The 57,671-nt window shown below is 59.2% G+C and carries 48 protein-coding genes, 3 tRNA genes and 1 pseudogene (2 of these 52 only partly in view); 17 read left to right on the forward strand and 35 right to left on the reverse strand.

The window, feature by feature from the left end; translation table 11 throughout:
• The first annotated feature begins 1,096 nt into the window (after positions 1 to 1,096).
• The 4 genes from KF841_12055 (at position 1,097) to KF841_12070 (ending at position 6,552) form a co-directional block, all read left to right on the forward strand.
• Positions 1,097 to 1,870, forward strand: coding sequence for an enoyl-CoA hydratase/isomerase family protein (locus KF841_12055; GenBank protein ID MBX3396090.1), 774 nt, complete (start codon positions 1,097 to 1,099; stop codon positions 1,868 to 1,870).
• An 87-nt stretch (positions 1,871 to 1,957) separates the two neighbouring features.
• On the forward strand, positions 1,958 to 2,743 hold the full coding sequence (locus KF841_12060; GenBank protein ID MBX3396091.1) for an enoyl-CoA hydratase/isomerase family protein: 786 nt from the start codon (positions 1,958 to 1,960) through the stop codon (positions 2,741 to 2,743).
• Positions 2,736 to 4,004, forward strand: a complete 1,269-nt coding sequence (locus tag KF841_12065; GenBank protein MBX3396092.1) for a 3-hydroxybutyryl-CoA dehydrogenase — start codon at positions 2,736 to 2,738, stop codon at positions 4,002 to 4,004. Before KF841_12060 ends, KF841_12065 begins: the two co-directional genes overlap by 8 nt.
• 352 nt (positions 4,005 to 4,356) lie before the next feature.
• Entirely contained in the window at positions 4,357 to 6,552 is a 2,196-nt protein-coding gene (locus KF841_12070) for a hypothetical protein (GenBank protein ID MBX3396093.1), read from the forward strand.
• A 100-nt stretch (positions 6,553 to 6,652) separates the two neighbouring features.
• On the opposite strand, the gene frr is transcribed toward KF841_12070, so the two are convergent.
• Entirely contained in the window at positions 6,653 to 7,222 is a 570-nt protein-coding gene (gene frr, locus KF841_12075; protein MBX3396094.1) for a ribosome recycling factor, read from the reverse strand.
• 201 nt (positions 7,223 to 7,423) lie between these two features.
• Here frr and KF841_12080 point away from each other — a divergent pair, with 201 nt between their 5' ends.
• The 4 genes from KF841_12080 (at position 7,424) to KF841_12095 (ending at position 10,716) form a co-directional block, all read left to right on the forward strand.
• Complete coding sequence (locus KF841_12080; protein ID MBX3396095.1) at positions 7,424 to 8,596, forward strand: hypothetical protein; 1,173 nt, start codon at positions 7,424 to 7,426, stop codon at positions 8,594 to 8,596.
• Between the two features lie 155 nt (positions 8,597 to 8,751).
• Complete coding sequence (locus KF841_12085) at positions 8,752 to 10,095, forward strand: hypothetical protein (protein ID MBX3396096.1); 1,344 nt, start codon at positions 8,752 to 8,754, stop codon at positions 10,093 to 10,095.
• A gap of 184 nt (positions 10,096 to 10,279) precedes the next feature.
• The gene (locus KF841_12090) at positions 10,280 to 10,522 is read left to right on the forward strand and encodes a hypothetical protein (GenBank protein MBX3396097.1); all 243 of its coding nucleotides are present in this window, start codon (positions 10,280 to 10,282) and stop codon (positions 10,520 to 10,522) included.
• A 110-nt stretch (positions 10,523 to 10,632) separates the two neighbouring features.
• Positions 10,633 to 10,716, forward strand: a tRNA-Leu gene (locus KF841_12095).
• Between the two features lie 227 nt (positions 10,717 to 10,943).
• On the opposite strand, the gene KF841_12100 is transcribed toward KF841_12095, so the two are convergent.
• The 5 genes from KF841_12100 to KF841_12120 form a co-directional block, all read right to left on the reverse strand.
• Complete coding sequence (locus KF841_12100) at positions 10,944 to 16,886, reverse strand: hypothetical protein (protein MBX3396098.1); 5,943 nt, start codon at positions 16,884 to 16,886, stop codon at positions 10,944 to 10,946.
• A 469-nt stretch (positions 16,887 to 17,355) separates the two neighbouring features.
• Complete coding sequence (locus tag KF841_12105; GenBank protein ID MBX3396099.1) at positions 17,356 to 18,270, reverse strand: hypothetical protein; 915 nt, start codon at positions 18,268 to 18,270, stop codon at positions 17,356 to 17,358.
• A 124-nt stretch (positions 18,271 to 18,394) separates the two neighbouring features.
• Positions 18,395 to 18,934, reverse strand: coding sequence for a hypothetical protein (locus tag KF841_12110; protein ID MBX3396100.1), 540 nt, complete (start codon positions 18,932 to 18,934; stop codon positions 18,395 to 18,397).
• Between the two features lie 80 nt (positions 18,935 to 19,014).
• Positions 19,015 to 19,803, reverse strand: a complete 789-nt coding sequence (locus KF841_12115) for a CPBP family intramembrane metalloprotease (GenBank protein ID MBX3396101.1) — start codon at positions 19,801 to 19,803, stop codon at positions 19,015 to 19,017.
• Positions 19,800 to 20,843, reverse strand: a complete 1,044-nt coding sequence (locus KF841_12120; protein MBX3396102.1) for a hypothetical protein — start codon at positions 20,841 to 20,843, stop codon at positions 19,800 to 19,802. Before KF841_12120 ends, KF841_12115 begins: the two co-directional genes overlap by 4 nt.
• Positions 20,844 to 21,093: 250 nt before the next feature.
• On the opposite strand from KF841_12120, the gene KF841_12125 reads away from it, so the two are divergent.
• Positions 21,094 to 23,160, forward strand: a complete 2,067-nt coding sequence (locus KF841_12125) for a S9 family peptidase (GenBank protein ID MBX3396103.1) — start codon at positions 21,094 to 21,096, stop codon at positions 23,158 to 23,160.
• A gap of 24 nt (positions 23,161 to 23,184) precedes the next feature.
• Here the strand turns inward: KF841_12125 and KF841_12130 are convergent, their stop codons facing one another.
• On the reverse strand, positions 23,185 to 24,852 hold the full coding sequence (locus KF841_12130; protein ID MBX3396104.1) for a M48 family metalloprotease: 1,668 nt from the start codon (positions 24,850 to 24,852) through the stop codon (positions 23,185 to 23,187).
• 215 nt (positions 24,853 to 25,067) lie between these two features.
• On the opposite strand from KF841_12130, the gene KF841_12135 reads away from it, so the two are divergent.
• Positions 25,068 to 26,030, forward strand: a complete 963-nt coding sequence (locus KF841_12135) for a hypothetical protein (GenBank protein ID MBX3396105.1) — start codon at positions 25,068 to 25,070, stop codon at positions 26,028 to 26,030.
• Between the two features lie 294 nt (positions 26,031 to 26,324).
• Here the strand turns inward: KF841_12135 and KF841_12140 are convergent, their stop codons facing one another.
• Positions 26,325 to 26,834, reverse strand: coding sequence for a hypothetical protein (locus tag KF841_12140; GenBank protein ID MBX3396106.1), 510 nt, complete (start codon positions 26,832 to 26,834; stop codon positions 26,325 to 26,327).
• Positions 26,835 to 26,872: 38 nt separating this feature from the next.
• On the reverse strand, positions 26,873 to 27,157 hold the full coding sequence (locus KF841_12145; GenBank protein MBX3396107.1) for an antibiotic biosynthesis monooxygenase: 285 nt from the start codon (positions 27,155 to 27,157) through the stop codon (positions 26,873 to 26,875).
• 177 nt (positions 27,158 to 27,334) lie between these two features.
• On the opposite strand from KF841_12145, the gene KF841_12150 reads away from it, so the two are divergent.
• Positions 27,335 to 27,421 (forward strand) — tRNA-Ser (locus tag KF841_12150).
• Positions 27,422 to 27,599: 178 nt separating this feature from the next.
• Here KF841_12150 and KF841_12155 read toward each other — a convergent pair.
• Positions 27,600 to 28,103: pseudogene (locus tag KF841_12155) on the reverse strand (site-specific integrase).
• A gap of 74 nt (positions 28,104 to 28,177) precedes the next feature.
• On the opposite strand from KF841_12155, the gene KF841_12160 reads away from it, so the two are divergent.
• Positions 28,178 to 28,318, forward strand: coding sequence for an IS3 family transposase (locus KF841_12160; GenBank protein ID MBX3396108.1), 141 nt, complete (start codon positions 28,178 to 28,180; stop codon positions 28,316 to 28,318).
• Between the two features lie 72 nt (positions 28,319 to 28,390).
• Here KF841_12160 and KF841_12165 read toward each other — a convergent pair whose 3' ends face one another.
• From KF841_12165 to KF841_12175, 3 genes are all read right to left on the reverse strand, one after another.
• Positions 28,391 to 29,314: a hypothetical protein gene (locus tag KF841_12165; protein MBX3396109.1), complete on the reverse strand. Its 924-nt coding sequence runs from the start codon at positions 29,312 to 29,314 to the stop codon at positions 28,391 to 28,393.
• A 402-nt stretch (positions 29,315 to 29,716) separates the two neighbouring features.
• On the reverse strand, positions 29,717 to 30,394 hold the full coding sequence (locus KF841_12170; protein ID MBX3396110.1) for an HAD family hydrolase: 678 nt from the start codon (positions 30,392 to 30,394) through the stop codon (positions 29,717 to 29,719).
• A gap of 628 nt (positions 30,395 to 31,022) precedes the next feature.
• Positions 31,023 to 31,094, reverse strand: a tRNA-Gly gene (locus KF841_12175).
• Positions 31,095 to 31,385: 291 nt separating this feature from the next.
• On the opposite strand from KF841_12175, the gene purD reads away from it, so the two are divergent.
• Entirely contained in the window at positions 31,386 to 32,732 is a 1,347-nt protein-coding gene (gene purD / locus KF841_12180; GenBank protein MBX3396111.1) for a phosphoribosylamine--glycine ligase, read from the forward strand.
• Positions 32,733 to 32,791: 59 nt separating this feature from the next.
• Here the strand turns inward: purD and KF841_12185 are convergent, their stop codons facing one another.
• The 8 genes from KF841_12185 to KF841_12220 form a co-directional block, all read right to left on the reverse strand.
• A complete protein-coding gene (locus KF841_12185) occupies positions 32,792 to 33,130 on the reverse strand; it encodes an STAS domain-containing protein (protein MBX3396112.1) in 339 nt (112 codons plus the stop codon).
• Between the two features lie 247 nt (positions 33,131 to 33,377).
• On the reverse strand, positions 33,378 to 33,830 hold the full coding sequence (locus KF841_12190) for a helix-hairpin-helix domain-containing protein (GenBank protein ID MBX3396113.1): 453 nt from the start codon (positions 33,828 to 33,830) through the stop codon (positions 33,378 to 33,380).
• A 27-nt stretch (positions 33,831 to 33,857) separates the two neighbouring features.
• Positions 33,858 to 35,597, reverse strand: a complete 1,740-nt coding sequence (locus KF841_12195) for a hypothetical protein (protein MBX3396114.1) — start codon at positions 35,595 to 35,597, stop codon at positions 33,858 to 33,860.
• Positions 35,597 to 37,189, reverse strand: a complete 1,593-nt coding sequence (locus tag KF841_12200) for a hypothetical protein (protein ID MBX3396115.1) — start codon at positions 37,187 to 37,189, stop codon at positions 35,597 to 35,599. Before KF841_12200 ends, KF841_12195 begins: the two co-directional genes overlap by 1 nt.
• Positions 37,190 to 37,706: 517 nt before the next feature.
• Entirely contained in the window at positions 37,707 to 38,783 is a 1,077-nt protein-coding gene (gene rfbB, locus KF841_12205) for a dTDP-glucose 4,6-dehydratase (protein MBX3396116.1), read from the reverse strand.
• Entirely contained in the window at positions 38,780 to 39,499 is a 720-nt protein-coding gene (locus KF841_12210; GenBank protein MBX3396117.1) for an NTP transferase domain-containing protein, read from the reverse strand. The genes rfbB and KF841_12210 overlap by 4 nt, the downstream gene beginning before the upstream one ends.
• A 180-nt stretch (positions 39,500 to 39,679) precedes the next feature.
• Positions 39,680 to 40,588 (reverse strand): alpha/beta hydrolase, encoded by a 909-nt coding sequence (locus KF841_12215; protein MBX3396118.1) that lies wholly within the window; start codon positions 40,586 to 40,588, stop codon positions 39,680 to 39,682.
• Positions 40,589 to 40,675: 87 nt separating this feature from the next.
• A complete protein-coding gene (locus KF841_12220; GenBank protein MBX3396119.1) occupies positions 40,676 to 41,557 on the reverse strand; it encodes a helix-turn-helix domain-containing protein in 882 nt (293 codons plus the stop codon).
• Positions 41,558 to 41,869: 312 nt separating this feature from the next.
• On the opposite strand from KF841_12220, the gene KF841_12225 reads away from it, so the two are divergent.
• The gene (locus KF841_12225) at positions 41,870 to 42,607 is read left to right on the forward strand and encodes an arginyltransferase (protein ID MBX3396120.1); all 738 of its coding nucleotides are present in this window, start codon (positions 41,870 to 41,872) and stop codon (positions 42,605 to 42,607) included.
• A 427-nt stretch (positions 42,608 to 43,034) separates the two neighbouring features.
• Positions 43,035 to 43,976, forward strand: coding sequence for an HDOD domain-containing protein (locus KF841_12230; protein MBX3396121.1), 942 nt, complete (start codon positions 43,035 to 43,037; stop codon positions 43,974 to 43,976).
• Positions 43,977 to 44,020: 44 nt separating this feature from the next.
• On the opposite strand, the gene KF841_12235 is transcribed toward KF841_12230, so the two are convergent.
• Positions 44,021 to 44,827, reverse strand: a complete 807-nt coding sequence (locus KF841_12235; GenBank protein MBX3396122.1) for a glycosyltransferase — start codon at positions 44,825 to 44,827, stop codon at positions 44,021 to 44,023.
• 5 nt (positions 44,828 to 44,832) lie between these two features.
• Complete coding sequence (locus KF841_12240) at positions 44,833 to 45,840, reverse strand: glycosyltransferase family 2 protein (protein MBX3396123.1); 1,008 nt, start codon at positions 45,838 to 45,840, stop codon at positions 44,833 to 44,835.
• Between the two features lie 146 nt (positions 45,841 to 45,986).
• Between KF841_12240 and KF841_12245 the strand changes: the two genes are divergently transcribed.
• Together KF841_12245 and KF841_12250 are read left to right on the forward strand one after the other, a co-directional pair.
• The gene (locus KF841_12245) at positions 45,987 to 46,964 is read left to right on the forward strand and encodes a cation transporter (GenBank protein MBX3396124.1); all 978 of its coding nucleotides are present in this window, start codon (positions 45,987 to 45,989) and stop codon (positions 46,962 to 46,964) included.
• Positions 46,965 to 47,399: 435 nt separating this feature from the next.
• Positions 47,400 to 48,920, forward strand: coding sequence for a hypothetical protein (locus KF841_12250; GenBank protein MBX3396125.1), 1,521 nt, complete (start codon positions 47,400 to 47,402; stop codon positions 48,918 to 48,920).
• A gap of 31 nt (positions 48,921 to 48,951) precedes the next feature.
• Here KF841_12250 and hypB read toward each other — a convergent pair whose 3' ends face one another.
• Positions 48,952 to 49,680 (reverse strand): hydrogenase nickel incorporation protein HypB, encoded by a 729-nt coding sequence (hypB, locus tag KF841_12255; protein MBX3396126.1) that lies wholly within the window; start codon positions 49,678 to 49,680, stop codon positions 48,952 to 48,954.
• Positions 49,649 to 50,026, reverse strand: coding sequence for a hydrogenase maturation nickel metallochaperone HypA (locus KF841_12260; GenBank protein MBX3396127.1), 378 nt, complete (start codon positions 50,024 to 50,026; stop codon positions 49,649 to 49,651). The genes hypB and KF841_12260 overlap by 32 nt, the downstream gene beginning before the upstream one ends.
• A gap of 3 nt (positions 50,027 to 50,029) precedes the next feature.
• Positions 50,030 to 50,548: a hydrogenase maturation protease gene (locus KF841_12265; protein MBX3396128.1), complete on the reverse strand. Its 519-nt coding sequence runs from the start codon at positions 50,546 to 50,548 to the stop codon at positions 50,030 to 50,032.
• Positions 50,533 to 51,843: a Ni/Fe hydrogenase subunit alpha gene (locus KF841_12270; protein ID MBX3396129.1), complete on the reverse strand. Its 1,311-nt coding sequence runs from the start codon at positions 51,841 to 51,843 to the stop codon at positions 50,533 to 50,535. Before KF841_12270 ends, KF841_12265 begins: the two co-directional genes overlap by 16 nt.
• Positions 51,840 to 52,583, reverse strand: a complete 744-nt coding sequence (locus KF841_12275; GenBank protein MBX3396130.1) for an NADH:ubiquinone oxidoreductase — start codon at positions 52,581 to 52,583, stop codon at positions 51,840 to 51,842. The genes KF841_12270 and KF841_12275 overlap by 4 nt, the downstream gene beginning before the upstream one ends.
• 66 nt (positions 52,584 to 52,649) lie before the next feature.
• Positions 52,650 to 53,507, reverse strand: a complete 858-nt coding sequence (locus tag KF841_12280; GenBank protein ID MBX3396131.1) for an FAD/NAD(P)-binding protein — start codon at positions 53,505 to 53,507, stop codon at positions 52,650 to 52,652.
• Position 53,508: 1 nt separating this feature from the next.
• A complete protein-coding gene (locus tag KF841_12285) occupies positions 53,509 to 54,561 on the reverse strand; it encodes a 4Fe-4S dicluster domain-containing protein (protein MBX3396132.1) in 1,053 nt (350 codons plus the stop codon).
• Between the two features lie 219 nt (positions 54,562 to 54,780).
• A complete protein-coding gene (locus KF841_12290) occupies positions 54,781 to 55,209 on the reverse strand; it encodes a response regulator (protein ID MBX3396133.1) in 429 nt (142 codons plus the stop codon).
• A 51-nt stretch (positions 55,210 to 55,260) separates the two neighbouring features.
• Complete coding sequence (hypE, locus tag KF841_12295) at positions 55,261 to 56,268, reverse strand: hydrogenase expression/formation protein HypE (GenBank protein MBX3396134.1); 1,008 nt, start codon at positions 56,266 to 56,268, stop codon at positions 55,261 to 55,263.
• Positions 56,269 to 56,294: 26 nt separating this feature from the next.
• Positions 56,295 to 57,413 carry a hydrogenase formation protein HypD gene (gene hypD, locus KF841_12300; GenBank protein MBX3396135.1) on the reverse strand — a complete coding sequence of 373 codons (1,119 nt, stop codon included), beginning with the start codon at positions 57,411 to 57,413 and terminating at the stop codon, positions 56,295 to 56,297.
• A protein-coding gene (locus KF841_12305) for a HypC/HybG/HupF family hydrogenase formation chaperone (protein ID MBX3396136.1) crosses the window boundary here: on the reverse strand, positions 57,403 to 57,671 show its 3' portion. It continues 7 nt past the right edge of the window; only the last 269 of its 276 coding nucleotides appear in the window; the start codon falls outside the window, past its right edge; the stop codon is at positions 57,403 to 57,405. The genes hypD and KF841_12305 overlap by 11 nt, the downstream gene beginning before the upstream one ends.
• On the reverse strand, positions 57,669 to 57,671 hold the final stretch of the coding sequence (locus KF841_12310) for a carbamoyltransferase HypF (protein MBX3396137.1). Its footprint extends 1,116 nt past the window's final position; 3 of the gene's 1,119 nt are visible here — the last part of the coding sequence; the start codon falls outside the window, past its right edge — the gene reads right to left on this strand; it ends in the stop codon at positions 57,669 to 57,671. Before KF841_12310 ends, KF841_12305 begins: the two co-directional genes overlap by 10 nt.

Here is a 57,671-nt window from a genome sequence, read left to right on the forward strand (position 1 = left end):
ATTGGTGCTCGCGGTGGGAATGGGGGGATGCATGCGGCCGAGGGAGGTTGCGGCGGTGACGTAGTCATACGCGGCTTTCTCGTGGGCTCTGGCGTTCGAGGCGGCAGCGGAGGAAGCGGGGGACCCGGCGTTGATCGAGTTTCATGCCCAGGTGGTGAGGGTGGCACAGGTGGCCGGGGAGGGAACGGCATGGTTCTTTCCTACACGATTGAGTCACCGAACATAGATGCTGGTGCGGCCCCGCGCGATCCAGGAACTCCAGGACAGGATGGAACTCCTGGTAATAACGCAACCGGAAATGCCGGGGGTGCCGGATCAAACGGGTCGCCATGTTCGTCAGGTGGAAAGGGTGGCAATGGCACGCCGGGCACGGGCGGCAAAGGTGGTGACGGCGGACCAGGCGGTTCCGGCGCGCCAGGTGGCATTGGTGGAAAAGGTGGTGCAGGGGGATCAGGAACCGGCGGTGTTGGAGGCAATGGTGGCATAGGAGGATCCTGCTGTCCGCCGCATGACGGTAACGGTGGCGCCGGCGGCAACGGCGGAGATGGTGGCGCCGGCGTGCCAGGCGCCGGCGGTAAAGGTGGCGCCGGCGGAATAGGAATTGGCGGATTTGGAGGTAACGGTGGAAACGGCGGAAGTGGTGGCACGGGTATCGGCGGCAGCGGCGGAATAGGCGGTTCGGGAGGTAATTCACTTACTTCAGTTGGCGCGGGAGGAAATGGCGGGACCGGCGGCGCAGGCGCAGCCGGCGCAGGCGGCGCCGGAGGCACCGCAGGAGCAGGAAGTGCTGGCGACGGGTCCCCCGGGGCCGCTGGCGGAACCGGCGGTCAAGCCAACGGTGCGGATGGTACAAATGGCTCGTCGGGAACGGGCTGCCCTGCCTAACGACAAAGTGCATTCGTCAGTTTTGTATTTGCAGATTCAACGCGCGTCGAGTAATCATATCAGATTTGAATCCATGCGTGCTGGTTAAATGACCAGCACGTTTTTTTCTACCTATCTTGAAGACCCATTTTCACCGAGACTTATAGGACGGTGCGACGAGTTTTCTTGATTGGCTGCAAACGTTCGCGTTTTTTTCGGAGATTCCGGAACCATGTCCACTGATCTCATCCTTAGGCAAGTCGAAGGGTCCGTGGCGGTTTTGCGCCTCAATCGGCCCGACGTCCTCAATGCCCTCAACATTCCGTTGATGGACCAGTTGATCAGCATCCTCGAATCGATCGACGCCGATCCGGCCATCCGCTGTATCGTCCTCACTGGAAACGAACGCGCCTTCGCCGCAGGAGCCGACATCAAGGAAATGGCCGACGCGAGCGTGGTGGACATGTATGAGCGCAACAACCTCGCTCGCTGGGAGCGTATCAAGAAAGTCCGCAAGCCCATCATTGCGGCGGTGAACGGCTTCTGCCTCGGCGGTGGCTGCGAACTGGCGATGCACTGTGACATGATCATCGCTGGCGAAAACGCTCAGTTCGGGCAGCCGGAAATCAATATCGGTGTGATTCCCGGCGCGGGAGGCACCCAGCGCCTGACGCGCGAGGCGGGGAAGTTCCGGGCGATGGAACTGATCCTCACTGGCCGCTTCTTCGGGGCAAAAGAAGCCGCGAGCATCGGCCTGGCCACGCGCGTGGTGGCGGACGCCCTCGTCGTCGAAGAGTCGATGAAGCTGGCGCGCGAGATCGCCGCCAAATCTCCCATGGCGGTGCGCTTCGCAAAGGAAGCTGTCCTGAAGGCATTCGAAGGCACTCTGTCTGATGGTCTGGACTACGAGCGGAAGATGTTCTATATGCTGTTCGGCACCGAAGACCAGAAAGAAGGCATGAAGGCATTCATGGAAAAGCGCAAGCCAAACTACACGGGCAAATAAGGTCGCCATCGTGACCGCGACGCGCCTTTGCAGTGTCCGAGAAGAGCTTTGATACTTCTTGCGAGACGGTCCCATGAGGAAGATGATATGAGCTACGAAACTCTTCAGATCAGCGATGCCAACGGCGTCCGTACGATCACACTCAATCGTCCGGACGACATGAACGCCGCAAACGACCGCATGACGGCTGAGTTGACGAAGGAAATCCGTGGCGTCACCCGTGACAAGTCGATTCGCTGCGTGGTGCTGACCGGCGCCGGGCGCGCATTCTGCGTGGGGCAGGATCTGAAGGAAGCAACCTCGCGAGAAGGTCCTTACGACTTCGGGACGCGCCTTCGCAACGGCTACGGTCCACTCGTGACCGCCCTCTTCAAGTTGCCCATCCCCACCATCGCGAGTATTAACGGAGCCGCCGCGGGCGCAGGCTGGAGCCTGGCCTTGGCGTGCGACTTGCGAATCGCGGCGAAGAACGCGAAGTTTGTTTCGGCCTTCAGCAATATCGGACTTGTGCCCGATTGCGGGATGACCTGGCTTCTGCCGCGAATTGTCGGGTACGCCCGAGCGATCGAACTGGCGTGGCTTAGCGATCCCCTTTCGGCCGAATCCGCATTACAATTGGGCCTTGTCCATCGGGTGGCGGAGCCGGATGCCCTCGCGTCGACGACTCGGCAGTTGGCCGAGCAGATCGCAAAGCGCCCGACGCGTGGTCTGGCGCTGACAAAACAGGCAATGCTCGCGGGCTACGGGAACGATCTCGAAGCCCAACTGGAATATGAGGCCCAGCTTCAGAGCATAGCCGGCCGCACCAAGGATTACAGCGAAGGCGTTCGGGCCTTCATTGAGAAGCGAACTCCGGAGTTTTCAGGTGACTAGCGAGCGACTGTTTGGCGTAATTGGATCGGGCACGATGGGCGGCGGCATCGCACAGGCTGCCGCTGCGGCAGGCTTCATTGTTCACACTCTGGACACCAACCCGGACCTTGTGAAGTCCGCATATTCAAAAATCGCCGAGCGTCTCGACACCCGCGTCGCCAAAGGCAGCCTGCCGCGCCACGAACGCGACAACATCATGTCGCGTCTCCACGTCGCCCGGGACTATGACGCGTTCAAGGAATGCGAAGTCGTAATTGAAGCGGTATCCGAGGATCTGGCGCTGAAGCGTAAGATCATCGGTCAGCTCGATTCGGTCGCCTCACCGCGGACGCTGCTGGGCACCAATACCTCCAGCCTGCCGATCTCGAAACTCAGCGAGGGCCTGAAGCACTCCGATCGCTTTCTCGGCATGCACTTCTTCAACCCCGCGCCGGTCATGAAATTGATTGAACTGGTTCGCGGCGAAAAAACCTCCGAACAGGCGATGGTTGATGCCCGCGCAATTTCCACGGCACTCGACAAAACCGCCGTGAAGGTAAAGGACTCGCCCGGTTTCATCGGCAACCGCGTCAATCGGCCATTTTACCTCGAAGCCCTCCGATTGCTTGAGACGGGTGAGGCGAACATTCGCAGCATCGACACAGCGATGAAGACGGTTGGCGGCTTCCGCATGGGGCCTTTCGAGTTGCTCGATCTGATCGGCCTCGACATCAATTTTCGGGTGACGGAAACCGTATACGAAGGCTTCGGAAAGCCGTCGCGGTTCGCGCCGAGCGCGATCCAGCAGAAGCTGGTCGCCGAAGGTCGTCTGGGACGAAAGAGCGGTTGCGGCTTCTACGACTATTCCAACGGCGAACCCACGGTTGCCTACGAAACGAAGCCGAAGGATTGCACTTCCTGGAAGGCGAGCGAATCGCTGAAGCAATTTGCGGAGATGCTTGAGAAGCCCGCCGATCGAAATATGTGGATCTACAGCCGCATCTTCATGGCCGTCATGAATGAAGCCGCGATGACGGCCGACAGCGTCGCGCTGGCACGGGATGTGAACCTGACGATGGAGCTGGGCTTCAATTACCCCGAAGGACCTCTCGCGACGGCTGATTATGTCGGACTCGACATCTGCCAGCGTCTGCTGGCGGACTACCACCGCGACACAAACGGCGATGAGCGATACGCACCCAATCCGCTGATGGACCGCCATGTCGCAAAAGGTGAACTCGGTGAGAAAACCGCCCACGGATTTCTCTATCACGCTCTGTAGCCGCATATTTTCCGGGCTGGAGCGGCCCAATTCATTCCGACGGTCCAATCTGCCGCCGCCGGGGGAGCGATTTCGTGCGAATGCGTCGCACTATCCGGCATTGTCGGCTTCTTGCTTCCGGACCGTTCAAATCAACGCGTCCGATACCGCGGCGCGCTGACCCCGCTCTTCACTGTTCCGCCTGAAACTGGAGTTGAATCGACCGCCGATCCACGGGTAGGATTAAGGTTGGATAGCGGGTTGGAACTGCACCTCATCGGTCGACAAATAATGCAATCCAACTCGCTTTGCACTTCAATGTGATCGCGCGGACTACCGGGCTAAGGCTCCTTGGACCGAATCGGAGAATCCCATGCGGATCGTTCTATTTCTGCGAGTACTCCCACTCATAATCCTTCTCGCTCGCGCCAGTATTGCGGATAATGCGCTCGCCGACGACCTGGTATTTACTGCGAATTGCAGCAACGTTTGGCAGGATTGCTGCGTGTGCGGTCCAAATCTTCAAATCAACTGGAATCGTCCTTGTACGGCAGGTGTCTGCCCCGCCGCGCCGAGCAAGCTCGATCAGGTCAGTGTCATGCAGGACTGCATTGTCGGTGCCAGCCCGTTCTCCGACGCCAACGCGAATATGCTGAGTCAGTCCAATGGAACGCTCACCCTTCTCGGAATTCTAAATGTGAAAACCGGCGCGACGTTCGACGGCTCGGTTGTCTGGCAGAGCGGAACTCTCGCACGCGCGGACTCCGATATACCTGTTTTGACGGTGAACAATGAGATGACATTGAGCGGTGCGGAAGACAAGTTGCTCGGCGCTAATGTTGGTCGCCCCATGGGACACATCACGCTATCGAACGCCGCAACCATCACTTGGCAGGACTCGGGAAATCTTGTCGTCGGCGTTGGGCCGGGCGGACTGCCCTCGGTGTTACGAATCGAAGCTGGTTCGCTGCTCGATCAGCAGACGGATGCGTCCCTGCTGACCACTCAGCAGTTCGGATTCGGCAAAGTGACCAATCTCGGAACGATTCAAAAATCCGCCGGGGCAGGCACAAGCATCTGGAATATTAATCTGGAAAACAATGGACTCTTCGATATTAAATCCGGAAATGTCACGCTAACAGGCCAAGGAGCCTCGAACGGCGAATTTCGGGTCAGCACCGGTTCGACACTGACTTTTGCGACGTCCTTCGGCTTCGAGTTTCGGCAGGGAATTCAATTTATCGGAGATGGTGAAGTCGTTCTTGTCGACACTGGATCGAGTGCTGGAGTGATTGTCAACGAGGCCGTGGAACTGAACCGATTAAAGGTCGCCGACTCGGGTGAAATTCGTTCAACCAATAACATGGGGAGCCTTCAGGTCACAGGAAGACTCGAAGTCGACGGTGCCCGAATCACACCCCCTGTGACGGTGAAGCCCGGTGCCCGCATTGAGCAAAGCGGACCGCACGAAAGCTCTTTCGGCGACTTATTCATTGAGGGCACGGCAGAAATTCAGCAGGGAGTTCTTGCGACGGTGGATCGGACCCTCACGATTCAACCGGGCGGCGTCGTCGAAATCCATGACGGCGCGGCATTGCGTACCGCCGGCCTGGTCAATCTTCCAATTCAAAATAATGGAACGATTCAGAAGACAATGGGAAGTGGCACGGCCGCAGTGAAAGCCGACTTCTTTGAGCTGTTCTTCAACAACGCCGGCGGACTGATCCATGTCGCGTCCGGCACACTCGATTTCGAGGACTCGAACATTCGAAACGAGGGTGGTGAGTGGCAAATCGATTCGGGTACAACGGTCAAAGCGCCAGGTTCGTTCGGGGGCATGTTCGAACTGAACGCCGGCGCCGTCCGTGGCAGCGGGAGTTTGTTGGTTCGGCGATTGAATAACAACGGCGGCGTGGTGGCACCGGGAAACTCGGCCGGAATTCTCAAGATAATCGGCGATGGTCCCACCGGCCGTCCGGGCGACTATCTTCAGGACGCAAACGGCACGCTCGAAATTGAGATCGGCGGGCTGACGCCCGAAACTGCTCACGACCAGTTGCAAATTGCCGGCAATGCCACGCTGGGCGGCACATTGAAGCTCAGTCTCCTCAACGGTTTCATTCCTGCGACAGACGATGAAGTAACGATCCTCACCGCGCTCACTCGTTCGGGGACATTTGCAACCGTCGATACCAGCGGACTCCCCGCCGGGCTTGACGTGGAGATGGAGTATTCCGCGACGTCGGTCCTCGTGCGGTTCAACAACAACATCCCCGTGAACAACAACAACAACAACAATAACTCGAATTCAAACGGGAACGAGAACTCCAACTCCAACGCAAACAGTAATAGCAACGACAATACCAATTCGAACGACAATACAAACACGAACGGAAACGCGAATAACAACAACAATGATAATTCAGGCGACCCTGCACCGAATCCCACGCCCAATTGCGGCGAAGGCGCCTGCGGGGCAGGCGGTGCAGGCATGATGCCGCTGTTGATTGCCGGACTGGTTTCGAGCCTGCGAAGACGCGGAGAGAGACGTCGTTCGCGCGTCAAATAGAGCCGTACCGCGGCACCTGGACGCGCGCCGAATCGTCAGCGATTACGTTTGTGCGAACGAGGGCCGGATCCGGCGTTTGATCGACGCACCGCCAACGAGATCAGACCTCGGTGACTTCCTTCGTCTTTGCGGCCGCCAGCTCTTCGAGCATGCCTTCGAATTTCTTGGTGAGCTTGTCGATGTTTTCCGTTCCACGCTTGGCATCGTCTTCAGGAAGATCGCCGGCTTTCTTCTCCGCTTCGATCTTCTGAATCGCATCGCGGCGGGCATTCCGAATGACCACTTTCTGGGATTCGGCCAGCTTCTTGACCTGCGTCGCGATTTGCTGTCGCCGTTCGCCGGAGAGCGGCGGAATCGGCAGTCGAAGCACCTTTCCATCGCTCTGCGGGTTGATTCCCAGCGACGCCTCCTGCAGTGATCGTTCGATGTCCTTCAGCGTGGTCGGATCGAAGGGTTTGACGATGAGCATTCCGGCATCCGGCGCACTGATCGTCGCCAAAGCCTTTAATTCCATGGGCGCGCCGCCATATGCCGCCACTTTCACCTTAACCTGGTCAACCAATCCCGGCGAGGCTCGGCCCGTCCGCACGCCGCGGTACTCCGATTTCAGATAGGTGACCGATTTCTCCATGGCCTCTTCGGCCTCGAATTCGATTTCATCGAGCGGCATACGCCAATCTCCTGCTGCGTGATATTTACAGGGATCCGATTGTAAAGGCGATCCGGAGTTCAAACAATTCGCACGCCCTCCCCCTTTTCATTCCCAGCTTGATTTATCGATCCAACTTAACGACAATCCGTCGATTGTGTCAGGGTCAACTAAAGACAGAAATTGCACCGCGGGGAACCTATTTTTTGGGAGTGATGGATAATGCGCAGGCACAGATTCATACGGTTGACGTGGACGATGGCGGCCGCTGTCGGCATGGTTTCGTTCGGCGCGACCCGCGCGCCGGCCGACGACGTCGTGGTGGTCAAGGTCGAAGGCCAGGGGCTGGACAAAGACGGCGCGATCAAGGACGCCCTTCGCAAGGCGATCGAGCGCGGCGGGCAGAACGAAATCGCCAGCCGGTCGCAGACGAAGGACTTCGCGCTCGAATACGACGTGGTCCTGGCGCGGGCCTCGGGCCTCGTAAAGGACTACAAGGTGCTGCGGGAATCAAGCGGATCCGGCATCTTCACGGCTGAGATCGAGGCGAAAGTGAGCAAGAGCCTCCTGGACGCCACCTGGGCGGACGTAGCGATCGAGTTGAAGAAGCTTGGGCGGCCGAAGATCATGGTACTCTTTCGAGAGGCCATTCACGACATGGAACGCCCTGAGGGCAGCCGCGAAGTCGTCCAGAACAGCAGCCAGACCGGCGTGTACATCGAGCGAAAGCTGATGAAGCTGGGCTTCAAGGTCGTCAATCCCGGCGCGCTGAAGGAGATTGAACGCAAGAAGGCTGAAGTCGCCGCCGCCGAGAACGACACCGAAACGCTGAAAGCGCTGGCAACCAGCTATGGCGCAGCCATTGTTCTCAAGGGTGACTCGCGGGCCAGCGGGCCGCAGAAGACAAACACGCCTGCGGGCACGCTGAATATGTGGGAATCGGATGTGACCATCCAGGGTTTCTGGACCGAAACCGGCGATGGCATCTTTTCCAATGCCGTCACCTCGATTCGAGGTGGCTCCCGCGTTGCGGGACCCGCCGGAGCGACACAGACGCTCAACAAGACCGGTGAAAAGCTCGCCGATCAGAGCATTTACGATCTGCTCGAAGCCTGGACTCGCGGAACGGCTGGCGGAGTCGGCGACATCATCGTTGAAGTCCGAAACGTCGGAAGCATCAAACAGGGCCTGGCGATCAAGAAGGCCCTGGCCGAAGTCAAGGGCGTCGAAGAAGTCACGAAGGAAGGCGCCAAAGGCACTGTGAAGTTCACGGTCGTGACCGCGATGAGCGCCGAAGAGTTCGTGGAACATGTCGTCGAAATGGCATTCGACGATTTCGAATGGGAAGTCGAGGATCAGAAGACCAAGACGATCATCTGCGTGGTTAAAGGCTGACGCATCGGTACATGAGTCTGCGCGGATGGGCGCTGTCGCTTCCATTCGCAGCAAGCCACCCCAAAATTCATGATCGTCCGGAAGCCGGCGGATTTGGACTCCCGCCGGCTTCTTCATTTCGGGAACACTTGACAATCCACCTGTATAATCGCCGCATGATTCCTCCGGAACGCGCCATCCAACAAAACGATCCCCCTTCCGATCCGCTCGCGGTTGAACCGCGATGGAAGATGTGGGGGTGCCTCGCCCTGCTGATGGTTGCGCTTCTGATTGTCGTCGCACCGCGAATCAGCCTCTCCCGGTGGGAAGTCATCCGACACATGAACGCGGCCTTCGACGAAGCCATGCAATGGCGCGATGGCAAGCTGTATCTCTCGGATGCCGCACCCATCTGGGAAGCGCCGGCCGTCGATGGCCGCAAGTACAACGTCGTGGGGCACGTCTTCGTGCTGCTTTCACTCGTCGGCGTGTGGCTTTCGGAATTGACCGGTGCGCCGCCGGGGCAGTTTTACCCGCCCTATTACATTCTCATGCTCGCAGCGCCCGTGCCGTTGGTGGCCTTCGGTGTGTTCAGACTCCAGACCCGGTCCGCAGCATGGGGCGCGGTCCTCGCCGGATATTTCATCGCCGGCACCTGCATGCGTCCGGTCCTCTGGCACTGCCGGGGGAGCAGCATCTACTACATTAACCATGTCATCGCCGCGACCGGACTGCTGATTTTCGCCGCGGACATGCTTGGCCGACGTCGAGTCTGGCCGGCAGCGATCGGACTCATTCTGGCCGCCTGGTCGAGGCAGATGACTTGCCTGTATGCGCTGCCATTTCTCTGGCTGACGTGGACGGCCTGCCGATCGCCCCGCGGCAATCCTCCTTCGGCGATCGGGATTGAATCAGCGTTCCGCGAGATAACTCCAGCCGGTCGCAGCGTGAGAACAAGTTACGTCAAGTTCTTCGCCGCCCTCGGCGTGGTCGCTGTGATCGGGCTATACCCGATGGCGATGAGCTACGCAAAACTCGGTAACCCGCTCGACTCAGGCTATCCCGGCATGTATGTCGGACGAACGGACAAGATCGCTCTCGACGCGCAATCCTGCTTCTGGGGCACGCGATGGTTTCCGCGCCACTTCAAATCCATGAACCTCACGCTGCCGACTCCCGACATTCGAGAGAACACCATCTACTTCGATAACACCGACCGGGACGGAGGCAGCATCTGGTTCACAACCCCGCTTCTGCTGGCGGTCTTTGCCACCGCACGCCGATGGTGGCGCGATCCGGCCCGCCGGGCACTCATGCTCTCCTCCCTGCTGGTGATTTTCGGATTGTGGGGCTACCACACCACCGGCTCCCACGAGTGCGGCTATTATCGTTACGCACTGGATTTCATCCCGATCTGGTTCGCCGTGATTGCCCCCTACGTCACGACGCCGCGTGCCGCGCCATGGACACTCGCCTGTCTGGCATGGAGCACCTTCTACTTCTTCATGCTTCTTCCCTGACCCATCGGCGCCACCGGATTTCGACGGTCCGGATGCAGTCTCATCCCGATAATCCGATGCGCCACAACGCCATCGAGCGATTTGATTCGTCACCGGTGGATTGAGTTCCGGCGGCGCGAATATACTTGATAAGGAGCGACTGCGGCCGCGCCAATTCGATGCGCGGGCGTGACGTCGATCACCCATGACAAGCGACGAATTTCAACTGCAAATTGCGCGACTGCAATCAAAGATTGAAGCGTTGCCGCTCGCCGATCACGAGGCGATCGAGAAACTTCTGCGCGAAACCCTGGCCCGACACGCTGAGATTCAGGCCGCGCGGGCCGCCGCGCTCGACGCGCTGGATGACTGGCGTTTGACGATCAAATACGCCGTTTACGATGCCGAATGCGCACGACGCGAGCGGGACCCTTCCAGCGAGTCTTGAAACCCCGGGATTCAAACCATCCACACACTCGCGCCCAACCGATCCGCCGCCCCGTCCCGGTTGTCGATTCCCAAGGCCTTGTTAGAATACAATCCATGACGTGAACTTCGGCCGAAGTGGCGGAATCGGCAGACGCGCCGGATTCAAAATCCGGTTCCCGCAAGGGAGTGAGGGTTCAAGTCCCTCCTTCGGCAGTCCCCTCCAATTGACTCCTTCATTCAAAAGTAAACACACGATAGAACTTCACAGGCGACGGCCTGCCTGGCGATCGTGCCGCGCGCCGGTTGTCCTTCGCAACTCATAAAAAGCAAACGGCCCCGCCGGATTGTCTCCGACGGGGCCGCTGTGTTTTCAGACTCCGAACGCCGAACTCATGCCCGTTGGCAGGAAGCTCGGACGTTCCGACTCATCGGATCACCGATCAGGGACTGGTGATCACGAGGTCGTAGCTTCCGGGAACGGAACCCGTCCAGCCGCCAGTGCAGGCGAACTTGACGTAGTACACATTGCCCGGAGTCAGACCGGTCACTGACGCCGTCGAATAGTACGGCGCGGCGCCCGTGCATCCGTCATCATCGCATGCCAAGACAGGTCCTGCACAGCTTTCCAGCACGGCGATGATGCCGTCAACAAGCGTGCCGGCCGAGGCACAGTTCTGGACCGTCACCGAGCCATTGGCCGGCGCCGTGAACTTGTACCAGACGGTGTTGGTGCCCTGGGCAGCCGCACCGGTCCAGTGGCAAGCCGCCGGATAGAGCGGATCGGCTCCATTGGCCGTAGCCGTGGTGTTGTTGCCGCTGACGGCCGCGCCATTGATGTTCGCGGTGATGTCAATGGCATCGACACACTCGTCGTTGGTGATCGGGATGTAGTCGTTGCAATCCACGCCGATGCAATCCGACGCGAGCCCCAGATAGGTGCCGCCACCGTTCAAGCAATCTGCCTGGGTCACGAACTCGGTGCAGACCTCACCGGTGCAGCAAGCGCCTTCGTCACCGATCGGCGTGCATGCCAGGGTGGCCGTGTAATTCCACGGGCCGCCAGCACACGGATAGCCTTCGAACACGCTCGGCAGGACGAGCACCCAGTAGGTGCCCGGGCCCACGTTCACGTTGACCGACGTCAACTGGCATGTCGTCGAAGCGGCAGAAGCGAGAATGTTCAGATTCGCGCAGCCACTCGATGCATCCACGATGGCAATGAGGAAGTCGAAGTCCGCCGTGGCCGACCAGTTCAGGTTCGACGCCGTCGCAACGTTGACTTCATACCAGTCGGTGTCACGCGTTCCGCCATCGGCCCATGCAGTGCCGCAGACAGAATCGTTGCACGCGATCGGCGAGAAGATCACCGGAACGGAGTTGCATCCGCCGTTGAAGTTGTCCACGCCGCCACAGTTGCCCTCGAGCTCATTGTCCGTGCAGTTCACGCAGGAGACGCAGACGATATCCTCGCATGCGAAATCCGGCTCGAACTGATAACCATTCGGGCACAGCAGGCCGGACGGAACGACAGTGCAGACGCCGTTCGGCGCACAGCACGCGCCGCCACCGCTGTTGTCACATTCAATGACCAGATCAAAGGTCCCGCCCGTACCACTGAAGGCATCAACGATGATGTAGTAGGTGATGCCCGTCGTGGCCGCGAAGGTCACCTGCTCGACCAGGGCCGGGAAGTTATCCGAGCCTGCCACGCAGGTGCCGAGGATGTCGAAGCAGTCGGTGACGACATACATCGAACCATCGAAGCTCACGGCCGTCGGCGTCATCGTGACGGTCATCACGGTGTCCGCTGTCGGCGTGAATGAGTAGACCACGTCCGGACCGGTTGCCGCATAGCCCGTGCAACCAGCGGCGGTCGGGTCGTAGTTGTTGCCTGCACCGATGTTCGAACCCGAAAGGAAGAACGTGTCGCAATCGATTGCGATCGCGGTCTCACAGGTCGGGTTCGGCTGCGGGCAGACAGTGGTTGCACAAGTGGTCAGAGCACCCTGGAAGACGCCACCAACGGCATCGCAGGCCGCAAGATTCGGCTGGTCGGTGCAGGTGCCGTTGTCCGGATCGCAGCAGGCGCCGCCATCACCCGAGACACAGCTTACCGACAGGTTGAACGTGCCGTTCGCCGTGCCGAAACCGTCGCAGATGATGTAGTAGGTCGTGCCGGTGGAAGCCACGAACGAGAGCGACTCATCACCCGGGGCGACGACATTGTCATCCGCACCGGCGACGCATGAGCCGAGAACATCCGCACAGTTCGTCACCACGTACAGCGAGGCATCGAACTCAGGGCTCGTGTCCATCAGGACCGAAACCAGAGCATCCGAGGCCGCCGTGAACGAGTAGACCACGTCCGGACCGGTGGCTGCAAAACCAGTGCAACCGGCTGCGGTCGGGTTGTAATCGTTCGATGCACCAACGGTGGAACCGGCCACGAACGCGCCGCACACAATCGGCGTAGCCGTCGCACAGGTGTCATTGCCGGTGCAAGGATTGGCACCGCAGTTCAATGCACCATTCCACGAGCCGCTCAGCGCATTGCACGCTGCCTGCGTGATGTCGCTGCACTGAACGCCTCCATCCTGATAGCAGCAGCGGCCGATCGGCGGAGTGCAGCTCGGTGGATTGGCACAGGGAACTCCGTCGTCACTGACGTCAAGCTGATAGATTCCGAACGTCGCTGAGAAACCGCTGACGCGGATGTAGTACACCGTGTTCAGGGCTGAGCACCAGGTGAACGTCGACTTGCGGTTGAGGCCGCCGAGTGCACAATCCGGCGGAGAGCCAACCGTGTCGTCGTTGCCGCCGACGCAGATCAGGCTGCCGCATTCGCCGCAGAAGACTTCGAGCATCGTGTCGAAATTCGTCGTGATGTTGCAGGTGGAGACCCGAATGGTGTTGCCCGTGCCGGTGACCTTGTACCAGACGCCCTGATTCGGCGTGGAAACACCGCAGGCTGCCGGGGCCGCATCATCCGTCGCGAGCGTGTTGTCGCCGACCGTCGATGACGGGACGCCAACCGCAATCGCCTGAGTACAATCGTCCGGAATCACAGGACACGGATTGGCGGTGCAGTTCAGACCGGCCGCGAAGTTTCCGCCCAGAACGGCGCACTCCTCAGCCGTCACGCCATCCACGCAACTCGCACCGCTGTTGATGCAGCATCGGCCTTCGCCGTCGCCGCAGAACTTGTCGGTGAGACTGACGAGGATGTTCGCGAAAGCGGTCACGTCGGCGAGATCGACCAGGCCGCTCTCATCCGCATCCGCGCAGCCACAGCCGGCCGGCGGGATGCCGTTGAGGCTGTTGACCACACAGTCGGTGAAGAGCTGCACGTCGCGTCCGTCCAGACGGCCGTTGCCGTCCAGATCGGCCGGGCAGGTGCCGCACGGCTCGATCGGGCAAATGATCGAGAGCGTGAAGGGACCGCCGGCCGAAGCGCCGAACTTGTCGCAGATGATGTAGTAGGTGACGTTGGCGGCTGCCGCGAACGTCAAGGTTTCGTCACCCGGGGTGGTGACATTGCTGTCCGCACCGGCCACGCAGGTGGTCATGTCGTTGCAGTTCGTAACGACATACAGTGCCGCGTCAAACTCAGGACTCGGGTCCATCAGAATCGTGATGTTCCGAGCGAAAGGCGACGTGATCTTGTAGACCACATCCGCGCCGACTGCAGCGAATCCGGTGCAGCTCGGTCCCGGAATGGCGGGGTTGTAGTTATTGTTCGCACCGACCAGTGTGCCCTGGACGACGTCGCCGCAGTTAACCGCGATGGCATCTTCGCAGGTGTCGGGGAACAAGCAGGCATCCGGAGTGCATGGAGCACCCTGCGTCCAGGTACCGCCGAGGTCGTTGCAGGCGTCCTGATTCACGACTTCGCAGAAATCAGTGCCTTCGATGTCGTAGCAGCACCGGCCCGTGGGGCAAGGATCGCTGCCGCAGTTCAGGTTGGCTGTCCAGATACCGGCGTACTGTCCGCCGAGATCCTCGCAGGCCAACTGATTTGTGTTTTCGCAGAGGCTCATGCCGATTGCATAGTAGCAGCATCGGCCGGAGCAGGTGATGGAGGCGCAGCTGCCGCCGCCGGAGAACGTGTCATACAGGCCATCGCACTCGGACTCGAGAGCGCCGTCGGTGCAGGTGCCGTCACCGTGACAGCAGGCCCCGGTGGCGCAGTTGGAGGTGGAGCACTCTGTGTCGGCGCCAAGGTAGGTGCCGCTCAGGGCTGCACACGCGGCTGCATCAGCCACGTCGCTGCAGCCGCCGCCAGGCAGACAGCAGGCGCCCGGAGCCGCGCACGTCACGTTCAGGAAGAACGCCGGATTCGTCGGCGCGCTCGTGAACGCATCCGCGATGATGTAATAGGTTCCCGGAGGAGCGAACCACGTGATGGTCTCTGTCACGCCGCTGCAGCAAAGGTCACTGCCGGCGAGGCAGGTGCCGTTGATGTCGCTGCAATTGGTGACAACGTAGAGCGATGCATCGAACGTGGTGCCGCCAGCGCCGGTCTGAACCATGGACACCGTGACCGTTCGAGCCGATGTTAGCGTCAGGCTGTACACAAGATCCGGACCATTGGCCGTGAATCCGGTGCAGGGAATCGAGACCGCGCCGTAGTCGTTACCAGCGCCCAGCAGGTTGGCCAGGATGCTGTCGCCGCAGTTGATCGGCGTGGCAGTCGCGCACGTGTCGTTCGTCGGGCAGGCCGTCGAGCAGGTCAGCGTGGAAGCCCATGTGCCACCCAGTGCGGTGCACTCGAGTTGCTGGACGACGGCGCAGTCATTGCCGCCGTTGTAGCAGCAGCGACCGGTCGGGCAGGCCGTCGCGCAGGTCGAGCCGGAGGTCCACGTTCCGCCGAGGAACGTGCACTCAGCCTGCTGAACGACCGCGCAGGCGCCGACGCCGTTGTCGAGGTAGCAGCAGCGGCCGGTCGGGCAGGCCGTCGCGCAGGTCGAGCCGGAGGTCCAGGTGCCGTTGAGCGTAAGCAGGCACTCACCCTGAATGACAGGCGACGCGCAGGCGCCGACACCGTTATTGAGATAGCAGCAGCGGCCGGTGGTGCAGGCCGTCGCACAAGTCGAACCGGACGTAAACAATCCGCCGTAGACAACTTCGCAATAGACTTCGGTGACGTTGTCAACGCAGGCGCTGGCGCCGTTGTTCAAATAGCAGCAGCGGCCGGTCGGGCAGGCCGTCGCGCAGGTCGAACCGGAGGTCCAGTAGCCATTCAGCGCGGTGCACTCAATTTCCGAATTTGCAATGCAAGAGGTGGACCCGCCATTGACGTAGCAGCAGCGGCCTTGCGGACAGCCCGTCGCGCAGGTTGAACCGGAGACCCAGAGGCCGCCAAGCGACCAGCACTCAGCATTTGTGTTTACCGCGCAGAGGCCCGAACCGCCGGAGATATAGCAGCAGCGGCCGGTTGTCGTCGGGCAGGCGGTCGCGCAAGTCGAACCCGAAGTGCCCCAGACGCCGTTCACCGCAACGCATGCGCCGTACGAAAGGTCGGCACAAACCTGGCTGCCGCTGTCCCAATAGCAGCAGCGGCGAAGAACCGGCGTGCAGGAAGCAGCGGGCGTGCAGCTCTGGCCATTGCTCGTGACGGTCAACTCAATCGGACCGCCCTGGGGCGACGAGGTCGAGGTGAACGCGCCAACGTGGATCAGATAGGTCTGTCCGACGGCGGTGCACCAGGAAAGGCGGGACTTCCGATTGACACCAGATGAAGTCAGAAAACAGTCGTTCGCCGTGAAGTCATCATTGGAGTTGACACACGTGAAGTCAGAACAGCTATTGCCGCAGAACACCTGAACGACCGTATCCAGAAACGTTCCGGGATTGCAGGTGCTGACGGTGTAAGTCGTGCCGTCGCCCACCACGGAATACCAGACGCCCTTTCGCGGGGCGGTGGTGCTGGCGGCGCACGATGAAGAATTCAGCGTATCAGTCGTGGCGAGAGTCGTGTCGACCGTGACGCTCGCGGGAACCGCGAGAGCCTCGGCATTGGCGCACGCATCGTTCGCCGGGGCGCCGCCGCGGGGGGCGCCGACTTCGGCACCGATGCCGTCAGCGGCCATGCCAACTTCTTCGAAAAGAAAGACGGGATCGTCTGTGCCGAACTTCTGAATGAGTTCGTCCATCCCATCACTGCCGAACCGCTCCAGCATGAATTGATACATTAATCCCGGATCGCCCGAATTATGGACGTCCTCGCGATTCAGCGACATTTCCGAGCGGTCGACGGCCGGAATGACCGCCCTGCCCATCTTTTCGCTACTTTCATCACCCACCGCCCGCTGCGAAGTCCATGACATCGTCATGGCACAACACAGCAAACCGGTACACAGACACCAGAACTTCTTCCCTAACATGTGCTTGCCTCCCTGTTCGAGTTCATCGAACAACTAAAAGAAGTGGAAAAATACAGTAGGGTCGGTCCGGTCCCACAACCGGAGCCGATGAATTCGCGCAAAATTGAGTTTTGTCGCCGAACCTGCAAGAAACCTTCCCCTCATTGGACGCCGCTGCGCAGGTGCATGCACGCGCTGCTCGCATCCATTTATTGCCCGCCTGCCGAATGACACGCGAAGCAGTGAGCACCAGGCAGACCCGGTCAATCCCACCCGTTGGATTCACCAACCGGCAGAATTTGCCCCGCGCTCCGAAATCGAGAGTAACGAAGTCGTAACGCCAAATCAAGACTTTCCCCGATTCAGGATCATTTATCTCAAACAAGCGCTCGTGGAATCACTGCGTATTTTTTCGGACTGGCCGCCAGACTGTGCCTTAACACACGCTCATTCCAACCAACATCGCAGCCTTGAAAAGCCCTCGCGCCCGCTACCGCGACGGCCGGCGGGGAATACTCAAATTCAAATCGACATCGATGTTTACGACATAAAGCGGCTGAAATACGGCGACCCGCATCAGCTCGCCAAGCAGGATGAAAGGCGTAAACATCGCGATCACCACCGCTTGCGTGATGGAAGACACAACAGCGACCGTCAGTTCAAAGAGAATCGGTACGACCGCCGCCAGAATTTCCACCAAAATGAAGCCCAAAGCGGCAAAGGCCGCGGCATGAAACTGCACAAAAAACAGTATGAGCTGCTCCCTCGCAAATTCCTTCCCGGACCCGCCCGGGCCCCCCACGAGCTCCGACGAGGCGCTCCCCCGCTGGGCATCCAGCTGTCTCGATTTGGCGAGCGGATTGTCGGGCGGCTCGGCATTAATGATGTCGATGCCAAAAAGTTCTCGGACCTTGGCGGCGAGATCCCGGGCATTCTGTTCCAGATCTATATCAAAAGGAATTGATTGCTGACGGTCGGACTCGGGGACGGCGGCGAAATTCAAATCCGCCCGCCCCTTGACCCGGCGCGTCGAGATCTCGTCATAATTCATCGACAGGGTGGAGCCGTCGAAGGCCTCCGCCGATTTGATGAACCCGTTGTCGAAAACGGCAAATGCCTCGTCCCCGTTTTCATCAACGAGCACCGCGCCATCGATTTCGCGAATCAACCCGCTTTCGAAGACGCTTCCGAAAAGAAACGCGGACCGACCATTGGGCAAGCGAATCGTACCCAGCAGCCCGCCGGTTCCGGCACGGTTCACGAAAAGACCGACGGGACTTGCTGGATTGAAGTCGACCGGGTTGAAGGCAGTCGAACAACCGACAATTCCGATCATCTGAATCGCGGTGAGAAGACCCGTGACGGCAGATCCGAGCACGGTCTGCGGAAGGCGCGCGGCATTCATGGGAGCGGCTCCGAGTCAGGCGAGGAGTCAGAGATTATCAACGAGCGTCGGCGGCGATTCAAGCAAAAGTACGCCGCGAGCAAACCTACAGTTCTTTCGAAATCGTCCGGGTTTGAAATTGTGCCTACACCGGCTTGACCGTTAACAAAACGGCGAGTGCCGCGATTGCGATGACGCTCAGGATGGTCGCGACGATGACCTGTCGGCGGCGGCGCGCGACCGACCATCGCTCGAAGCATTCGGCTACTTCGATCAGTTCGACCCGGCTGACTTCGCGCGGAGCGGCCGACGTGAGCGATTCCGCACTCGAACGGCCCGAACGGCAAACGCCGATCTTCACGCCCCGCTTGCACCAGTCGCCGATATCGCCGTGCCCGTTCCAGATCATGGCTAGCAGGTCCTGCTGCGATTCGAAAACGACGTGGTCGAACCCCCCTTTTTTTAGCTCGTCGTTCAACTCGGCCTGATCCTTCGGATGGAAGACGCGGGCCTGCATCGAAAATAGACGTGCGACATGATCTTGGAACGCCTCGCGCGCTGAACTGTCAGAGGGGAGCAAAACCGCTACGCGCGTCACGCCCTGCGCTCCGGGTGACGGATCGGCGGCGGCGTTCTCATGAGACTGCTCGGCGTCTTTTGAATGCTCCCGTTGCATGAGACCCATTGTGCTGGCATTTCACGGGACGGCAAGGCATAAGCTGATTGATCGCTCCCGGCTGAACGCAATGCGGCAGCGGGAACCGCCTATTGGCGACGCGCGATCAGCACCGTGAGAATGGTCAGGCCAACGGCGCCGACGACGCCAGCGTACGGATAGATACTTGCTCCGGTTAACCAGGACGGTCCCCGCGTCTTCAGGACCGGCCGCGCTCCCATGATCATCAGGATTCCACCGGCATGCAGGCCGATCGCCAGCCAGAGATTTCCCGTCACGGCAAACGCGATCGACAAGAAGCATCCGAGGACGAGATGTCCGGCGACCGTCCAGTAGCGCTTTGGACTGCGAACATAATGCGCCGCTGCAAAAACAATCGCGGAGATTGCGACCACGGCCGGCATACCGAACAGACCTGACCGCTGCAGATCAGCCATGACCACACCTCGAAACACCATTTCCTCGACAGTTGCACCGAATGCAGCGGAGAGCGGCACGAGTGCGATTCGCCGCGCGGTACGCCGTACGTCAAGCGCATCCGGCACGCGGAGTCGGTCGTTCAACAACCATGCGAGGTAGAGCAGGCAAAGAAAGAGTGTCGTGGCGGCACAGCCGCGGACCGCATCGCGCAGAGCAGCATCGAAGGGCAGCAGCTCCGCGTAGTACGCGATCGGTGATCGTCCGATGCAATATGGATAGACAATCGCCAGGGATGCCAGGGAAATCTGCGTCACGATCCGGCCGGCGCTCCGAACGATTGGCGGTGAATCTCCGGCGTCGATTCTGAAGCGAACGTGCAGGCCGTGCTTAATAAGGAGGCCGGTCTGCACGAGCCACATGATCACAGGGACAGCAAGCAGTAGCGGAATCGCGATCATGCGGGTGCTTTCCGGGACTCTGGAACGGAGTTCAACGACGATCGATCGTTGAACTCGACCGCCGGTTTGGCGGCAGCCGCAGGCGCGGCGTATTCGGGGTCATTGGAGAAGAACCGGGTCCATCGATTGTCGGCCCAGAGGAACCAGAGATGCGGCGAATTCTGAACATAGCGGACGAAACCGTCCGCCCACGCCTGCATTGCCCGACGGACGCCCTCATGTCTTCCACCCTCCGAACGAGGTGGAAGCGGGACGGTGATCGGCTGTCCCGCATAAATAAGCTGCTGATCCTCGCAAGGCTTTGTGAAGATGGGGATGAGCGGCGCCTCGCAGAGCATCGCCAGCGACGCCGGCCCGGTCGGAAGCCAGCCAATCCGGTCGAACATTCGTACAGGCGTGCCGTTATTCGCTTCCTGCACGAGGTCCGGTGTGATCGCAAGGACCTTGCCGGCACGAATGGCGTCGGCGCAGATCATCGCGCTGCCGACGGGGTTCGCCGCATCGCGCGGCTCGATGATGACGTCGAGTCCCGCCGCTTCGCACCACTTCCGCTTCAGCTCGACCTTTCGCTGGTCCTTTGACCATCGAAGGTAAATTGACAGCGGCAGCACTTCGCGCAGCCGAACGAGTGAAATCAGGTAATTTGAACAATGAGCGGGGGCCAGAATTCCGCCGCGTCCTGACGCGAGTACATTGCACGCATCGTGAACTGACTCATCCAGTTGGGTCTCGCGTCGTGCGATTTCCCTGATCCGCTCCGGGCACCGGCGATAATGGAAGATGCGGACGCCGTTAAAGAGATGGAGCGCGGCCTGCTTGAAATAATCACGCACGGCCTTGGGACGTGTGATTCCCGCGCTTCGCATGTTTCGGCGAACGAGCGATGCGAGCGGCGGCACGAGCGGTCCCGCCCCGGCAATCGCATCCTGTGCGAACCGAATCAATGGCTCCGGAACGAAGGGCGCGGCATCGCATGCCGTCTGAATCACGGTGGCCGTGATGCGCCGCCGAATGGCTCGTAGCGTTGATTTGGCCGTCATGGGCTGCGTGTATTCCGCAAGGCATGCGACGATGCGCCGCAACAGGGAGATCCGACCGGTCGCCCCGGTGCGTCTGAGCCGCGGGGCAGGCATACTCTATGAGTTACGATGCGGCGCGACAACACAATGAAACGCCCTCCGGGCTGCCTTCCATGCTCGCTCGCCGGACGATCCCGGTTAAGATCGCCAACCCTTACTGATGGACCACGGGCAACAGATTGCCTGTCAAATTCACGGGAGAAACTGATTCATGCGTTCAAACTTGAATGGAGTCGGCAAGCTCGTTGTGTCATGCCTGATTTGTCTTGGCCCCTTCGGCGTCAACCGCGCACTGGCCGATGAACCTCACAACTTTTCTGTGCACGACATGTGGGCGATGGAGCGGATCGGCGACCCGCAGGTATCGCCGGACGGTCAGCGGATCTGCTTCACGCTTCGCACCACGGACATGGCCGCGAACAAGGGGCTCACTGACCTCTGGCTCGTCCGCATCGATGGAACTGGAATGCGGCGGCTGACCTCGCATCCGGCCAGCGACTTCAACCCGCGCTGGCTGCCGACCGGCCAGACCGTGATGTTTCTCTCGACGCGGTCCGGCAGCTCGCAGGTCTGGCAAATCGCGGCGGATGGCGGCGAAGCGTCACAGGTAACCACCGAACCACTGGATGTGTCAAATCTGGTTGTATCGCCGGACGGGAAAACCATCGCTTACACGATGGACGTCTTTCCGGATTCGCGCGGGCCGGCTGAAACCAAGACCCGCCTCGACGAACTGGCGGCCAGGAAAACGACCGGGCAGGTTTATGACCGACTTTTCTTCCGCCATTGGGATACCTGGCGAGACGGCCGCCGGTCGCATCTTTTCGTTCGCGACCTCTCTGGCGGAGAATCGATCGATCTGACTCGTCGGATGGACTTCGACATTCCGGAGAAGCCTTTTGGCGGTACCGAGGGTATTGCGTTCACGCCGCAGGGCAAGGGCATCGTCTTCAGCGCTCGCAACGCCACGCATGACGAAGCATGGTCCACCAATATTGATCTCTTCGCCGTTCCGATCGATGGCTCGCTCAAGCCGACCTGTCTGACCGAACAGAACAAGGCCACAGACTCGACACCGGTCTTCTCGCCGGACGGTCTCACGCTTGCGTACCTTGCAATGAAGCGGCCCGGCTATGAGGCCGACCGCCAGCGAATTGTCCTTCGCGACTGGAAGTCCGGCAAAGAGCGCGTGCTGACGGAAAACTGGGATTTTTCCGTCGGATCGCTCACATGGGCACCGGACGGCAAGACGATCTACGCGACCGCCGGCAACGTCGGCCAGGTGTCACTGTTCGCGATCGATGCGGCGACGGGCGAGGCGCGCCTGCTGGTGAAGGACGGGACCGTCGGATCCGTTCAGGCAGCCGGCAATTTGCTTGTTTACGGTCTGGATCACCTGAAATCGCCAGTCGAGCTCCACACAGTGAAGCCCGATGGCAGCGGAGCGACACGCATCACCCATGTGAATGACGAGAAGCTCGCCCGCGCTCGAATGGGTGATTTCGAGCAGTTCTCATTCAAGGGCTGGAACGATGAGCCGGTTTACGCCTATGTCGTGAAGCCGGCACAATTTGACGAGCGAAAGAAGTACCCTGTCGCTTTCCTGATTCACGGCGGTCCGCAGGGCTCATTCGGCAACCACTTCCACTATCGGTGGAACCCGCAGGCGTACGCGGGCGCAGGCTACGCGGTGGTGATGGTTGATTTTCACGGATCGACCGGCTACGGACAAGAGTTCTGCGACGCGATCCGAGGGGACTGGGGTGGAAAGCCGCTTGAGGACCTGCAGAAAGGACTGGCCGCGGCGATCGAGCGTTACGACTGGCTCGATGGCAATCGCGTGGCGGCACTGGGCGCATCTTACGGCGGGTACATGATCAACTGGATTGCCGGTAACTGGCCGGACCGCTTCCGCTGCCTTGTGAATCACGATGGCAATTTGTGTGAGCGACTCGCGTACTACGACACCGAGGAGTTGTGGTTTCCCGAATGGGAGCATCAGGGCACTCCATGGGAAAATCCGGAAGGCTATGAAAAACAGAATCCAATCAACTTCGTCAAGAACTGGAAGACGCCGATGCTCGTGATTCACGGCGGACGCGATTTCCGCGTGGTGGACACTCAGGGGATGGCCACCTTCACCGCCCTTCAACGCCGCGGGATTCCGAGCAAGTTCCTTTATTTCCCGGATGAGAATCACTGGGTGCTCAGTCCGGCGAACGGCGTGCTTTGGCACGAGACCGTCATCGCCTGGCTGGATGAATGGACGCGGAAATGAAAGGCGGGTGGTAACAGGCCCGCACTACAGCCCGCCGGGACTGATCCCGCGTGCGTTCATTCTGGCGAGCGCCGCCATCACCGGGCCGTGGTAGATTGCCACGGCGATGACACTGCCGACGACCGCACAAACGACGAGGCCGATCTTGATGCGCAGGATCTTGCGGTCAAATTGCCGGAGGGCGCCCTCATCCGCGACGAATGTTTCGATCAATCGGCATCGGGACTCGATGCTGCCGTGGCGCCAGCTCGGCGCGTCACGCGGGATCCCGTTCAGATCGGCGATGCGTGCGAGCGTGCGGCCGAAGAGGTTGGCGGCGGCGACGCAAATTCCCCTGCGGGCGACTTTGCCGTGAACCGGACAAGCCGGCACACAGCTCTCAATGTCGGGCGTGATGCAGCGGACTCCGTAGAGATCGGCCTGCCGTTCAAACTTCCGAGAGAGCCAGGCAAACCCGAAGAGCCACATCAGAAGCAGCGAAGTCAGCGCGGACAATTGGAGCATGGCGTTGTCGATTTCAACGCGCTCGCCCATGAGATGGTCGATCCAGAATAACAGGTGCATGACACCGCCGGCGACATACATCGATACGACCGTGAATACACCGAAGAACGGCAGGTGCCAGTGCTGAACGTGCCCGGCCTCGTGGGCGAAGACGGCCTCGATCTCTTCATCGTCCATGGATTCGAGCAGTGCATCGGAGACCAGGATAAAACGAAGCGGTGCAACAAAGCCCATGACGGCGGCATTGACGGTCGCGCCATGGGTATGCCAAAGCAGAATCTCCCGGTAGCGAAGGCCGATGCGTTTGCATATTTTCTCGAAGCGATCGCGAAGCGGCCCGTTCGGCAGTGGTTCCGTCGACCAGGTGTATCGAAGCAGCCAGGGCGAAACCACCAACACCAGCACGGATACCAGGCCCAGCGCGCTGTTCAGAATGATGTCCCGCATGAGCGCATCGGGTGGAAGTGTTACAAGCCGCGGGCCGTATTCATGAATGAGAAACTTCGCAACAAGGATGATGCACATGGGCGCGGCGAGTATCAGAACCTGATGGCGGAACTTGTCCGACAGGTGGGCAGGCAGTCCGATGCGCGGCGTGGATCTTGAGAGCGCCGAATCGCGCAGCGCAATAACCGCATCACTTGGCGATTTCGACGCGGCGGCGGATTCGTGCGCAATCGGCGTCTCATGCATCGGCGCGGCCTCGCCGGAATGACCGCGGGATTGATCCGCGATGGCCGCTTCAGCCCGTAACCGCAATTCAACGCCGTAACCAATGATCCAGACTACGGTCAGCGACGCGAACAATGGCGCAAGGATGACCAGATCGCCGACCAGGGCGAATCGGCCGAGTCCCCACAGCACGCGGACGATCTGGACCCACGGGGTGCAGACAATCGAGAGGACCAGAAACCCCGCGAGCACGAAAAGCAGCGAATCCTGAAATCGGCCATATGCGTCGACGGCTGCATCATGCCCGAATGGCGTTCCATCGAAATGCCTTGATGTGCGTCGCCGCTGAATGCCGGCATAGCAACCGACCAGCACGATCTGTCCCAGAACGATTGCAAGGGTGCCCCAGATCGCGGTCGGAGAGTGAAACGGGTAACTTCGAAAGAGGTTACAGGCCTCGGGCGGCAGGTTGTCGCTGAGGACCAGAGCAAACGCCATAATAATGACAAAGTACATGTATACCCGGAGTTATGGAGTGTGAGCCCGTCATGTCGCGCGGACTTAACGACATTCTAGGCTCTTGCCTTAACTGAACAAGCCGAAGCGTGTCAGATTCAAAAGGAACCGGCCGATTGGCAATTAATGACCGGTTCGGACGTTATGTATTGAGGCGGCCTCGCAGAGATCGAGGCCGAGCCGTGTGGCACGAAACCATGAAATGGAGTGATCCCATGCACTTGAAGCGTCAATGCCTCGCCGCGTTCCTGGTGGTCCTGGCTACATCTTTTGCGGTGGCTCAATCGCCGGGCAACCCGCCTCCGAACGAACGGCCGGCGCGCGAAGAAAGGCCAAGAGAAATGCGGCCCGGTCCCGGGATAGGCCGCGCCGCCCCGCCGGAAATGCAGCTCGAACATCTCAAGGAACAATTGAAGCTGGATGAAGCCCAGAGTGTCGCGGTTCGCAAGCTGATTGACGAACACCACGCCAAGGTCATGGCGGCTCGGGACGAGTTCCGGCCGACGCCTGAGGAGAGTGAAACCATGAATCGCCTTCGGAAGGCGATGGAGGAGGCCCGCCAATCAGATGATCCGACGAGAATCGACGAATTGAGAGAGGAAGCGCGCAAAATCCGCACGGAACGCGAAGCCAAACTTCAGCCGATCCGCGAACAACTGGAACAGTCGGAGAAGAATCTGCACGACGGTGTCTTTCAACTGCTGCGACCCGATCAACAGGAGGATTTTGAGAAAGTCTGGGCGGAGCGCGCCGCGTCGGGTTTCAATCGTGGCGGCGCCGGCCGCGATCCGCGAATGCTCAAAGCGATCATCGATCGGATACCCGATCTGACCGGCGAACAAAAATCTCAGATTGAAAAGCTCTTTGAAGAGTTCCGGCGGCCGCCGGAGAAGCCGTCGGACAGCGACAGGGAGGATGGCTCAAGACCCGCTCGACCGACACGCGAGGATCGGATGAAGCTGCAGCGTGAGAAGCTTGAGAAGCTCCATGCCGACGTCATGGCAGTACTTACGCCGGATCAACAGAAGAGCGTGGAAGCGGAACTAAAGAAGTTGGAGGACCGACGACCCGATCGTCGTGAGCGTGGTCGCGGCGGTCGTGGCGGGCGGCTTCGTGGCGATGATTCGGACCGCGGCGGAAGAGGCAGACCGGCCTCGGAAGATTCCGAATCGGACTGAGAAAATCTGTCTTTGGTATTGACGTGGACTGTGGTGGATCGATTAACATGGTCCGTCAGCCAGAGGGCGATGCTGAACGGATCGATCGTTCCGCAAGCGCAGTCTTCAATGACGTGTCTGACTCTGGTGAAAAGTCGATCGGGACAACTTGCTTCGGTTCGCGATGCGGCGCTGGCAGGCAACGAAAAGCCTGCGGCAGTGGTCGATGCTAGAATAGCTTGCTGACTGAAGCGCGACCTATCTGGTAAGGGTGGAGTGGCAAGCCTGGACGGCTCGATGCACACCCGCGGTTCCTCACGGAGCGGCGAGCGTGCGCTCGACCGCTTCAGGCTTGTCTTCTTTTGCAGCCGCAGCGGGTCCCAAAGCGGCGCGAATGGACTCCATGACACGGTCGCGGTACTGAATCTGAATCGTGGATTCATCGATTTCCCACGACCCTGCCGGCCGTCGGTCGCGCCGAGTTATGAAGATGTATTTCGGCCCGCCGGCATGACCGCCGGGCGCATAGACGCCGAATCGTCCGACTTCCTCCCACGCGATTTCGATCCTTCCCGAGAGCCGAACAAATCGTGCTCCGGACGCGTGGAGGACCAGCCTGCGGCCATAGCCGTGAAGCAGACCGAACAGGGACATCGCGAGCACGGCGGCCGACGAGATTTTCATCCAAACCGGCGTGCCTGAAACCGTCAGCAGGAATGCCATCAGCGTGCCGATGGGCAGCATCACCAAAAGATACGCTGCAAGCGGCGTTCGGAAGTACGGCCACGTTTCGGTTCGAGGGCGTTCGGTGCCAGACTCTGACATGGGTAGGTCATTCGCCGGGTCGCGCGCACCGGCGGCGATCAATGGTCATAATAGGTATGTGTCGGCCGACCGGCGAGTATCTGTTCCTTGCCCCAGTTGGCAACGTTCCGGAAAGCGTCTGAGCCGATGAATGATTCGAAGGCGGCCTTGTCGCTCCATTCGGAAAGAATGACATAGCTCAGGGCATCGTCAATGTCGCGATACATTTTGGAGCCCGAGTGCCCTGCCATGTCACGCATGGCATGGATCACTTTCCGAAATGCGCTCTCGAACACTTCCTGCTTGCCCTGGAGCACTTTGTAGTTCATGCCGATCGTGACCATGTTGACGCCTCCGTGTCTGATACCGCCTTTCGGCGCGCGATCGTGGTGATCTCGGACGTTTCCTGGCAGAGCGGATCCGCCCATTGTCGACGCCGCGACGTCTTCGCGCGGCCCTATACAATGCGTTCACATCGGCCTATCTTAGTAAGGAAGCTACCGCACGCCAACGGCGCGCGTGGAGAGGTGTCCGAGTGGCTGAAGGTGCATGCTTGGAAAGCATGTGTACGGTAAAACGTACCGGGGGTTCGAATCCCCCCCTCTCCGTTTCATTTTCGAGGCCGTTCACAAACTCTTGAAACTCTCGCACTTGCGAAAGTTTCTCGATTGTTGACTGCCCGACTGCCCTCAAACTGCCCTCAAAACGCGAATCCGCATCACTCCGTTGCGAGAGCGATTCGGCTCCCGCCGCCAGCGCCAGCATCGCTTGCTGGCTGTCGTCGTCGTGCAGGTGATAGTAGAGATCGAGCATGTCGGACGACGAGTGGCCGAGCCATGCCAGGGCCTTGCGATGAGCGACGCCGTGATTGGCGCACAGACTGGCGAAATGATGCCGGAACGAGTGCAGCTTGAACTCGTCCGCCTTCTCAAACTCGCACGCCTTGCACAAATCCTTGAGGCGAGCGAGCAGCGTCCGCTCGCGGATCGTCGAAAACACAAGACCGGATTTTTTCGCCGGAGGGAGCAGATTGGCGATGCGAGGATGCACGGGCACGAACCGCTCGTCCTTATCCTTCGTCGTGCCGTTCGAGCCGCCGCGTCGGACGTGCAGCATCATCGGCTTGCCATCCTTGAGCCGTATATCCTCCCATCGGAGTTGCTCGACTTCGCCGATGCGAAGCCCGGCGTAGCCCATCATGGCGAAGGCGGTTTTTTCTTCTCCTAGCGCCTTTTCGATGAGCGATTCCACTTGAGCGGTCGTGAAGCATGGCTGAGGCTTGGCCTTCATCGACCAGCATCGCGGGCGATGTCGCCTGAGCTTCGTTTGCGAGGCCCTGGCGGTATGCGACGCTCAAACGGGAACTGATTAACCGGGATCGTTACGCGACACGCGACGAAGCCCGCCGGATCATATTCGAATGGATCGAGGTATTTTACAATCGCCAGCGGCTGCACTCGAGCCTGGGCTATCGGAGCCCGGCCGATTATGAAACTGCCGCATGAACACACTTAACAACGTGTCCCACTAATATGGGGAATACCATCTGACGAAACCAACATTGATCTCCGGTGAAGTCATTGGCTTGGAAGACTTCGGATGTCCACGCACACGAAATAGTCGTTGACAATCTTCACAATGTCGCCGTGCATCGCTTGGAGTGCATTCAACAGGCAGGCCTTCAGTTTTTCGGGAGAGCCGGGACTCGGCGGCGTAGCGAGAGGCCGCGGACCATATGCCCTCCGGCAATCGGCATTGCGGGCGATATGTTCATCCTGAGCCTTGATGACGCATTCGTCCATCTTCCCTTCGCAACTTTCGTCCGTCGGTGGATTCTGCTGTGCCGCCGTATGAAGACCAGCTACCAATTGTCCCATCCCGATGGTAGAGACGATCGAGGTCGCTCCGGTCGAAACGCCGGAGAATGACTTCATGACATAGCCCGCATCGACGCCCGATGCTTTCTCAGATTCCAATTTGGTGAGATAGTAGGCCCAGATCGTCTGACCAGCGTACCATACGTGCGATGCGACCGGCGCTTGCACAATCTGCAATGCCTCCGGTGGATTGGTGGCATCTTCCCGCCACCGGTGAATCATCGCATAACCTCCGGACTCTACATACGCGGCGAGCGCCGACGCATAAGCGGGCGATGCCTCCGCATGCCTCTCGGTCACTACAACACGATCCCACGCAAAAGCCGGAAGCGTGTCAATGAAAGAAGACTGCGATGTAACGATCTGCACGTCGACATTGGCGTGATACGCCGACCACGCATGGGCGTACGACCAGACCATGGCCCCGGGGGTGTTGTCTGTGTAGAGTAAAATGCGCTTAGCCGGTCCGTTTGGTGCTTCGTCGCCATGCACCGCTGTCCCAAGACTACAGGCGAGTGAAAAGCAGACCACGATGCAGTATCCGATCCCTGAGAGAGGCAGATGCGTGCGAGTGTGTTTTGAAACCGGTTGTACTGCGACTGCTACGCAAGGTTTCGCCGCCATTTGAGTTCCTCCATTTAATGTTGACCATGAGCTTCCTACCATCCCGAGACAAAAATCCTCAGGACACGTGAGGCGTATTGGTAACTATCAAATAGCGTCGGCTGGGTTGAATACTGCGTTTTCAGCCGAATTCTAGCACGATATGATTCCGCGGAACTACAAACAACACAGCATAAATACGCTAACGGCACCGATGTAAGCCCTATCTTATCCTCCCCCCCCCCAAAAAAAACAAGCAAAATATTTAACGAATTTCCGCAAAATGCTCCCGCCCTGGGAATGCCCCTCCTCCGCGTTGCCTGGGATATCAGTGGGCGGCGTTCCGAAGCATCCGGCATCGCGTAACCATAGAACAGTATGCCACTCGTCTGACAGCCAGCCCGTTCACTTGGCGTGAGCCGCTCACACTCGCCACGACGCCAGCCCCATCAGGTCATCGAACTCATGGTCCGGCGTATGGGTACCGATGTCGTGAATGCGGTGCGATCGATTGATCCAGACACTGCGGATGCCCGCGACCATCGCCCCGCCGACGTCGCTGTGCAGCGAATCGCCCGCGTGGATGACGCGGTCGCGACGCCAGCCGGTCTGCGCCAGCGCTGCCTCGAAGATGCGCCGATCGGGCTTGTAGGACCGCGTCGATTCCGACGTGACGATGTGATCGACGCGCAGGCCGTGCGTCGCGACGACGGCCTCGGCATCGGCATGGTCGGCGTTGGATACGATACAGACGGGGAACTTCACCGATTCGAGAAAGGCTTTCGCGTCCGGCTGAAGCGGCGGGCTCCGCCAATACTCCTGAAGCATCAGACAGTACGGCTCCGGATCCATCGCGACCCCAAGCTGCGCCATCGTGTCCACCAGCGTCCTGCGCTCTACATCGAGAAGTGTCATAAATTCGGCACCATTGCAGAAATCCAGAAAGTGAAAGAATCGGTCGCCCCATGCGATAGCCAGTTCGTGCGCCGAGAGCTTCACACCGGTGTCGCGAACAACCTCAGTGCAGACGCGCTCCACTGCATCGCGGTCGCCCGACGTCAGCGTGCCGTACATATCGAGAAAAATGCCATCGAGTTCCATGAGATGGTATCATACCGGAATCCCGCGTCCGGCGGCCGGGCCGTCTTGTCGCAGCGAACACCCTCGAAAAATCGCAATTCCTGCCGGGCTGGATCTCGAAAAGGCCGCGTCGAACCGTCTGGGGCCAACCACGATCGACGCTTTTGATTAATCAGTGGGCTATCAATTCGAGGCTCCCCGCCTCCGCGGTCGCTTCGAATCTGCACTCCGATAGTTTGACCAATACGCCGCTCCGCCGAACGAGCGTGGTTTGACTCCGTGGCCCAGCCCCGACCGCGCTTCCATGCGTTGCTCGTTCTTCGGCAGTAGCCATTGCAGTCACCACGTCGGCCGCACAGGGCAAACTGGAATCATCCCACGCAAAATTTCTCAAAGGTGACAGTGCGGTCGAGCGCCGAAGCGGGACCGTGCCGGCAGGAACGGGCGGCGCGACCGGAACACACGGCAGGCCGGGCAAGCAGGACCCTGAGGCTTCAACGCTTGCACCAATGCTCGCACCAAACCTAGGCCCATGTGGTCATTCCGAAGCTGCTGGTGACAAATCGACGACATCGTTCGCCGAATGCGAAATCGTCGAAAATGCCTTAAATCATGGGGAAATGTCAACTGCCGACATGCACGGTCACAAAGCGGGCGACGAGACTCGAACTCGCAACGTCCAGCTTGGAAGGCTGGTGCTCTACCATTGAGCTACACCCGCGAGATGGTGGCATACCACCATCACCGATCCGCCGCGATTATCCGCTCGATTCGCCAATCTCGCAAGTTAGCGGCAGCCCCTTCCGTCGTAATCGACATTCGGACTTCAGAGAATTTTTAAGCCGCGATCTCCGATTCCGACCAGGGCCGGCCACGGCAAATCACCGCCCTCTGCTCAGCCGCGTGCCGCTTCCATCATACGGCGGTTCCGCTAAGATGCTATGTTTTTCGGTCATGATCGGTGCCCGTGCTGAACGGCACGGCACCGCAGCAACAGCGAGTACCCAACCGAATGAAAATACTGGTTGTCGGAGGCGGTGGGCGCGAACACGCCCTATGTTGGAAGCTGGCGCAATCGGCGCGCCGGCCGCAGATTTTTTGCGCCCCGGGAAATGCGGGCACCGGCTCTCTGGCAAAGAACATCCCCATCGCCGCCGAAGATGTCGCCGGCCTTAAGGCGTTCGCTACGAAGGAGCGGATAGACCTGACGATCGTCGGCCCGGAAGCGCCGCTATGTGCAGGAATTGTCGATGAGTTCGTGTCGGCAGGCCTTCGCATCTTCGGCCCCACCAAGGCAGCTGCTCGCATCGAGGGCGACAAAGCCTACGCCAAGCGACTCATGCGGGAGGCGGGCGTCCCCACGGCCGAAGCGCGCATTTTCGAACCGACGCAGCAGGAATTGATTTTCGCCAGGCGCACCAAGGAAGGAGAGGATCCCCCACCGAAGATCGATCGCGGCTTCGACATGGCTTATCGATATGTTGCATCACGCGACGAGGGCGTCGTCGTAAAGGCGAGTGGGCTCGCGGCTGGCAAGGGTGTTTTTGTCCACGAAGACCCGGCCGATGCACTCGTCACGCTCGAACGGTTGATGCTGAAAAAGGAACTGGGCGAAGCCGGCATGAAAGTCGTGGTCGAGGAAATCCTCCAGGGTCCCGAAGTCAGCGTCCTGGCACTCGTTGACGGTCGGAATATCTACATCCTCGAATCAGCCGCGGATCATAAGCGCCTCGGCGAGCAGGACACCGGCCCCAACACGGGCGGCATGGGTGCATTCAGTCCATCGGGGCTGCTGACCGAAAACGACCTCGCGATCATCGAACGCGATGTGTTCGTCCCGATCATTGACGCACTGCGGCGTGAGGAAATCGAATACAAGGGCGTGCTCTACGCTGGCATGATCATCACCGCCGGCGGACCCAAGGTGCTGGAATTCAACTGTCGATTGGGTGATCCCGAAACTCAGCCGCTGATCATGCGGCTCGAAACCGATTTGATTGAAGCAATTGACGCCGTGATCGACGGGCAGCTCGATCAGATTCAGCTTGAATGGAAGCGGTCCGCGGCCTTGTGCGTGGTCATGGCGTCCGGAGGATATCCGGGTCCCTATGACCGAGGTGTACCGATTGAAGGGCTGAACGCCGCCGCAGAGTTACCCGACGTGCAGGTGTTCCATGCCGGCACGGCGCGAACGCCCGAAGGTCTCACCGTCTCGGACGGCGGGCGCGTGCTCGGAGTCACGGCCCTGGGCGAAGATGTTCATCAGGCGCGTCAGCGTGCCTATGAAGCGGTGCGGGCGATTTCATTCAAGGGCGCGGTTTTCCGCGGTGACATCGGCATGCGGGTGTCAAATCGGTGACGATCGGGCCCCTGCGCAGAAGGTGACGTTCACGCGTCGCGATCGATTTCAGCGGAGCATCAGGCCTCGAGCTGAACGCTCGCCAATCCACTGGCGACGTTGTCACAGAATTCGAAAATCTTATCCAGACCGGTGACGAGAAACACGCCCCAGACGCCCGTATTGATTGCGCAAAGACGCAGCTTGCCGCTGCCCGAACCCAGCATGTGCTTGCGAAGCTTCAGCAACTTGGCGATGTTTGATGAGTTCAGGTAATTCACGTTGGCGAAGTCCAGCACGACATTGCAATTCTGTCGCGATTCGATCATTTCCTGAATCAGATTCAGATCTTCGGAAAAAAGCGGATCGTCCTGCAACTCGCCGACGATGATGTTCTCAGACCAATTCTTGACGGCCATCGCTGCTCCATCCGGGTCATCCGCCCATCCGGAGTGGCAACACTGCCCTCCGCCGAGCCGGAACAGCCTTCCCAGCGCCCGCATACGGTCGGCTGACTGGCGACAGTCGACCGCAGAAAACCTGGGCGAGGTCCGGACACCTGCGGACCGTATCCCGAGCCGCGCGGGGTGTCAATAACGCGGGGTACCCGCGCGCGGACTGCGTCCCTGCGACAGGCATCCCAGCAAGCCGCCCTGATGAAGTGGATCATTCAAAAGTCAGAAATGGCCCGATGCGGGCGAGCGTCTGCGACCCGATGCCGCGAATTGCCAGCAAATCGACTGGACCGTTGAAAATGTGGCCGGCCCTCGTGCCGCCCCCCGCCTCGGAGCAACGAAGTTCCCGATATTCCACAACACGCTTGCCCACGCTCGCACCAAGGCCCGGCAACAAGGCAATTTCCGACCAACTCGCGGTATTCGGGTTGATTCCACGTCGCACACCGTCCGCGAGCCGGGGTTCGACCGACGAATCGCTTCGGTCCCCGATCGGCGTGCCTCTGATGCCCCCGATTGCGGCCAGACACAGCGCCACTGCCACATATGTGACATCCACGAGGCGAACTCGCTCGATCCGGCGGCGCTGTTCCCCCGCAATCGAGCGGGAATCAGCGGCCCGATTGATGTAATTCCGGAGCGAATCACGTGTCTCAGTGAACATCGCGCTTTCCGAAGCGTCGCATTCAACCTATTTTTGTCGGCCACCCTGCTTCGTCGCTTCAGGCTTTAGCAGCCTGGCCGCGCCGACCTCCTCCAGCCGCGTCAGGTCCGTCCAGAACGTGCCGTCGCCCGCGTAGATCAACTTGATCGAATTCGGCTGAAAACTCTCCGCAAAGGTAAAAAGGTTATACGCCTGCGGAGAACCAAAGGCCTCGACAAGCATCCGATAGCCCTGTGCTTCGGCATCCTTCCTGAATCGCTCCACATCCGCTTTGGCCTGACCGAGAATTTCCGTGCGCCGGGCATCGAGCGTCGCAACCTGCTGCTGGATGGTCGCAACCTCCAGCTCGGCCCGCGCGCCGATTTCAGCCGCCTGCTTCTCGCCGTCGGCTATGACATCCGCCACCATCACGCGCGTTTCGGCGTTGATCGATTCACGTGCGATATCGACCTTCTTTTTCACTTCCTCAAGCTGCGCTTTGACAACCGCCGCCTCACGCTGTTTGTCCTTGGTGAGTTGACTCTCCATCGCGATGTAGCTCTGCTGAATGGTTCGCTTGAGGTCTTCCATCACGCTGCCGCCGAGTTCGCCACCGGTTGGCGCGTGCACCTCGATTTCGCGAACAAGCGCGAGCAGGACTTCGATATTCTTGGCGCGGCAGATTCGCTGGAGTTCGGCCGTCAGGTCCTGTTGAAATTTCTCGCGTTTTTCGCCCTGTATGAAGTCGCGTGCAGCGTAGGTCGAACCAATGTTCCGACAAATCGATCGCAACTGAGGCACAATGACCTTGTCGAGAACGCCGTCGACATTGCCGAATTCGTTGATGATCTCCGCTGCATGACTCGGATCAATTCCCCATACCACGGTCACGCCGACGGAAATCATGAATCCGGTATCCGACGGAAATGAAATCTGCTCCGTCGCATCGGTCTGCATGTGCAACTGGGAATATTCATTAAAACCGATTTCAACAAGGGTCACTTTCTGGACACGCGGGTTGATGAAGTAGATTCCCGGCTGCAAAACATCGCGCTGCGTGCCGCGCTGACCCGCCTCGGCCAACGGTCGAACGTGCATCTCGAGTTCGGGTTGCGTCGATGCAATCTCGTCATCGCTGTCGCGCGCACTGGTTCGGCTGGTATCCGTGACATCCGGCACGATGCGTTCTGCCGCATTCGACGAGGCACGAGAATCCATCAAATTGGTGACGACGCCGACAAAACCGGTCGGGACGAATGTCGCCGGATAGAGTTCGACCGAGTACACGTTCGGGTTCAACTTGTAGGTGCCAGGCGTCAGCACTTCTTCCAGAATGCCCTGATACCCGCTGGATCGCTTGACCACGAGACGACCCTCAGGCGCCTTCTTCCCGACACGTCGCGTTACGACACCGATGCGCGGCAGATGCTCGACCACCTGATCCATCATCTTCCGAACCGCGTCAGGCTGATAAGCTGGAACCATTGATCGAAAGGTCCATTTTGTCGGGTCGCCGGCGGGGATGACCGTCTGCGGCACGAGTTTCCATTCGTAACGAAGGGGATCGCGGAAATGACGTCCGGGGCCCAGCACCTCCACCTGAATTCCGCGCTGCTGCGGTTCTGTCGCGACCGACTCGCTGCCCGGAAGGGGTTCGCCGGTTTTCTTGATCAACACGGCGCACATTCCCGCTGGCACATAAATTCGGCAGGTCATCCATGCGACGATGCCGGTGACGCCCGTACCCAGCAATGCGATGCCGACAATGATAAGAACGATTTTCCGCATTACTTTCGCTCCTCCGTTTTCACGGCCGACGACATCTTGAACGACTGGAACTGCTTGAAAATGTCCGCAAAAGTCCCCTCGGTATTGGAAACGATCGACTGAATGGCCGGCGCCGTTTTTTGCAGGAAGAAGTGCTGTGCGTAGGCGGCTCCGTCACCAAAGGCCGCGACGGACTTCGCCAGCGGTTCGGCCTTTGCCTGAAATCCGAAAAGGATCACCTTGGCCTCGGCTTCACCGCGGGAACGCAGAGCGGCCGCTTCCTTTTCGGCTGCCTCGAGTTGCAGCTTGGCGACCTCGAGCGCCCGATTCGCCTGCGTGACGGATACGACCTTGCCCTGTTCGGCATCTTTTGTCATCGTGACGACATTGCGTCTGGCATCGCCCAGTGCGGTATTGCGGCCCGCCATTTCCTGCTGTTCGACCAGCAAAGCCTCGCTTTTCGCTTCTTCCATGCGATTCGTGGATCGTTCGATTTCCTGATCCGCCTGCTCTCGCTGACTGATGAGCGCCGCGATTTCGCTCGGCGGTTGAATATCCCGAACCAGGGCCGCCCTGATATCAATGCCCTGCTTCCAGCACTCGTCCTTCAATTCGGTCAACAGCCGCGTTTGAAACGCCGACCGCGTCCGGCCGCTGATGAATTCCCTCGCCTTGAGCTTGGAGCCCTGAATGCGAGCGATACTGCGAGCATTCGGAAGAATAATCTTGTTCAGAATGTCATCCACATCACCGTACGCGACCGTCACTTCGGCCACCCGGTCCGGCCGGATGGCCCATTCAATGGTGCCTTCAATCGTAATGGTGAAACTGTCGCTCGACGGGAAGTAGATCGCGTCATTCCCGACGGTGTCATACTTGTGGCTGCGAATATCAACAATGTCGATTCGCTTCAAATAGGGATTGAAATACTCCAATCCCGGCGGAAGTGTTTCGCGCTGGACGCCCTTTTCACCAGGCGCCACGGTGTAGGTGTTCTTCACCTTCGGCTCATTGCCTGAGAGGAGCGTTACGACTCCGACATGTCCTTCCGGAATGGAGATCGCCGGGTACTTCTGAACGTCGTACGCCAGCAGATTCACATCATGTCGGCCCGGGCCGAGCACCTGCGCGACGGGCCCCCGTTCGTCCGGCTCCGTCGCGACGGTCTTCGGATATGGTAACGGTCTGCCAAATTTCCGAATCAACACGCCCACCTGTCCCTGTTCAATAATTGTCGTGTCGATGACCCGAGGCTCGCGCGACCACGGATTGGGAAAGTACCGGCCTTCCTTGTTCACTTCGTACTGAATGCCCTTGTACCCTTCGCGAACGGCCTGCTCGCTATTGCCGGTTGACGCCGCAATTCCCGCCACGAGTTCCGGATAGAGAATCACCTGATCGCCGTAATCGTCATACAGCGTCTTCGGCAGGTCCTCACCGGATTTATTCACCAACACCAGCAGTTTGTTCGTGCCCACCTCGACCCGAATGACAAACCACAAAACGAACAGACCGAAGACGATCAACGCGATCGCTCCGATGGCGAGCATTGTGAAAATCGGCAGCTTCGCCAGATTGACTCTTCCAATAGACTTGCTCGGCGCTCCTGACATTACTGCCTCCTCAACTCGCAATCCTCTGTGCTAAAGTCCACCGGGCGGTACCCGATCTCCGCCGGTGCGTTCAATGCGACCTGTCTTGGTCCGGCACCCGTGGGAGGAATCGCGCATCGATGCGCGACCCCAAGCCTATTCAATCCGCTTGCCGCATTTTCCGCAGAATGATCCATCCTGCGTATTCAGATGCCCGCAGCCTTCGCAACGTCGATATTTCGAGGCCGCCCCGACCGAATCATTCGCAGGTCTTCTGCCCGATTTCCGCTGCAAACGATTTGCCGTGCCCACACGATACAGGATGATCAGCCCGGCGGATACCGCCGCCAGCGACACAATGATGATGATCCGCGTCATCTAACCGGCCTCGCACACAACGACCCGGCCGGGATCGTCTCGTTTCGTCCAAAGTATAACGCTACCCGAGCAGACCTGTGATTATAATCCGCACGTTCGTTTCAACCGCACGATTGCAAGCCGTTTGAATGCCAATCAGACGGGCTGCGACTTTGCGCACTCATCCGTTTGAACCATACATCCTGTTGTAGTAATCCCGGTAAGCGCCCGACGTGACTCGATCCAGCCAGGCATCATTTGAGATATACCACTGGATTGTTCGCTGCAATCCGTCTTCAAATGTAACCGTTCGTCTCCAGCCCAGTTCGCTTTCGATTCGAGAACAATCGATCGCGTACCGATAGTCATGACCGGGACGATCCTTGACGAATGTGATCAGGGATTCCGGCTTGTTCATCATTCGCAGGATGGCTTTGACAACATCGATGTTCCGCCGTTCGCTGCTGCCGCCTATATTGTAGGTGCGGCCCGGCCTTCCCTTCGTCAATGCCGCCCAAATCGCCGAACAATGATCCTCGACGTACAGCCAATCCCGCACGTTGCGGCCGTCTCCGTAGACGGGCAACGGCCGATCCAGTCGCGCATTATTGATCATGAGCGGGATCATCTTTTCAGGAAATTGATAGGGTCCGTAGTTGTTCGAGCATCGCGTAATCAAGACAGGAAGCCCGTACGTCGTGCCGAAGGCGGAGACAAGATGATCAGCTGCCGCTTTACTGGCACTGTACGGTGAGTGCGGGTCAAGTGGCGTCAGCTCGGAGAACAGCCCTTCGTTTCCGAGCGAACCATACACTTCATCGGTGCCGACCTGAAGGAATCGCAGATTTCCGCAGGATCTCGCCGCTTCGAGCAGACTCAGCGTCCCCTGGACGTTGGTGCGAATGAAGGGAGCCGCACCTTCAATCGACCGGTCTACATGGCTTTCCGCGGCAAAATTCACGATCGCATCGACACCGTGCCGGTGACACAGCGCTACCACCGTCGCCGTCTCGCAGATATCCGCCCTGGCGAAGACGTACCGCGGCTCATCGGCTGTCACGTCCGCCAGATTTTCGAGATTTCCGGCGTAGGTGAGGCAGTCGAGGTTGATGATGCGGGTGCCGCCGGTTTCCCCGGTTCGAGCAAGCACATGGCGAATGAAATTCGAACCGATGAATCCCGCTCCGCCGGTGACCAGAACGCACTTCGGCGAGAAACCATCCTGCTGACCTGCCTGAGATGCGGAGACTCCGTTCACGCTGTCCCTTCCCGCTCAATCAACTGATTCACCCGCGCAAGGGACTCAAACGTGCCGGCATCACTCCACCAGCCCCTGATGAAGCCGTGCGATAAGTCGCCCCGCTGAAGATACGCATTGTTTACGTCGGTAATCTCCAATTCGCCCCGACCCGACGGTTTCAGCGCGCGCACCATGTCGAACACGTCCGCGTCATAAAAATAAAAGCCCGTGACGGCATAGGAAGACCGTGGCCGGCTCGGCTTCTCTTCAATGCCAACGATTCGGTCATCACGAAGTTCCGCCACGCCGAAGCGATGCGGATCGGTGACTTCCTTAAGAAGAACGCGTGCTCCGCTGGATTGCTTCGAAAACCGGATGGCCTCGTCCGCGAGAGAATCGCAGGTGATGTTGTCACCGAGAATCACAAAGACCTTCTGACCGCCCGCAAAGTTTTCAGACAACCCGAGCGCCTGAGCGATTCCACCCGCCTCATCCTGGACCTTGTAGGTAAACCGAACGCCGAATTCCCTGCCCGAACCCAACAGACCGACCACATCTCCCATGTGTTCAACGCCTGTCACGATCAGGATTTCCTCGATGCCCGCGCCCCGAAGCTGTTCAATTGGGTAGTAGATCATCGGCATTCGACCGACCGGCAGCAGATGTTTGTTCGTGACCTTGGTCAACGGCCACAACCGCGATCCGGTGCCGCCCGCCAGAACAATGCCCTTTATCGTCGAACCCATTCGGAGCTCCTTGAAACGCAATCCGGCCTATTGTTGACGAGAAGCGCACGGGTATCAATTCCGATGCTTATCGGCATCGTCGGGACGCCGCGCCGCCGCCCATGAGCCGATCAGGCGTCGATGCACTCGGCCGCCTTGACGTGGAGGGCGACGTTGAGAAGTGAGGCATTACCGATTCAGAAACCCGGTGACCGTGCTGACGAATTTCTGCGGTTCTTCATCCATCGGCAGATGACCCGACTGATCGAAGCGCACGAACTGAGATCCAGTCAGTTGCTTGTGAAGATTCTCACCGACGGAAATCGGGATGATGTTGTCGTGCTCACCCCAGATGATCAAGGCGGGCTGCCTCACATCGCGATAGGCAAAATCAAGTGGATCGCCGGCGGAACCTCCGAGAAGTCCCTCGATCGCTCGGCCCAGACCCTCGATGCGAATCCGCGAATAGTATGCCGAAACGAACTCATCCGTGACGACCTGAGGTCGATAGACACTGGAAGTCAGTCCCCGCCGGACTGTGTCCTCGCTGACTACGAATGTCTGAATCAGCGCGGATGCCAGCGGCAGCAGTTCTCTCGGAATACCTGATGAACCGCCCGTGCGCGGCCCGGCGCCATCGACCGCAATGACGGACGTCACACGATTGCGCTCCTGCACCGCCAACAGCATCGCAATGCCCGCGCCATACGAGTGCCCTAGAACGTGCGCTTCGCGAACGCCGAGGCGATCCATCAGTCCGGTGACCAGCGCGACCTGGCCCCGCGGCGAGTAGGGTTCCGCACCGAATGGTCTCTCGGTGTATCCGAAGCCGTTCAAGTCGACGGCGATCACATCGAAGGATTTTGCGAGCCCGTCCATGACCTGCCGGTATGAGAAGGTGGAACCCGCGAAGCCGTGGATAAGAATCAGTGAATCGCCGCTGCCCTTGCGTTCGAAATGGACCCACTGCTCACCGACCTTCACAAACTCGTGGCGCGGTACGGTTTCAAGGATGGTTGCATACGGCGTCAAAGCAATGCAGCCGCCGCCCGTGAAGCAGCACGCGATCGCGATAGACGGACCTGCAAGGAGCTTCATCCCTTTCCTCCAGCGGACTTCGCTCGACGCGAATTGTCCATTCCAGACTCGACATCGGACGCTAATGAAACGTCGGCATTCTGTCCCTCAGTGAATGCCACCTGAGAGGTTCAGTCCGGTCGCGAATGCAACGAGTTCCATCATGGATCGGCCGACAAAGACACCTCGATCCGGCGATATCTTAACCTCACCGGCCGCAACGCCCCCCAATGCCAGATGCACGCCCAACGATTGCAGTTCACTTGCCAGTTGAGCCATTTGCGAACTGAGCGTCCTCGGATTCTGCGCGATACTGATGCTGACCCAGACAAATGTCGGTTTGTGGGTCTCAACGGCCGTCAGAAAGGAATGGATGGGCGTATCGGGACCCAGGTTTATCGCTCGAAAACCATCTGACGCGAGTACGACCGATGTTGCCAGTGATGAGAGCAGATGGGAATCGCCTGGCGGTGCGCCGCCAATCGCTACGGCACCGTCAGCCGGCGGCTCGAACATCGATCGGATTCTTGAGAGTGCCTGAATGCAAATATCCGAAGCACGATGCTCCAGGAAGATCCCGTCTCCGTTTCGATGCTTCCACAACTCACCGATCTTCGACATGGCGGCGGACAGCGGCCCGTCACAGATTGATGCGACGGAGTGACCGCGCAGATAAAGCGAAAGCAGCAGCCCTCGAGCGCGCGGCGCGTCGCCGGTCAGCAGGGCCTGTAAGAGGTTTTCGTCGGTTTTTTCGACTGGCACATCCTGGGCCGAGCTGCTGGCTTCGGGGGGCAATCCCAGAACGTCGGGATGAACAATCGGGGTCTGGCTTTGACGAATGAAACGCAGAACCTCGTCGATCGCGATTCGCCGATGTCCCCCGCTGGTTTTTGTGGCGACGATGAGTCCATCATCAACCCACCGTTTGATCGAAGACTCGCTCACGCCAATGGCATAAGCCAGATCTTTCGGAGAGACAACAGGTTTCACAGACTCCTCCAGATTGCCCGCACCTCTACATGATAGTTACTCGCATGCCATTAGAAAATGGATTTGCACGAAATTTCGTTCACCGCTTTGATTCCGGTCGGATTGCTGCCGCTGGACCGAATCTTCCGAGACGATCGACGTTAACCTGCGGCGGATTCGCACGGCGAGGAGCAGGCAGAATAATCCGGACTCCGTTTATCAACAATATCGACAGAATGGTACTGTGTCGAAGAACTTGGACGAAAATCCCGATCCGGCTCCCATGCTGGGATTGATTCCTCGAATGCCATCCGACGAGAATTCCCATCGCCCATGGACAAGCCATACAACGACTCGAATGACTCGGCGGACGCGACGCACGGGATTCGCCTGCACCTTTACGTGGGAGAGGCTCAGCCGTGCGCTTACCTTCCTGGCCGCGCTGCGACCAACGAGTTTGTGTACCTCGATGGACTCGGTTCGAGTGTTTACCAGAATCTGATGGACCTCGGGTTTCGTCGAAGCGGCGACGTCGCCTATCGACCGCGCTGCGACGGGTGCGTCGAGTGCGTGCCGATTCGGGTGCCGGTGAATGACTTCAAGGCCACCCGATCGCAGCGCCGATCGGTCCGCAAGAATCGTGACGTTCGGATTTCGATCACGCGGCCTCAGGCATCAGACGAGAAGTGGGACATGTACCGCTCGTACCTCGCGGAACAGCACGATGGAACGATGAGCGATGATCGTGAGTCGTTCGAGCGATTTCTCTACCGGTCCCCCATCGACACGATTGAAATGACTTACCATATCGATGGCGACCTGGTCGGTGTCGGCATTCTTGATGTCACCCCTTCCTGCCTGTCTTCCGTTTACTTCTACTTCGATCCGAACCATTCCCGCCGCAGCCTTGGCGTGTTTTCGGTGATCATGGAGATTGAAGAATGCCGCCGGCGCGGGCTGCCGTACTGGTACGGCGGATACCATGTCGCGGAGTGTCAGCGAATGGCCTACAAGGCCGATTTTCGTCCGAATGAGCGGCTTGGAGCCGACAGTCGGTGGCATCGGGAGTGACAGCGGAGCGGAGCGCTTTCGGATAATGGGAATTTTTTCCGCGATTTTATTGAATGGTCCGGATTGAGCTGAACTCTTCGATGCCGCGCGTCGATATCTGGTTCGCCGCGGAGCGGCCCGCACACTCGCGGAAGCTCGTACGGAGTACGACGCCGACCGAAGTACGAAGCTGGAACGGTCCCCACCGCAATCCAGGGCATCGGTCAGTCGGCACATCATGCATGCAGAACGCGTCGAGGCCGCTGGAGGGCGGCCTCATGCGTTTTTACCCGCAGACACGTGACCGCGGTTCACATCGAGCGATTCGACGATTCTCGCCTCGAGCGGCGACGTCGCAGGCCCGAAAATGGACGTAAAGCGCTGCCCATCGTTCGACGATAACAGATGTGGCCGTCGAAACCGTGACGGCGTCCTGGAGCGAACAGCCATGATGCACTCGGAGACTCTTGAATCGATCAAGCGATCGGCCTCGTTGCCGTCGATTCCGATTATCGCGACGCGCTGCTACGAGATGACGCAGGACCCGAACTGCGACTACAACAAGCTGGTGGATCTGCTTACGACGGATCCCGGAATCGCGGCCAGCGTGCTGCGTCTGGCGAATTCGCCGCTGTTTGGCGTGACGCGCCAAGTCAGCTCGCTGAAGCAGGCGATCTCGCTGCTCGGCGTGAAGCGCATCCGAGAACTGGTGCTGGTGCGATATCTCGTTCAGAAGACCGAGGAAATCCCCTCGGACAAGATCGATATCAATTATTACTGGCGGCTGTCCCTGACGACGGCAATCCTCACGGCCAAGTTTGCCGACGCGCTGGCGCCACAATTCCGCGATGAGGCGTTCATGGGCGGCCTGCTCGCGGACGTGGGTGTCATTGTTTTGGCACGTTCTCTTCCGAAGCAGTACGGACCCATCGCGGCGAAGTATCAGCCGCATGAATCCGAGGACTGGATACAGGGCGAGTACAATCTAATGGGGGTGACGCACGGCGAAGTCACCGCGATGGTGCTCGAACAATGGAACCTGCCGCAGACGCTTGTGCAGGCGGTCAAGTATCATCATGCCTCACCGGCCGACATCCCGGCCGACTGCACGGGCGCTGTTCTCGCTCGAATCATCAACGGGTCGAGTACCATCGCCAAGGTACTGTCGCAGGCGAGCAACTCCACTTCGGCCGTCGAATCCTGCAAAACAGCGATGGATCGCGTGGACCTTGATGTGGCGGTGCTCATTCGCGCGCTCGACGGCATTGAGGAGGAGATTGAACGCATGGCCCAGCTTCTGGGCGTCGACGTGCTGAACAGCAAGGTGTTCAGTCTGATCTGCAAGCAGCTTGTGTCCCATCTCGAGCAGGCCTCAGCGGTTGCAAGCTGATGGACCACTTCGATCGGGCACTGGCCGGATGTGGCTGGTTTGGTTCAGCGCCGGCAATTTGGCAGCCCGTGGTACTTCGCGACGAACTGAATCAGACTCTTGAAGTGATGCCAACCGGCTCTGGAGAGCGGTCGCCGGCTGGAGCGCCGATGATCGTGAACGCACTCGATCTCGGGCAGATAGACAACTCGCCGACCTTTTTGCCATACTCGGCAACATAAATCGACATCCTCGAAGTACAGGAAGAATCGCTCATCAAATGGACCGCGGCCGGGCGCGTTTGAATTCGCGGTCAGTCGCTCAATCTCCGCTCGCCGCAGAAACATGGCGGCACCCAGGCCCCAATCAACATCCTGCTGTCGATCGCGGTCGGCGAATTCCATCAGATACTCGCGAAAGAATCGCGGCGGCGGGCCGATGCCGCGTAACGGCGAGCGTGCATACAGCACGACCGGCCAGGTGTAGAACCTGCGGATCGAAGGCTGAATTTCGCCATCAGGATATCGAAGCCGCGGCATCAACACGCCGACATCGTCATTCGTGCGAAGAAAAGACTCGGCGCGTGTCAGCGTGTTTTCGGCGACTCGGACATCGGGATTCGCGATGAAAATGATATCGCCTCGCGATTTACGGTACGCCAGGTTGATTCCGGAACCAAAGCCAACGTTCTCGGATTCCAGAATCTCAACCGTCAGTTGCTGATCGCTTCTCAGGTCGCCCGCGGGCTCGACGGGCTGTTCCGGTGAGTTGTTCGTGACAATGAGTTCAATCGGCAATCCGCCGGCGTGTCGTCGCAGCGATGCCGCCAGACCGCGCAACTCCTGTGCGGAGCAATAGTTGACGGTGAGCACGCTGATCATTCCGTCGTGCCCCCGACCAGCGCATTCTTAGTGAAACGCGAAAAGACATGGAGCCCCCACCAATTTTTGGTGAGCCGCGACTCGATCAAGGCAATTCGTGCCGGGTCATCGGCATTGCTCTGAAGCCGCTTGGCTGCGATCCATGAGGACGACGATTTGGCCGCCCGTCGTCCCGCATACCATGCTCGAAAGCATCCCTGTCGCAGCTTGTTTGCGCCCTGCAGCATGAGAAAGAGCCGCCGGGCGTGGCGGTGTCGATGCTGAAGCGTCTGAGGCAAATCCGCCTGCCAGACGATTTCGGCATTGCGTGCGCTGTTGAAATGATATCGCCAACCGGTCGGGCTGTACGAAGAACTCAAATGGTGATAGCAAATGGAGCGCGGCGCGAATCGGCATCGATATCCCGCATGGGCGAGACGAAAGCCGAGATCGACATCCTCATAATAACTTTCAAACGCTTCATCAAGGAGGCCGACGCGCTCGACGCAGTCGCGTCGAAAAAACGCCGATGCACCACTGGCCGAGAAGCAATCGCGACTCAAGCCACCGGCCGTCTCGCGCGGCATGAGATGGTTTCGCTTCACCGCCCCGCCTGCAACTGAATAGACATCGCCGGCAGTGTCGATCAGATGCGGCGGATCCGCCATCACGACGAGCGAAGCAACCGACGCGACATCCGCCGAATCAAAGGCTTGCAGTCCTTGCGCCATCCAGTCTGAATCGACGTGTGTGTCATTATTGAGCAAGACCACGAAGGGAGAGCGGGCCGCGCGCATTCCAGCATTACACGACCCGGTAAACCCCAGATTGCGTTCATTTACAATCAGATGGATCCGGCCATGCGTTTGACGGAGATACTCCACGCTCTCATCGCTAGAGCCATCGTCAACTATGGTAACTTTGAACCGGGATTCGGACTGTGAATTGAGAGAATCGATAAGGCGCGGCAGAAACCGCATGCCGTTATAATTTGGAATGACGACGGTCGCGATCGGCTCAGCCATGTTCTAGCGGCGACGGAGAGGGCATGTCCATTCACATGCCGTCACCGCCGGATTCAAAAGTATAATGCCGACTGTTCTCGCGAGCGACGGAGTCCGACACTTTTGCAACAGCAGCCCCAGGCAGACCGGTTGTAACAAGCTTTTTCATGAATCAATCAGCCGAACAGTTGGAGACAAACCGCCGATTGCGGGCCGTGAAGGTCTGCATTGCCGCCAGCCTTCTGGTTTGCGTCGTGGAATTCAGCATGGGTTGGTTGCTGGGCCTGAAGTCGCTTGTCGCGGAGGGCATCCACACATTTCTTGATGGTCTCGACTCGGTCATTGTGCTGATCGCGGTCATCCTCGCGGCACGCCCTGCGGACCGAACCCACCCATACGGGCATGGCAAATTCGAAGCGCTCGGCGCGGCTATCGAAGGCTCCTTCGTAATCATGGCCGGAGTTGCGATTGCGTACGATTCCGTGGGGCGTCTGATTCGCGGGGAGGCGCCACCTGAGATTCCCTATTACGTCGCCGGCGTGATGGCGGCCACCTCGATTTTCTATTACGGCTTGTCCATTTATCTGATGCGCGTCGCTCGTGAGACGCGGTCGCCGGCCGTACTGGCCGAATCACTGCATCTTCGGACCCACATCTACATCACCGGAGGCCTTGCCGTGGGCCTGCTGTTTGGAGCCTGGGGTCGTAAGCCGATTGTGGATTCCATCCTCGCCGTGGCTGTGGCGGTTTGCCTGGCATTAATCGCGCTGCAGATTTTTCGCGAGGTTTTCAAGCAATTTATGGATGAAGCGCTGCCGGACTCCGAAATTAACGAACTTGCCGACGTCTTGAAAGAGTTCGAATCTCGCTTCGTCGAGATTCACGGGCTTCGCACGAGGCGAGCCGGCGTCGAGCGGCATATCGAGATGCACCTTGTCGTTCTTCCCGACACCACTGTCAGCGACTCTCACGAACTAAGCCATGAAATTGAAGATGCCATTTCCCGAAAATGGCCGGCAGCCCGAACGGCAATTCATGTCGAGCCGGTCAATACGGAGCATGAGGATTTTCCCAAGTGGATTCGCGGCGGGACGAAAGTCCGCACCAATGACCCGTCTCCAGATGATCGCGAACACATTCACTGAACTCATTCTCCGGAACGGACTCCGAAGCTCCACGGGCGTCGGAAGCCTCCTTGCGGCCACTCGATCCCCGTCTGCTTCCCCGCGGCCGCCATTGCGGATCGATCGACCCGACCAGCGGGCGCCGAAATTTGCGCACGGATAAGGGAGAATTCCCCTCTCCCTCAAACAATGGGGTGTCTTGTGTCGAGGGGTTCTGTTTCCGTATGCTATATGCTTGAACGGCGAGCCTCCGTTCAACCCTGGAGAATACAATTGAACAGTGCATTTCTCGCGCGCTCGTTTTCCGCTGCAAACCAACTGTGGCCACACAACTGCACACGACGCAGCGTCCCGCCTACCGCCGCCGGACATTCGCGCGGGGGCATGGCACTTGGCCTCGTCGCTCTGTTACTTTCCGCGGCTCCGTGTCTTGCACAATGGTCCGCGGATCCATCGGTGAACCTGGCGATTGCAGATTCACCCGGGGAACAGACTCAATCAAAGATCCGTTCGACGGCTGATGGCGGCGCCTATATCAGCTGGTTTGACAATCGTTCCGGTGGATACGACGTCTACCTGCAGCGTATTGACAAAAATGGCGTGGAGCAGTGGCAACACAATGGCATTCTGATTGCTGATCGAAATTTTTCCAGCACGCAGGATTACGGGTTGGCGGTCGATGCGGACGGCAACGCCCTCATTACGTATCGCGATGACCGATTCGGAGGAACCCAAATCGGAGCCAATCTTGTGTCATCGGACGGCACGCTACTCTGGGGTGCGAACGGCGTAACACTTACCTCCAGCGCAAACGGCAACGCTCCGAAGTGCGTGGTGCTCAGCGACGGAACCTATGCCATCGGCTGGACGGGCGCGACCAGCCCGGCCTCGGTAGTCGTCCAGCGTCTGAATTCCGGAGGTGTCGAGCAATGGTCACCCCCGGTTTCCCTGTCGGAAGCGAGCCGGCCGTTCAACCTGAGTGACATCTGCGACGGAAGCGACGGCAGCGTGATCCTGCTGTGGGTTCGATGCAGCGGAACAAACTGCGTGACAAGCAACAAACACCTCTACGCTCAGAAACTTGCCAGCGACGGTTCGCCCAGCTGGAACTCCGGTTCGCCTGTGATTGTATTCAATACAACATCGCTGCAAACCGCAAACTTCCCGACGATGGTGGCCGACGGAAGCGGGGGCACGGTGACTTCGTGGTATGAAACCGGCGGATCACGAAACGCGTATGTCCAGCATCTCGACGCCGACGGGAATTCTCTATTCCCGGCCCCGGGCAGCGTGGTCAACACCACGGCCGGCGTGTATCGAATCTCGGCATGGGCGGACTACGATCGGACGACTGGCGAGACGGTGGCCGTCTGGACCCAATCGAACACAACGCAATCGATGTGGGGGTTGTCTGCGCAAAAGTTTGACGAGACCGGCACGCGCCTCTGGGGTGACGGTGGAGTGGAACTGTTGCCGATGAGCACAAATCAGAGCTCCTTTGCGCGCGTCGTGTCCTATGCGGGGGGCGCGATTGCTTCCGCCTTTGATGCACGCAGCGTGACGACAGGTGTCGTTATCGCGGCACGCCTGGATTCCGACGGCAGCCCGCTCTGGGCGGGGACCGCGATCGAGGCCTGCTCAGTCGAAAGCGGCAAATCCCGGCTCGACGCGGCGCAGAACGGTTGCGATCTGCTGCTCACTTGGGGCGATTCCCGCTTTGATGCGCGGGATATCTTCATTCAAAATGTCAAAGCCAACGGCTCTCTGGGGCCGACTGTTCCGGCGCCCGGCGACATGAACTGCTCCGAGACGATTGATTTGAACGACATCGAACCTTTTGTGACTGCCGTTCTGAATGCCAACGCCTACAACGCGCAGTTCCCATGCTGTAATATCGCAGCGGCGGACATGAACGAAGACCTGTTGGTCAACGGCGTCGACATCGCGCTTTTTGCCGCAGCGCTGATCGGAAACTGACGATTGAATCCAGAACGGAGATGACGGCCGCTCAGGGCTGCGCCGTGCGCTCGATGATTCGCGAATCCCGATCGGATTGCGGCAGCGGAAGGAGCGTCGCCGCGGAACCTGAAATTCTTGACAGGATGATCTCCGCAAGGCGGAGAAATCCGTCCGGCTCGTCATTTTGAGGGACGGCTGTTCCGATGATGGGAACCGATGGATTGATTCGGTCGATATCTTCGCGAACGACCGCCAGATTGAACCGGACAAACGGCAGCAGGTCGCACTTGGTGACCGCCACTATCGCAACATCCTTGAAGAGAAGCGGATACTTCGAAGGCTTGTCATCCCCCTCGGTCACACTGAGCACGGCAACACGGAAATGCTCTCCGAGGTCGAAATTCGCCGGGCAAATCGGATTGCCGACGTTTTCGATGATGAGTAGATCAATCTCGGCGAGTGGAAGTTCCTTTAGCGCGTGGCTGACCAGTGTGGCGTTAAGGTGACAACCGCCTTCGGTGAGAAGCTGGACCACCGGCACGCCGAGTGCTGCAATGCGTTCGGCATCGCGAGTGGTCGCCAGATCGCCCTCCAGCACGGCGATTCGCTTCGAATCCGTGAGGATCGGAATCAAGCTTTCGAGGACCGACGTTTTTCCTGAGCCGGCTCCGCCGAGCAAGTTGACGCAGCACACGTTATTTGCGTCGAACAGCGCGCGATTTTCTTTCGCCGCATTTTCATTTTTCTCAAACACATTTCGCAGCACACTGAACTTCATCTGGTATCTCCGCGTCAATTGAGACAATCTGCAACTCGTCTCCGCCGACGCCGTACACCCCTTCCGCTCCGCAGCGAGGGCAGCTCCAGACCCATTCTAGCACTTCGAAAGACGAATCACACGATTTACACTTCGTATGAACATGCGAGATTTCAACTTCCAGATTCGAGGCGGAACAACAGGTCCCTTCGGCGCAGAGCGTGAAGGCCTCTGCAAGAAGGGAGGCTTCTATCTGCCGCAACACACCGACTCGAACCAGTACGGAGGTTACCCGACTGGCGCCGACCTCTTCTGCCGCCTTCTGCACCTGCTCGACGATCATTCTCGCGACCGCAAACTCATGCATCGCTCAAGCCTCCGTTGCGATGGGTCTACCGCTCAGTGCCCGCACTGCTTCCACGATGGCGCTTGCAACCTCATGGGAAGCCTGATCCACTTCCGAAGTCAGCGATTCAGCATGCCGGACATCGCCCACGGCAATCGCATAAACCCAGACCGCGTCGGCGCGTCTTGGTGCATTGACCACGAATTTCAACCCGACATCCACGCTGAGCGAGTGCGTCGACGTCGCGCACCGTGCACGGACGCGCTCGGGCGCGGCCAGATAGTCGATGCACTGCCATGTCCCGGGCGGGTGTGTTTCGTCGCTCCGCGCCGAGTCAATGACAATCAGTAAGTCCGTCTGCTCCAACTCAGCGGCAATATCGGTGCCCGGCGATTCGGTTGTCCGAACTACAACATCCGGAATCCGCCGGGCGGCCACTCGCTCCGCGGTGATCAATCCAACCTGATCGTCACCTCGAAACCATCGCCCACAGCCGATGATTGTCACGGATTTCCGGGTCTCCGCCGTCATTCGTCCACCCATTCGACATCGAGTAGATGTGTCGCGCACGAAATGCACGGATCGTACGCACGCACGAGCATCTCGAGTTGCAGCGTGATTTCCTCGCGACCGAGGTCGCGATCCAGCAATTGCGGCACGAGCGCCCGCATGTCGGCCTCGATATTGGCGAGATTCTGTCCCGTCGGGATCACCAGATTCGAGCTCTCGATGCGGCCGGATGAATCGACGCCATACTCATGAAACAGAACACCGCGCGGCACCTCGCTCGCGCCGGCGCCCAGTCCGAATCGGGTTGGTTTGACGAGCGTTTCCGGCCTAAGGCCTGTGGTCAAGAGGCGATCGATCAACTCGATGGCCGATTCGATGCAATGGACGGACTCCACGAGTTGCGCGGTGTTGTTGTGGTAGGGGTTGGTGCAAATCGGTTCCAGTCCCAGTTCCCTGGCGATCGCCGCCGCGACGGGGTGAAGCTGATCATGGTTGTTGTTGAAGCGTGCCAGCGCCCCGACCGCATACGTTTCAGCGTTTGGTGATCGACAGTGTTTTGCCGCCGAATGCGGAACCACGTGTTCGATGACTCGATCGCGATAGGCCGAGACCGGGGTCGGGTTGGGGTCCAGCGTCGACACGATGTCCCCCTCGTAGAAGGCATACTCACCGTTTCCGACGACTCTGAGCGAAACATATTCCGTGTCGCGATTGAACTGCGGCACCGAAAGGGACTTGAACAAATCAACCATTTCACGCATGTCGGATCGCGAATCCTCCAGGCGCGATTTGATATCGCGAAGTTCCTCCGGCCTGGGCACGTGCGAAACCCCGCCGACCTGCAGCGCGATCGGGTGAATGTGCCGACCTCCGATCACACCGCACAGATCGTTGGCCAGCTTCTTCATGCGCAGAGCCCGCTTCACCACATCCGGATGGGTCGTTGCAAGCGGCACCACCGAGCCGACGCCGAGAAAGTCGGGCACTGCAAGAAAATACAGGTGGAGAAAATGGCTTTGCAGTTCCTCACCATACAGTGCAAGCTTGCGCAGCATGTCGGCCTGCTCGGATACCTTGATGCCGCAGGCCATCTCCATCGCATGAACGCTGGCCGTTGTGTGACCAACTGAACAGATGCCGCAGATTCGGCAAGTGATGTGCGGGGCTTCGTACCATTGCCGCCCGCGCAGGAAGGACTCAAAGAACCGCGGACTCTCGACGATGGCCAGTTCGAGCCGGGTAATCTCGCCGTTCGACACATTGATCGCAATGTTGCCGTGCCCCTCCACGCGGGTGACATGCTTCACATCGATGGTGACGTTTCTCATGGCAGATCGCCTTCCTGATAAGCGCCGTACAGACGAAGATCGTCCATCACATCCTTGACGGAAGCGTTGTAGGTCTCGCGTATGTTCACTCCCGCGGCTGCGAGCCCCTCCCTGCTGATCAAACCGCGACACCCTTCGCACTTCGAGCCGAAAGTGGGGCAGATTGCAGAACACCCGCCCCGCGTGACCGGCCCCAGACAGAAGATTCCCTGATCGTAGAGGCAAGGGTTTCCTCGCTTCTTGCACTCGACGCATACCGGAGAATCGGGCAAGCGAAACACTTTTCCCATCAGCATGCACTTAACGAATTCAAGGAACTCCTCCTTGACCATTGGACAACCGGGCAACTCGTAATCGACTTTCACGATCGCTGACAACGGCTTGGCTCTTGTGGTCGGAAAGTAATTCGCCATGTCGCCGTAGACGCATCGCCGATAATCGCTTTCTGACTGGTAATTCTTCAGAGTATTGACGCCACCCAGGCATGCACAGGCCCCGATCGCGACGAGCACCCTGCTTTTCTCACGAATGTGCTGAATCTCCTTGGCGTCCTGCGGCGTTGAGACTGCCCCATCAACAAAGGCGATGTCGATGTCCCAGTCGCGATCGGTCATTCCTTCGCGGAAATTCACGATCTCGACGGCGCCGAGGATATCAAGAAGGTGATCCTCGAGTTCCAGAATCGCGAGCGAACAGCCTTCGCAGCTCGTTAGACTGAAGATGGCGATTTTAGGCTTCATCGATTGATTCCCGGTTGCCGATCGGCTTGACGGTGGACGCTGCCGTCCGCGCCGCCGAATTAATTATCATTCCACCGCTTCGCGCATGGCCTTGAGTCGTCCATATTTGAACACCGGACCATCGAGGCACACATACACATCATTCGCCTGACAGTTTCCACACTTTCCGATTCCGCACTTCATGCGGCGCTCCAGCGAACAGTAAATGCTCGATTGCGGAATGCCGCGGGCGAGGACTTCCAGCACAACAAACTTGAACATGACCGGCGGCCCCACGATGACCGCCTTCGTGGTCGACGGATCGAGCCGGGGCAGACCACGGAACAGCGTCGTCACGACGCCCGTCTTTCCGCGCCATTGTTCATCAGGACGGTCAACGGTCACTTCGAAGTGCAATCGCGGATCGAGCCGCCAATGTGTCAGATCATCTGCAAAAAGCAGATCGGCCGGCTGTCGCGCGCCGTAGAGCACATAGAATTCTCCGAAACGATCGCGCTCATCGAGGACGTACTGGATCAGTGATCGCACCGGCGCCAGGCCCAGGCCGCCTGCGACAATGAGGATGTCCTTACCGTGCAGTTCGTCCACGTTGAATCCGTGTCCCAGCGGCCCGCGAATGCCAAGCACATCGCCGACGCTCATTCGATGGATCGCCTCCGTCACCATGCCCACCCGTCGGATGCACATCTGAAAGACCTGCGGCCGCGTCGGTGAGGAGCAGATCGAGATGGGACACTCTCCAAAACCGAAGACGGAGACCTGAACGAACTGCCCCGGCGCATGACCCAGCGGCCGGCCCCCGGGCATTTCGATATCAAACAGCCGCTCATATTCGGTCAGCCGACGAATTTTAGTGATCATGCCGGGCTCGGGGACATAGAGGCCGGGTTCCTGAATCGCGCCGGCAGAGATAGTCGCAGACATATTAGATTTCCTCCGCGAGCTGGTTGTAGATCTCCACCGAATTAATCTTCGCGGTGCATGCCCGGTCGCAGCGCGCACAGCCAACACACCCTGCAATCCCCGACTGGTCCTTCACCCACTTGGCTTTTCGAAAAATTCGATGTCGCAGCCGGGACGCAGCCTTGGGACGAAAATTGTGTGGTCCGGCAACCTCCGCAAACTTCTCCAGTTGGCAGCCGTCCCATTCTCGCTTGCGTTCGCCGCGCGTCAGGGTCATGTCGGTTTCATCGAAGATGTTGAAGCAGTAGCAGGTCGGGCACGCCATATTGCAACTCCCGCAGGAGTAGCACCTCCGCGCCGTCGCCTCCCATAGCAGTGAGTCGTAAGAGCGATTCAGCAGCGACGGCAGTTCTTCCAGACGGGTCTTGAGCCGGTGCGGAAAAGCCGCTTCTTTGCGACGCTGGTACTCCTCCATCGCGCGCTCGTCGGCAGCCTTGGGTATCGCGCCGATCGATCCCTTCTGAAGCCGCACCTCCCCACGCTTGGAACCGAAGACCAAGCCGTACCGCATGTCATTCGGCCCGCTGCCCTGCTCCAGCGGAAAGAGCATCAGATCAAAGCCGTCTTTCGCGACATTGCCGTGCATGTCCGCGCAGAACACACCCACCGTGCATTCCTTTGCGCAATCGACGCCGATAATGAACGCACACTCCCGGCGGGACAAGTAATGCTCATCGCGATGATCCTTCGAAAAGACGCGGTCCAACAGGCGAATCGCATTAATATCGCAGGGATGCACCCCCACAAAGGCCGTCGGAACCCGCTCAATCGAAAGAGTGGACTCGAATCGACCATTCTGCCTGCTGAACTGAAACAGCGTCTCTGTCGGCGGAAACAGAAACGCTCGCGGGCCATAGACGCAGTAGGAGAACGTCAAGTCGAGCCCGGATAAGTCGGTCAGTATCTCATAGAAGTACTGACCACCACGCAGAACCGGCCCGACGATTCGATGTTCAGGGGCCAGATCGGCGACGATCCTGAGCACCTCCGCATGAGTGATGATTCGATCCAACATCGTTCGACCCTCATCGGACCCATCGCCGAAAACTCACGACGTGGGCGTCACTTCTAAACTCGTGCAAGCGGCGCACCAGTTGGCCAGGCTCATTAACGGATGAGGGCGCCCGACCGATGAACCGCGCAGTCGTTACGTCCGCGTGACTTTGGCTTCTGCGCAATAAACGGCGGAGTGCGTAATACTACGCGGTTGCGGTGCCAAGAACCGGACCCTGAATCACTCCACCGAACGCATCCAGCGGCCGCCAAACGAGTTCGATTCCAGTGTTTGCAGGACAATCTGTCGCAGATGTGCCGGTTCGATCGGCTTTGCAATGAATTGCTGGGCGGGCAGATAATCGGTCCCTAACTCCCGTGCCAAGTCGATGTCGGTCTTGACGTGTACGTCCGTGGAGACAATAACCGGCATTTTCCGGAAGATCTCGTCGCGCCGAAGATCGTATAGCAGATGCAGACCCTCTGTGGCGCCGCCGGTACCGATCTCCAATATCAGCATATTCGGGACCAGTTCTCGCAGAATCTTACGCCCCTGCGATACGGACTCGACCGCTTCAACCAGAATGTGCTCTGATGATAGTGCCGCCCGCATCATCTGATGAACGCCTTGATCATGATCGATCAGCAGGACGATCGCGCGTGTCTTCATCGTGTAGGTCCTCCAGAGATCAGGCCGTGCCCTCACATCGCGCAACTGCGATCAACAGATTCGGGGCAACTCCTCGCCATACGGCCGCTGAACGATACGTCGTCCGCCAGAGCGTGTAATTAACTCCACGAGTGCAGGATGTTCATCCGTTACGCGTCCAATGACCGCGGCGTGTCTTCCTTCAGGCCACATTCTCATCGCTGAGACCACAAGCGCCGCTTCCTCCATTGGGACAAAGCAGACGACTTTTCCCTCATTCGCGATTGTCAGAGGATCCAGCCCAAGCAGATCCGCCGCGCGCTGCGCCGTCGGCGTAATCGGAATATCCGATTCGTCCACGATAATGCTTGCGCCGGATGCCTCACTCACATCGGCCAGGACTCCGGCAAGTCCACCGCGCGTGGCGTCGCGCATGAATCGGACCGTCGCACCACATTCCAATACACGCCCGATCAATCGATTCAGGGGCGCGGCATCGCTTCGCATGTGTGAATCGAATTCCATGCCGGCGCGAAGCGACATGATCGCCAGTCCGTGCTCGGCAATCGGACCGTTCACGATCACCGCGTCGCCCGGGCAGACCTGATCCGCCGCCAGTTTCGGCCGCTCCGGCGTCAATTCTCCGAGGCCGGAGGTGTTGATATACATTCCATCGCCGGACCGCCGTTCGAGAACCTTCGTATCGCCCGTCACGATTCGAACTCCCGCTTCCGCCGCAGTCGCTGCGATCGACGCGATGATTCGATCCAACACGGCGATCGGCAGTCCTTCTTCGATGATCATTCCCAGGCTTAGCGCGATGGGTCGAGCGCCCATGACGGCCAGATCGTTGACCGTTCCCGCCACCGCGATGCGTCCGATGTCGCCACCCGGAAACTCCAGCGGCGACACCACGAACGAATCCGTCGTGAAGATCACGTCACCGCCCCGCCACGGCACAATCGCGCTGTCCTCAAAGCGATCCAGAATCGGATTACTGAGCATCGGCGCGATTCGCTCCCGAACGAGGCGCGCGGTCATCTCGCCGCCCCCGCCATGCGCCAGAACGATCCGCTCCATGTTATTCGAGACGGCTGTGAATCCGTTCATGTCACGCCCTCCATTTTCGCGTCCGACGGCTCCGCGCTCCGTCCTGGTTTCGGGCCGTACTTGAACCAGGCTGAACATGCACCCTCACCGCTCACCATGCATGGTCCGATCGGCGTCATCGGCGTACAGCCCCCGCCGAACAGCGCACAGCGGTTCGGTTCGACTCGCCCCTGAATCACCTCCCCACAGCGACAGACCGGGTGATCGACATCTTCACCGAGGGCCATGCCGAATCGACGAAGCGCATCAAATCGTCGATAGGCTGGGGCAAATTCAAGGCCACTCACAGGAATGACACCGAGAGCACGCCATACCGTATCCGCTTCAACAAACACCCGCGAGAGTAAACCGAGCGCGACTGAATTACCTTCCGGTCGGACGACTGCGTCATAGACGTTCTCAAGTTTCGGCGTCCCGCATTCAATCTGCCGGAGCAAATGCACGAGGCCGGCGAGCATCTGCCCGAACTCGAATCCGGCGACGACGCAGGGCTTGCCAAAGTCATCCACGATCGGGCGATAGGCCTCGGATCCGATAATGACACTGACATGCCCTGGACATAAGAAGCCGTCAATCGGCACATCGCCCGCAGAGAGCAGTGCCCGCATCGCCGGAATCACCAGTTTGTGACAGCTCAAGACCGAGAAATTCTCGATACCGCCCGCTTCCGCCTCCAGCACCGTCGCCGCGGCCGCGGGCGCCGTTGTCTCGAAGCCAACACCGAGAAACACGACTTCGGAGTTCGGCTCGTTGCGGGCAAGTTCCAGCGCTGCTCGAGCCGAAGTGACGACGCGAATCCTGGCACCGAGAGACCGAAGACGCTCCAGGCTTCCGTTTCGGCCCGGCACGCGCATCATGTCGCCATATGTGGCGATCGCGACCGTTTCGCGCCTCGCCAGTTCAAGCGCCGCGTCGATGTGCCGCTGGGCCGTCACGCAGACAGGACAGCCCGGACCGCTCAGCAGTTTCAGATTCGCCGGGAGCATCGACTTCAATCCGCTGCGAAACGCCGAGACCGTGTGCGTGCCGCACACCTCCATCAACTGCACGCGCCGCCCGATCCGGTCGCACAGTCGAATCAGCTCCCGTCGCAAGTTCTCAACGTTATTGTTCATCGCTTCTCGCCGTCTCGGTTTGCTCGACCGCCTCGACAAACTCAACCTCATTGCCTGAATAACATGCCTTCAGGTAGTCCCATGTCTCCATTGCCGAAGATTCCGGGATCGTCGAAATTGCAAAGCCGGCGTGAACCAGTACCCAGTCGCCGGGACCGGCCTTGGGCGTCAGAACCCGACTGACGCGCAGCCGATTGCCCTCAAACGCCACCGTCGCCTCATCCCCCTCGCAGTCGACGATTTTACCCGGCACCGCTA

It is taken from the genome of Phycisphaerae bacterium (assembly GCA_019636475.1).
In the GTDB taxonomy this organism is placed as follows: domain Bacteria; phylum Planctomycetota; class Phycisphaerae; order UBA1845; family UTPLA1; genus JADJRI01.

Coding starts and splice junctions, on each gene's coding strand:
- KF841_12190 (MBX3396113.1), bottom strand. CDS start 33,830: ATGTTCACTGAGACACGTGATTCGCTCCGGAATTACATCAATCGGGCC.
- KF841_12120 (MBX3396102.1), bottom strand. CDS start 20,843: ATGACGGCCAAATCAACGCTACGAGCCATTCGGCGGCGCATCACGGCC.
- KF841_12270 (MBX3396129.1), bottom strand. CDS start 51,843: ATGAGAAACGTCACCATCGATGTGAAGCATGTCACCCGCGTGGAGGGG.
- KF841_12145 (MBX3396107.1), bottom strand. CDS start 27,157: ATGGTCACGATCGGCATGAACTACAAAGTGCTCCAGGGCAAGCAGGAA.
- KF841_12260 (MBX3396127.1), bottom strand. CDS start 50,026: ATGCATGAGTTTGCGGTCGCGAGAATGATCGTCGAGCAGGTGCAGAAG.
- KF841_12125 (MBX3396103.1), top strand. CDS start 21,094: ATGCGTTCAAACTTGAATGGAGTCGGCAAGCTCGTTGTGTCATGCCTG.
- KF841_12200 (MBX3396115.1), bottom strand. CDS start 37,189: ATGTCAGGAGCGCCGAGCAAGTCTATTGGAAGAGTCAATCTGGCGAAG.
- KF841_12060 (MBX3396091.1), top strand. CDS start 1,958: ATGAGCTACGAAACTCTTCAGATCAGCGATGCCAACGGCGTCCGTACG.
- KF841_12110 (MBX3396100.1), bottom strand. CDS start 18,934: ATGGGTCTCATGCAACGGGAGCATTCAAAAGACGCCGAGCAGTCTCAT.
- KF841_12140 (MBX3396106.1), bottom strand. CDS start 26,834: ATGTCAGAGTCTGGCACCGAACGCCCTCGAACCGAAACGTGGCCGTAC.
- KF841_12115 (MBX3396101.1), bottom strand. CDS start 19,803: ATGATCGCGATTCCGCTACTGCTTGCTGTCCCTGTGATCATGTGGCTC.
- KF841_12290 (MBX3396133.1), bottom strand. CDS start 55,209: ATGAAGACACGCGCGATCGTCCTGCTGATCGATCATGATCAAGGCGTT.
- KF841_12225 (MBX3396120.1), top strand. CDS start 41,870: ATGGACAAGCCATACAACGACTCGAATGACTCGGCGGACGCGACGCAC.
- KF841_12280 (MBX3396131.1), bottom strand. CDS start 53,507: ATGTCTGCGACTATCTCTGCCGGCGCGATTCAGGAACCCGGCCTCTAT.
- KF841_12090 (MBX3396097.1), top strand. CDS start 10,280: ATGACAAGCGACGAATTTCAACTGCAAATTGCGCGACTGCAATCAAAG.
- frr (MBX3396094.1), bottom strand. CDS start 7,222: ATGCCGCTCGATGAAATCGAATTCGAGGCCGAAGAGGCCATGGAGAAA.
- KF841_12245 (MBX3396124.1), top strand. CDS start 45,987: ATGAATCAATCAGCCGAACAGTTGGAGACAAACCGCCGATTGCGGGCC.
- KF841_12080 (MBX3396095.1), top strand. CDS start 7,424: ATGCGCAGGCACAGATTCATACGGTTGACGTGGACGATGGCGGCCGCT.
- KF841_12100 (MBX3396098.1), bottom strand. CDS start 16,886: ATGTTAGGGAAGAAGTTCTGGTGTCTGTGTACCGGTTTGCTGTGTTGT.
- KF841_12195 (MBX3396114.1), bottom strand. CDS start 35,597: ATGCGGAAAATCGTTCTTATCATTGTCGGCATCGCATTGCTGGGTACG.
- KF841_12070 (MBX3396093.1), top strand. CDS start 4,357: ATGCGGATCGTTCTATTTCTGCGAGTACTCCCACTCATAATCCTTCTC.
- KF841_12185 (MBX3396112.1), bottom strand. CDS start 33,130: ATGGCCGTCAAGAATTGGTCTGAGAACATCATCGTCGGCGAGTTGCAG.
- KF841_12170 (MBX3396110.1), bottom strand. CDS start 30,394: ATGGAACTCGATGGCATTTTTCTCGATATGTACGGCACGCTGACGTCG.
- KF841_12135 (MBX3396105.1), top strand. CDS start 25,068: ATGCACTTGAAGCGTCAATGCCTCGCCGCGTTCCTGGTGGTCCTGGCT.
- KF841_12085 (MBX3396096.1), top strand. CDS start 8,752: ATGATTCCTCCGGAACGCGCCATCCAACAAAACGATCCCCCTTCCGAT.
- KF841_12240 (MBX3396123.1), bottom strand. CDS start 45,840: ATGGCTGAGCCGATCGCGACCGTCGTCATTCCAAATTATAACGGCATG.
- KF841_12230 (MBX3396121.1), top strand. CDS start 43,035: ATGATGCACTCGGAGACTCTTGAATCGATCAAGCGATCGGCCTCGTTG.
- hypE (MBX3396134.1), bottom strand. CDS start 56,268: ATGGAGCGGATCGTTCTGGCGCATGGCGGGGGCGGCGAGATGACCGCG.
- KF841_12055 (MBX3396090.1), top strand. CDS start 1,097: ATGTCCACTGATCTCATCCTTAGGCAAGTCGAAGGGTCCGTGGCGGTT.
- purD (MBX3396111.1), top strand. CDS start 31,386: ATGAAAATACTGGTTGTCGGAGGCGGTGGGCGCGAACACGCCCTATGT.
- KF841_12285 (MBX3396132.1), bottom strand. CDS start 54,561: ATGTTGGATCGAATCATCACTCATGCGGAGGTGCTCAGGATCGTCGCC.
- KF841_12165 (MBX3396109.1), bottom strand. CDS start 29,314: ATGGCGGCGAAACCTTGCGTAGCAGTCGCAGTACAACCGGTTTCAAAA.
- KF841_12275 (MBX3396130.1), bottom strand. CDS start 52,583: ATGAAGCCTAAAATCGCCATCTTCAGTCTAACGAGCTGCGAAGGCTGT.
- KF841_12215 (MBX3396118.1), bottom strand. CDS start 40,588: ATGAAGCTCCTTGCAGGTCCGTCTATCGCGATCGCGTGCTGCTTCACG.
- KF841_12105 (MBX3396099.1), bottom strand. CDS start 18,270: ATGAATGCCGCGCGCCTTCCGCAGACCGTGCTCGGATCTGCCGTCACG.
- hypD (MBX3396135.1), bottom strand. CDS start 57,413: ATGAACAATAACGTTGAGAACTTGCGACGGGAGCTGATTCGACTGTGC.
- KF841_12130 (MBX3396104.1), bottom strand. CDS start 24,852: ATGTACTTTGTCATTATTATGGCGTTTGCTCTGGTCCTCAGCGACAAC.
- KF841_12265 (MBX3396128.1), bottom strand. CDS start 50,548: ATGGGTGGACGAATGACGGCGGAGACCCGGAAATCCGTGACAATCATC.
- hypB (MBX3396126.1), bottom strand. CDS start 49,680: ATGAAGTTCAGTGTGCTGCGAAATGTGTTTGAGAAAAATGAAAATGCG.